The 57,671-nt window shown below is 65.5% G+C and carries 49 protein-coding genes and 1 tRNA gene (1 of these 50 running past the window's edge); 27 read left to right on the plus strand and 23 right to left on the minus strand.

The features are described 5' to 3' along the window. The coding region (locus tag EU800_RS10740) for a transposase (protein ID WP_207209886.1) at positions 1–219 on the plus strand (219 nt) is incomplete at its 5' end. A gap of 220 nt (positions 220–439) precedes the next feature. Here the strand turns inward: EU800_RS10740 and EU800_RS10745 are convergent. The 5 genes from EU800_RS10745 to EU800_RS10765 all read right to left on the minus strand — a co-directional run bounded on the left by EU800_RS10745 (position 440) and on the right by EU800_RS10765 (position 4,952). Further along, positions 440–523, minus strand: a tRNA-Leu gene (locus tag EU800_RS10745). Positions 524–757: 234 nt separating this feature from the next. Then, positions 758–2,110 (minus strand): TRAP transporter large permease, encoded by a 1,353-nt coding sequence (locus EU800_RS10750; RefSeq protein WP_129631731.1) that lies wholly within the window; start codon positions 2,108–2,110, stop codon positions 758–760. Continuing rightward, a complete protein-coding gene (locus EU800_RS10755; protein ID WP_165354628.1) occupies positions 2,107–2,688 on the minus strand; it encodes a TRAP transporter small permease in 582 nt (193 codons plus the stop codon). The genes EU800_RS10750 and EU800_RS10755 overlap by 4 nt, the downstream gene beginning before the upstream one ends. A 1-nt stretch (position 2,689) precedes the next feature. Further along, on the minus strand, positions 2,690–3,979 hold the full coding sequence (locus tag EU800_RS10760; RefSeq protein ID WP_129631737.1) for a flavin-dependent oxidoreductase: 1,290 nt from the start codon (positions 3,977–3,979) through the stop codon (positions 2,690–2,692). A gap of 136 nt (positions 3,980–4,115) precedes the next feature. Then, positions 4,116–4,952 carry a neutral zinc metallopeptidase gene (locus EU800_RS10765; protein ID WP_129631740.1) on the minus strand — a complete coding sequence of 279 codons (837 nt, stop codon included), beginning with the start codon at positions 4,950–4,952 and terminating at the stop codon, positions 4,116–4,118. A gap of 70 nt (positions 4,953–5,022) precedes the next feature. Here EU800_RS10765 and EU800_RS10770 point away from each other — a divergent pair, with 70 nt between their 5' ends. Both EU800_RS10770 and EU800_RS10775 read left to right on the plus strand, forming a co-directional pair. Next, a complete protein-coding gene (locus EU800_RS10770) occupies positions 5,023–5,601 on the plus strand; it encodes a YqaA family protein (RefSeq protein ID WP_129631743.1) in 579 nt (192 codons plus the stop codon). Continuing rightward, entirely contained in the window at positions 5,598–6,056 is a 459-nt protein-coding gene (locus tag EU800_RS10775) for a disulfide bond formation protein B (RefSeq protein ID WP_129631746.1), read from the plus strand. The genes EU800_RS10770 and EU800_RS10775 overlap by 4 nt, the downstream gene beginning before the upstream one ends. A 76-nt stretch (positions 6,057–6,132) precedes the next feature. On the opposite strand, the gene EU800_RS10780 is transcribed toward EU800_RS10775, so the two are convergent. After that, complete coding sequence (locus tag EU800_RS10780; RefSeq protein WP_129631749.1) at positions 6,133–8,442, minus strand: Tex family protein; 2,310 nt, start codon at positions 8,440–8,442, stop codon at positions 6,133–6,135. 122 nt (positions 8,443–8,564) lie between these two features. Continuing rightward, positions 8,565–9,035: a single-stranded DNA-binding protein gene (ssb, locus tag EU800_RS10785; RefSeq protein ID WP_129631752.1), complete on the minus strand. Its 471-nt coding sequence runs from the start codon at positions 9,033–9,035 to the stop codon at positions 8,565–8,567. A 196-nt stretch (positions 9,036–9,231) separates the two neighbouring features. Between ssb and EU800_RS10790 the strand changes: the two genes are divergently transcribed. Further along, a complete protein-coding gene (locus EU800_RS10790; RefSeq protein ID WP_129631754.1) occupies positions 9,232–9,843 on the plus strand; it encodes a lytic transglycosylase domain-containing protein in 612 nt (203 codons plus the stop codon). A gap of 127 nt (positions 9,844–9,970) precedes the next feature. Here the strand turns inward: EU800_RS10790 and guaB are convergent, their stop codons facing one another. Beyond that, complete coding sequence (gene guaB / locus EU800_RS10795) at positions 9,971–11,425, minus strand: IMP dehydrogenase (protein ID WP_129631757.1); 1,455 nt, start codon at positions 11,423–11,425, stop codon at positions 9,971–9,973. A gap of 218 nt (positions 11,426–11,643) precedes the next feature. Between guaB and EU800_RS10800 the strand changes: the two genes are divergently transcribed. Further along, a complete protein-coding gene (locus EU800_RS10800) occupies positions 11,644–12,426 on the plus strand; it encodes an SHOCT domain-containing protein (protein WP_129631760.1) in 783 nt (260 codons plus the stop codon). 206 nt (positions 12,427–12,632) lie between these two features. Then, positions 12,633–13,214 carry a PEP-CTERM sorting domain-containing protein gene (locus EU800_RS10805; protein ID WP_129631763.1) on the plus strand — a complete coding sequence of 194 codons (582 nt, stop codon included), beginning with the start codon at positions 12,633–12,635 and terminating at the stop codon, positions 13,212–13,214. A 58-nt stretch (positions 13,215–13,272) separates the two neighbouring features. On the opposite strand, the gene EU800_RS10810 is transcribed toward EU800_RS10805, so the two are convergent. Continuing rightward, positions 13,273–14,046: an HpcH/HpaI aldolase/citrate lyase family protein gene (locus EU800_RS10810; RefSeq protein WP_129631766.1), complete on the minus strand. Its 774-nt coding sequence runs from the start codon at positions 14,044–14,046 to the stop codon at positions 13,273–13,275. A gap of 386 nt (positions 14,047–14,432) precedes the next feature. Here EU800_RS10810 and EU800_RS10815 point away from each other — a divergent pair, with 386 nt between their 5' ends. Then, the gene (locus EU800_RS10815; protein ID WP_129631768.1) at positions 14,433–14,909 is read left to right on the plus strand and encodes an SRPBCC family protein; all 477 of its coding nucleotides are present in this window, start codon (positions 14,433–14,435) and stop codon (positions 14,907–14,909) included. Positions 14,910–15,044: 135 nt separating this feature from the next. Here the strand turns inward: EU800_RS10815 and EU800_RS10820 are convergent, their stop codons facing one another. The 5 genes from EU800_RS10820 to EU800_RS10845 form a co-directional block, all read right to left on the minus strand. Next, the gene (locus EU800_RS10820) at positions 15,045–16,145 is read right to left on the minus strand and encodes an ABC transporter ATP-binding protein (RefSeq protein ID WP_129631771.1); all 1,101 of its coding nucleotides are present in this window, start codon (positions 16,143–16,145) and stop codon (positions 15,045–15,047) included. Positions 16,146–16,159: 14 nt separating this feature from the next. Then, complete coding sequence (locus tag EU800_RS10825) at positions 16,160–17,800, minus strand: alpha-glucosidase family protein (protein ID WP_129631774.1); 1,641 nt, start codon at positions 17,798–17,800, stop codon at positions 16,160–16,162. A 9-nt stretch (positions 17,801–17,809) separates the two neighbouring features. Beyond that, positions 17,810–18,958, minus strand: coding sequence for a carbohydrate ABC transporter permease (locus tag EU800_RS10830; protein ID WP_129631777.1), 1,149 nt, complete (start codon positions 18,956–18,958; stop codon positions 17,810–17,812). 12 nt (positions 18,959–18,970) lie between these two features. Next, positions 18,971–20,167, minus strand: coding sequence for a carbohydrate ABC transporter permease (locus tag EU800_RS10835; RefSeq protein ID WP_242500495.1), 1,197 nt, complete (start codon positions 20,165–20,167; stop codon positions 18,971–18,973). 92 nt (positions 20,168–20,259) lie between these two features. Further along, complete coding sequence (locus tag EU800_RS10845) at positions 20,260–21,612, minus strand: ABC transporter substrate-binding protein (RefSeq protein ID WP_129631780.1); 1,353 nt, start codon at positions 21,610–21,612, stop codon at positions 20,260–20,262. Between the two features lie 258 nt (positions 21,613–21,870). Between EU800_RS10845 and EU800_RS10850 the strand changes: the two genes are divergently transcribed. The 12 genes from EU800_RS10850 to EU800_RS10905 all read left to right on the plus strand — a co-directional run bounded on the left by EU800_RS10850 (position 21,871) and on the right by EU800_RS10905 (position 33,369). Then, on the plus strand, positions 21,871–22,902 hold the full coding sequence (locus EU800_RS10850) for a LacI family DNA-binding transcriptional regulator (RefSeq protein WP_129631783.1): 1,032 nt from the start codon (positions 21,871–21,873) through the stop codon (positions 22,900–22,902). Positions 22,903–22,913: 11 nt separating this feature from the next. Then, entirely contained in the window at positions 22,914–24,233 is a 1,320-nt protein-coding gene (locus EU800_RS10855; protein ID WP_129631786.1) for a GH1 family beta-glucosidase, read from the plus strand. Between the two features lie 10 nt (positions 24,234–24,243). Then, the gene (locus EU800_RS10860; RefSeq protein ID WP_129631789.1) at positions 24,244–25,212 is read left to right on the plus strand and encodes a glucokinase; all 969 of its coding nucleotides are present in this window, start codon (positions 24,244–24,246) and stop codon (positions 25,210–25,212) included. Between the two features lie 114 nt (positions 25,213–25,326). Continuing rightward, entirely contained in the window at positions 25,327–25,608 is a 282-nt protein-coding gene (locus tag EU800_RS10865) for an STAS domain-containing protein (protein ID WP_207209887.1), read from the plus strand. 3 nt (positions 25,609–25,611) lie between these two features. Then, positions 25,612–25,992 (plus strand): response regulator, encoded by a 381-nt coding sequence (locus EU800_RS10870; protein ID WP_129631795.1) that lies wholly within the window; start codon positions 25,612–25,614, stop codon positions 25,990–25,992. Further along, the gene (locus tag EU800_RS10875) at positions 25,989–28,226 is read left to right on the plus strand and encodes a chemotaxis protein CheA (protein ID WP_129631798.1); all 2,238 of its coding nucleotides are present in this window, start codon (positions 25,989–25,991) and stop codon (positions 28,224–28,226) included. Before EU800_RS10870 ends, EU800_RS10875 begins: the two co-directional genes overlap by 4 nt. A 5-nt stretch (positions 28,227–28,231) precedes the next feature. After that, entirely contained in the window at positions 28,232–28,702 is a 471-nt protein-coding gene (locus tag EU800_RS10880) for a chemotaxis protein CheW (protein ID WP_129631801.1), read from the plus strand. Continuing rightward, positions 28,699–29,580, plus strand: a complete 882-nt coding sequence (locus tag EU800_RS10885) for a protein-glutamate O-methyltransferase CheR (protein WP_129631804.1) — start codon at positions 28,699–28,701, stop codon at positions 29,578–29,580. Before EU800_RS10880 ends, EU800_RS10885 begins: the two co-directional genes overlap by 4 nt. 18 nt (positions 29,581–29,598) lie before the next feature. Beyond that, positions 29,599–29,985 carry a response regulator gene (locus tag EU800_RS10890; protein WP_129631807.1) on the plus strand — a complete coding sequence of 129 codons (387 nt, stop codon included), beginning with the start codon at positions 29,599–29,601 and terminating at the stop codon, positions 29,983–29,985. After that, positions 29,985–30,368, plus strand: a complete 384-nt coding sequence (locus EU800_RS10895) for a hypothetical protein (RefSeq protein ID WP_129631810.1) — start codon at positions 29,985–29,987, stop codon at positions 30,366–30,368. The genes EU800_RS10890 and EU800_RS10895 overlap by 1 nt, the downstream gene beginning before the upstream one ends. A 762-nt stretch (positions 30,369–31,130) precedes the next feature. Further along, on the plus strand, positions 31,131–32,708 hold the full coding sequence (locus EU800_RS10900; protein ID WP_207209888.1) for a tetrathionate reductase family octaheme c-type cytochrome: 1,578 nt from the start codon (positions 31,131–31,133) through the stop codon (positions 32,706–32,708). A gap of 1 nt (position 32,709) precedes the next feature. Beyond that, a complete protein-coding gene (locus EU800_RS10905) occupies positions 32,710–33,369 on the plus strand; it encodes a cytochrome b/b6 domain-containing protein (protein WP_129631816.1) in 660 nt (219 codons plus the stop codon). A gap of 181 nt (positions 33,370–33,550) precedes the next feature. On the opposite strand, the gene EU800_RS10910 is transcribed toward EU800_RS10905, so the two are convergent. Together EU800_RS10910 and EU800_RS10915 are read right to left on the minus strand one after the other, a co-directional pair. Next, positions 33,551–36,310, minus strand: a complete 2,760-nt coding sequence (locus tag EU800_RS10910; RefSeq protein WP_129631819.1) for a sulfide/dihydroorotate dehydrogenase-like FAD/NAD-binding protein — start codon at positions 36,308–36,310, stop codon at positions 33,551–33,553. Beyond that, positions 36,307–41,295, minus strand: a complete 4,989-nt coding sequence (locus EU800_RS10915; protein WP_129631822.1) for a 2-oxoacid:acceptor oxidoreductase family protein — start codon at positions 41,293–41,295, stop codon at positions 36,307–36,309. Before EU800_RS10915 ends, EU800_RS10910 begins: the two co-directional genes overlap by 4 nt. A gap of 276 nt (positions 41,296–41,571) precedes the next feature. On the opposite strand from EU800_RS10915, the gene EU800_RS10920 reads away from it, so the two are divergent. Together EU800_RS10920 and chrA are read left to right on the plus strand one after the other, a co-directional pair. Continuing rightward, on the plus strand, positions 41,572–42,351 hold the full coding sequence (locus EU800_RS10920; RefSeq protein ID WP_129631825.1) for a DUF1365 domain-containing protein: 780 nt from the start codon (positions 41,572–41,574) through the stop codon (positions 42,349–42,351). A gap of 121 nt (positions 42,352–42,472) precedes the next feature. Next, the gene (chrA, locus tag EU800_RS10925; RefSeq protein ID WP_129631828.1) at positions 42,473–43,672 is read left to right on the plus strand and encodes a chromate efflux transporter; all 1,200 of its coding nucleotides are present in this window, start codon (positions 42,473–42,475) and stop codon (positions 43,670–43,672) included. Between the two features lie 75 nt (positions 43,673–43,747). Here chrA and EU800_RS10930 read toward each other — a convergent pair whose 3' ends face one another. The 5 genes from EU800_RS10930 to zwf all read right to left on the minus strand — a co-directional run bounded on the left by EU800_RS10930 (position 43,748) and on the right by zwf (position 49,682). Continuing rightward, positions 43,748–44,518: an SDR family NAD(P)-dependent oxidoreductase gene (locus tag EU800_RS10930; RefSeq protein WP_129631831.1), complete on the minus strand. Its 771-nt coding sequence runs from the start codon at positions 44,516–44,518 to the stop codon at positions 43,748–43,750. A gap of 3 nt (positions 44,519–44,521) precedes the next feature. Next, positions 44,522–45,553: a zinc-binding dehydrogenase gene (locus EU800_RS10935; RefSeq protein ID WP_129631834.1), complete on the minus strand. Its 1,032-nt coding sequence runs from the start codon at positions 45,551–45,553 to the stop codon at positions 44,522–44,524. 388 nt (positions 45,554–45,941) lie between these two features. Continuing rightward, the gene (gene pgi, locus EU800_RS10940; protein WP_129631837.1) at positions 45,942–47,549 is read right to left on the minus strand and encodes a glucose-6-phosphate isomerase; all 1,608 of its coding nucleotides are present in this window, start codon (positions 47,547–47,549) and stop codon (positions 45,942–45,944) included. Between the two features lie 10 nt (positions 47,550–47,559). Continuing rightward, positions 47,560–48,231 (minus strand): 6-phosphogluconolactonase, encoded by a 672-nt coding sequence (gene pgl, locus EU800_RS10945; RefSeq protein ID WP_129631840.1) that lies wholly within the window; start codon positions 48,229–48,231, stop codon positions 47,560–47,562. After that, on the minus strand, positions 48,228–49,682 hold the full coding sequence (zwf, locus tag EU800_RS10950) for a glucose-6-phosphate dehydrogenase (protein WP_129631843.1): 1,455 nt from the start codon (positions 49,680–49,682) through the stop codon (positions 48,228–48,230). The genes pgl and zwf overlap by 4 nt, the downstream gene beginning before the upstream one ends. Positions 49,683–49,863: 181 nt before the next feature. Here zwf and EU800_RS10955 point away from each other — a divergent pair, with 181 nt between their 5' ends. Both EU800_RS10955 and EU800_RS10960 read left to right on the plus strand, forming a co-directional pair. Then, positions 49,864–50,811, plus strand: coding sequence for a radical SAM protein (locus tag EU800_RS10955; RefSeq protein ID WP_129631846.1), 948 nt, complete (start codon positions 49,864–49,866; stop codon positions 50,809–50,811). A 109-nt stretch (positions 50,812–50,920) separates the two neighbouring features. Next, positions 50,921–51,394, plus strand: a complete 474-nt coding sequence (locus tag EU800_RS10960) for a lytic transglycosylase domain-containing protein (protein ID WP_129631849.1) — start codon at positions 50,921–50,923, stop codon at positions 51,392–51,394. Between the two features lie 104 nt (positions 51,395–51,498). Here EU800_RS10960 and EU800_RS26800 read toward each other — a convergent pair whose 3' ends face one another. Next, positions 51,499–51,660: a hypothetical protein gene (locus tag EU800_RS26800; protein WP_165354629.1), complete on the minus strand. Its 162-nt coding sequence runs from the start codon at positions 51,658–51,660 to the stop codon at positions 51,499–51,501. Positions 51,661–51,859: 199 nt separating this feature from the next. Between EU800_RS26800 and EU800_RS10965 the strand changes: the two genes are divergently transcribed. Continuing rightward, on the plus strand, positions 51,860–53,467 hold the full coding sequence (locus tag EU800_RS10965) for a peptide chain release factor 3 (protein WP_129631852.1): 1,608 nt from the start codon (positions 51,860–51,862) through the stop codon (positions 53,465–53,467). 296 nt (positions 53,468–53,763) lie between these two features. Here EU800_RS10965 and EU800_RS10970 read toward each other — a convergent pair whose 3' ends face one another. After that, on the minus strand, positions 53,764–54,240 hold the full coding sequence (locus tag EU800_RS10970; RefSeq protein WP_242500498.1) for a DUF6314 family protein: 477 nt from the start codon (positions 54,238–54,240) through the stop codon (positions 53,764–53,766). 126 nt (positions 54,241–54,366) lie between these two features. Here EU800_RS10970 and purB point away from each other — a divergent pair, with 126 nt between their 5' ends. The 3 genes from purB to EU800_RS10985 all read left to right on the plus strand — a co-directional run. Next, positions 54,367–55,674, plus strand: a complete 1,308-nt coding sequence (gene purB, locus EU800_RS10975; RefSeq protein ID WP_129631854.1) for an adenylosuccinate lyase — start codon at positions 54,367–54,369, stop codon at positions 55,672–55,674. 208 nt (positions 55,675–55,882) lie between these two features. Further along, positions 55,883–57,181, plus strand: coding sequence for a hypothetical protein (locus EU800_RS10980; protein WP_129631858.1), 1,299 nt, complete (start codon positions 55,883–55,885; stop codon positions 57,179–57,181). A 248-nt stretch (positions 57,182–57,429) separates the two neighbouring features. Further along, positions 57,430–57,671: the 5' portion of a hypothetical protein gene (locus EU800_RS10985; RefSeq protein WP_129631861.1), read on the plus strand. Its footprint extends 1,051 nt past the window's final position; 242 of the gene's 1,293 nt are visible here — the first part of the coding sequence; the start codon lies at positions 57,430–57,432; its stop codon lies beyond the right edge, outside the window.

A 57,671-nucleotide genomic window follows, 5' to 3' on the forward strand; every position in this document is an offset into this window, starting at 1 on the left:
TTGCTGAAAGCACAGGACAACTGGTTGCTGTTCCTGCCCCGATACAGTCCCGATCTGAACCCGATAGAAATGGCGTTCTCAAAGTTGAAAACGCTGATCCGCAAAGCCGCCGCTCGAACCTACGAACCGCTTTGGCAGGTCGTCGGACACGTCTGCAACCTCTTCACTGAAGAAGAATGCTACAACTTCTTCAAGGCCGCAGGCTATGAAACCGAATAGATTGGGATCGCTCTAGCTGAACGATACCCATGGCCGCCGTGGACCGTTGTGGCTCCGTTCATCGTCCGACGTGAACGAGACCGTCAGCAAGACCTACGCGGCGGAGTGGCGGATTGCGGAAATCGCGGTCCATCAAGCGCCCAAGGGTGGGCGATAGGGTGGATAGAGAAGAGAGAAAAGATATTACCTATTTGAAAACAATACAAACTTCTCGCTGCGCTGGTGCGGGTGGTCGGACTCGAACCGACACTCCTTGAGGAAAGGGTGTTTGAGACCCTCGCGTCTACCATTCCGCCACACCCGCACTGGACGCTCCCCGCTGGTAGCCTCGGGGACCGGAGCCCTGTCTAACCCGCCGCGCGATCGGGCTCAATCCCGCGCGTAGGTCCGGAAGCGGCTCGGTCGGCAAATAGCCAGAACAGGCTGGAAGGGACCATTGCCCTGCGCTTGCCGCGATTGCGCCACCTGGACCGTCAATTCGGGATCTAGCTCCGCCGCGAGCGACGCACAAGCTCTTGCGACCGGAAATCACCGGCAGCTACCCGATGAGGGCGACCAGCCAGAGCGAAATGGACGGGAAGGCGACCAGCAAACCGACGCGCAGGAGGTCGGACAGGACAAAGGGAGCGACGCCGACATAAGTGCGGCCGATGCGGATATCCGGCGCGACGCCGTTCAGGATGAAGAGATTCATCCCGACGGGTGGCGTGATCAGGCCGACCTCGACCACGATCAGGGCAAGAATGCCGAACCAGATCGCCACCGCCTCCGGCGACATGCCGAAATCCAGCACCTCGATCACCGGAAGGAAGATCGGCACGGTGAGCAGGATCATCGAGAGGCTCTCCATGACGCAACCGAAGACGAGATAGCACAGCAGCATCGCCACCAGCACGGTCATCGGCGCGAATCCCTGGGTCAGCACCCAGTCGGCGAGCGCGTCTGGCGCCCGGGTGAGCGCCAGGAAGCCCTTGAAGACCTCGGCCCCCAGCAGGATGAAGAAGATCATCCCGGTCGCCTTTGCGGTTTCGAGGAAGCTCTCGAGCAGGCCGGCGCGCGTCAGGCGGCCCATCGTGGCGCCGTAGAGCGTCGTCGTCACGGCGCCGAAGGCCGCCGCCTCGCCGGGGGTGAAGAGCGCCTGGTCGCCCGGCCGGGTCCAGTCCCAGTCACCGACGATGCCGCCCATGGTGAGCCCGAAGATCGCGAGAACCGGCCAGGTCGCCGCGAGTGTCGACCAGCGCTCCGACCAGGGACGGCGCGGCGCGACCGGCCCGGCACCCGGCGAGACGCGGACATAGATCGCCACCGTCACCATGTAGCCGAGTGCCGCCAGCAGGCCCGGAACGAGCGCGGCGACGAACATCGTGACGATGTTCTGCTCGGCGAGGATCGCATAGAGCACGAGGATCACCGAGGGCGGGATCAGGATGCCGAGCGTGCCGCCGGCGGCCAGCACGCCGGTCGACAGCGCGTCGGAATAGCCGCGCCGGCGCATCTCGGGCAACGCCACCTGCCCCATCGTCGAGGCCGTGGCGAGCGAGGAGCCGCAAATCGCGCCGAAACCCGCGCAGGCTCCCACCGCCGCCATGGCGATGCCGCCGCGCTTGTGGCCCAGCCAGTCGGAGGCGGCGCGGAACAGCGCCGAGGACATGCCGGTGCGCGTGGCCACCTGCCCCATCAGCAGGAAGAGCGGCACGATGGCGAGCCCCTGGTTGGAGAAGGTCTCGTAGGTGAGCGTCTTCAGCTGCGCCATCGGCCCGGTGGGCGCGCCCATGACATACCAGGTGCCGAAGAACCCGGTCAGCCCCATGGCGAGCGCGATCGGAACCCTGAGGAAGACGCCCGCGAGCATCAGCCCGAAGGCCGTGAGCGCCAGCGGAAGGCCGGTCATGCCGCGCCCTCCCGGCCGTCCCGCACCCAGCAGGCGGCGCGCCATGTCGTGTAGAGCCCGACCGCCAGCATCACCAGCGCGCCGACAAGCGCCACGCCATAGAGGATCCAGACCGGGATCTGCAACTCGTAGGTGGTCTCCGGGAAGAACGGCTTGTAGCCCATGCCGAGCCACTGCCGCACGGAATCAGAGCCATAGGGAAACTTCTCGCCGAAGCCGAACCAGAGCTGGCGCAGGATGACCGCCGAGGCCAGCGTCACGAGCAGGTCGCCCATCAGGCCGAAAACCGCCTGAACCCGCGGCGGGAACCGGTCGGTCAGGATGTCGACGGTGACATGCCCGCGCTTGAGCTGGCACCACGGCAGGAAGAAGAAGACCGCGATGGCGCAGCCATGGGCGACCAATTCGTAATCGCCGGGCACCGCGCCGAGACCGACACCGTCGAGCGCACGGCCGATCACCGAGACGAAGGTCACCGTCGCCACGGCGAGGAGGACGACTCCGCCCGACCAGGCGAGCAGACGCGCGGCCGTCTCGACCCGCCGCCCCAGCGGGCCGCGTTCGCCGGCCAGTGTCATGTCAGTCCCCGATCTTGCCTTGGAAGCGTTCACCATCGGCCGCGCCGATGATCGACGGCTGGGCGTTGATTTCCTCCACGGTGAGACCGGTGGCCTGCTTGTAGCGCTCGGAGAAGACCCGCCGTTCGGCCTCGGGCATCACCACGTCGATATCCTCGAAGCCGTCCGGCGCGCGGTCGGCCACGGCATCGAGCACCGCGTCGGGCCCCTGCCCGCGGTTCGCGAGGATGATGGCGTTGACCGGTTCGCGGCGCTCGGCATCGTAGTCCTGCAACGCCAGCGTCGTCTCGCCATGGTCGCGCAGGCTGCGCGCCATGACGCGGGCGTCGAGAATGCCCTGCGAGGCGCCGTTCGAACCGATCGGATACATCGGATGCGCGGAATCGCCGAGCAGCGCCACGCGGCCCTCGGTCCAGGAGGGCAACGGGTCTCGGTCGACCATCGGCCACTCCCAGACCGCCTCGGTGCCGCCGATCAGCGCCGGAATGTCGAGCCAGTCGAACTTCCAGTCCTCGAAGCTCGGCAGCACGTCGTCAATCTCGCCACGCCGGCTCCAGTCCTGGGTGTCATAGTCGCGGTCGGGTGTCACCGGAAGCTCCGCGATCCAGTGGACGAAGCTCTGCGTTTTCCCCCTGTCGCCAATGGGATATGCAACGAACTTCATTCCCTTCGTGCCGGAGATTGTCATCGTCCGACCGCCGAGGAATCGCGGCGCCCGCGCCACGCCGCGCCACATCATCGACTTGCGCCAGTTCGGCTTGCCGGCATCGGGGAAGAGCGTCTCGCGGGTCCGTGAGCGGGCCCCGTCGGAGGCGACGAGGACCGAGCCGCGCAGCCGGTCGATCTCGAAACCGTATTGCCGGTCGGTCAGCACGACTTCGAGCCCGCGCGGGCTCTCATACCATTCGGACACCTTGGCGCCGGCGAGGATCGCCTTCGGTCCGCAACGTTCCACCAGCGTCTCGTGCAGCGCCATTTGCAGCGCGCCGCGGTGGATGGAGATCTGCGGGAACCGGTACCCCGCCGAGATACCGCGCGGCTCGGACCAGACCTCCTGACCGCGATTGTTGAAATAGCTCGTCCGCTCGGTATGAACGCCGATCGTGTCGAGCTTGTCCTTGAGCCCGAGATCGTAAAGCTCGCGCACGGCATGCGGCTGAAGGTTGATACCGAATCCGAGTGGGCGCAGCTCTGCGATGGCCTCGATGATCCGGAACGGAACGCCCACCTGGTGCAGCGAGAGACCGAGGGTCAGGCCGGCGATGCCGGCGCCGGAGATCAGGACAGTCATGGCGTGCCTCCTTTCGGGCGCAGCGGGCCGGCACGACCCGGCGCTGCCCTCCTATGCGTCGCCCGGGGGCCGGATTGCAACCGTGGAGTGCCTGCCAGGCGGCATTGCACGGCGCGCAACGCTCGCTCAAGTCAGCTCAGATCTGCCCGGCGGTGAAGGTGTCGCAAGCATCGAGCAACCCCGCCTCGAAGCCTGTCGCGAACCATCTCTGGCGTTGCTCGATACTGCCGCGGGAAAAGGCATGCGGCGGCTGCACCCGGTCGGCGCAGCGTGCCAGCATATGCTCGCCGGCCTCCTTGGCGGCAACCAGGGCCGCGGCCATGTCGCTCGGCTCGACCGCGCCGGTCGGGGTTGCCGAGTGCCGCGCCCAGATGCCGGAGAAGCAGTCGGCCTGCAGTTCGACCCGGATCGAGAGCGCCTCGCGCTCGGTCCCGCTCAGCCTGTCCTGCGCCTTCCGGGTCTCGCCCAGGATACCAAGCTCGTTCTGCACGTGGTGGGACACCTCGTGCGCGATGACACAGGTGGCAGCGGAATCGGCTCCCTTTCCCGGGCTCGCGCGCACTTCCGCAAGAAAGGCGGTGTCGAGATAGACGTGCCGGCTCAACGGACAGTAGAACGGTCCGGTCAGGATCGTACCCATGGCGTCGGAGCAAGGCGAGGCGGTGCTCTCGGAGAACAGCACCAGGCCGGGCGGCTGATAGCTCTGACCGACCTGGCTCTCGAATATCCCGCCCCAGACCGCTTCCGTATCGGCGAGCACGACGGTTGCGAAAGCGCCTGCCGCCTTCTCCTCCTCTGCGGTCGGGGCCGCACCGGCGGCCGTGCCCTGCGCCTGCGGCCGCATGCCCGGGACGATGCCGAGCCCCCAGGCGACGAGGAGCGCGACGCCCCCCACCGCGACAGCCTTCCAAACCCTGCCCCTGCCCCGGTCGCCCCCTGCCTTCGCGCTACCCTGCCTCACTCGCCACGTCATACCACGTCTCCTGCTTGACCCTTCCGCCGCCCCGTGCTGTTTGCACCCGAACAGGACGGGGTGCCGACCATTGCCGAGACGACTCTACGACTGGACGCTGTCGCTTGCAGCCGGGAAATACGCACTTTGGGCTCTGGCGGCGGTCGCCTTCATCGAAAGTTCGTTCTTTCCGATCCCGCCCGACGTGCTGATGATCCCGATGATCATCGCCACGCCCAATCGCGCCTTCCTGATTGCCGGCGTGGCCATGGTCGCCTCGGTCCTGGGCGGCGCATTCGGCTACGCGATCGGCGCCTTCGCCTTCAACGAGATCGGCCTGCCGATCCTTGAAAGCCTCGGCAAGGCCGACCGGATGGCGGAGTTCAATGAACGCTTTAACGATTTCGGCTTCTGGGCGGTGCTGATTGCGGGGCTGACACCATTTCCCTACAAGGTCATCACCATCATGTCCGGCTGGACAGGCATGCCCTTTGTCACGTTCATGCTGACCTCCGTCATCGCCCGCGGCGGGCGGTTCTTCCTCGTTGCCGTTCTTCTCTGGAAGTTCGGAGCCCCGATCCGCGACTTCATCGAAAAGCGGCTGGGGCTCGTGCTGATCCTGTTCTGCGTCGGCCTCGTCGGCGGCTTCTACCTAGTGAAATTCCTATGACCCGAAAATCTCTTGTCCTTCTTGCACTGGCCGGATCGGCGCTGTCGCTGGCCGGCGCCTTCTTCTTCCAGCACGTGATGGGAATCCTGCCCTGCGAACTGTGCATCTTGCAGCGCTACCCGCATGCGGCGATGCTGGCGATCGGCTTGCTGGCCCTGATGGTTCCGACCCGCTGGCTGCCCCGTCTCGGCGCGGCGACGGCGCTCGTCAGCCTGACGCTGGCGGTCTATCATTCCGGGGTCGAGCGCAAGCTCTGGTCCGGCCCGGCCGATTGCACCGGCGGCCAGGATCTCTCCGGGCTCTCCGGCGCAGATCTGCTGAGCACCGATTTCACGATCGGCACGATCATGTGCGACCAGATTTCCTTCTCGATCCTAGGCCTCTCCTTCGCCAACATGAACGTGATCCTGTCGCTCGCGCTCCTCGGCATCTGGATCGCGGCCGCGCGCCGCTAGGCACGGCGCACCGACCACCCGAATCGACGTTCCGCGAGGGCCGGTTCGGGACCGAGGACACTGAGAGTTACGCGCGTCAGTCCCGTCGCATCGCGTCGCGCAGAGCGGCCCCGAGCGCGCCATCGCCCGCCGCCGGCGGCTCTCGACGCGGTGGCTTTCCGGGCTTCCGCGCCCCCTGACCCTGCCCGCCACGCGCCGGCTTCGACGGCTGCTCGCCCGGCTCGGACTGCTTGCGCATCGACAGGCTGATCCGCTTGCGCGGCACGTCCACCTCGAGCACCCGGACGCGCACGATGTCGCCTGCCTTCACCACCTCGTGCGGATCCTTCACGAACCGGTCCGCGAGTTGGGAGAGATGCACCAGCCCGTCCTGGTGAACGCCGATATCGACGAAGGCGCCGAAGGCGGCGACATTGGTGACGCTGCCCTCGAGCATCATCCCCGGCTTCAGGTCACCGATCTGCTCGATCCCTTCGGCGAAACGCGCGGTGCGGAATTCGGGCCGCGGGTCTCGGCCGGGCTTGGCGAGCTCGGCGAGGATGTCGCGCACGGTCGGCAGTCCAACGCTGCCGTCGACGAAATCTTCCGCGCGCAGCGATTTCAGCCGCGTTTCGTCACCCATGACCTGGCGCAGGTCGCGCCCGCAGGCGGCGACGATCCGGCGCGCGACGGCGTAGGATTCGGGATGGACAGCGGAGGCGTCGAGCGGCTCGGCACCGCCCCGGATACGCAGGAAGCCAGCACATTGCTCGAAGGCACGCGGCCCGAGGCGGGGAACTTTCAGCAGCGACTTGCGGGAGGAGAAAGCACCATGTGCATCCCGATGCGCGACGACCGCGTCGGCCAGGGCCGGGCCGAGGCCCGAGACGCGGGCGAGCAGCGGCGCGGAGGCCATGTTGAGATCGACCCCGACCGCGTTCACCGCATCCTCGACGACCCCGTCGAGCGCACGGACCAGCCGGTGCTGGTCGACATCATGCTGGTATTGCCCGACGCCGATCGCTTTCGGATCGATCTTCACCAGTTCGGCCAGCGGGTCCTGCAACCGGCGCGCGATCGAGACCGCGCCGCGCAGGCTCACGTCGAGATTGGGGAATTCCCGCGCCGCGAGTTCGGAGGCGGAATAGACCGAAGCGCCGGCCTCGGAGACCACCGCCGTGGCCGGCTTCGGCGCCGGCATTTCGGCCAGCAGGTCCGCAACCATCCGTTCGGTCTCACGGCTGGCCGTGCCGTTGCCGATGGCAATCAGCTCGGAGCCGTGCTTGCGGATCAGCCCGGCAAGCGTGGCCTGTGCGCCGCGCAGATCGTTCTTCGGCTGGAACGGATAGTTCGTGGCAGTGTCGAGGAGCTTGCCGGTCGCATCGACCACGGCGACCTTGACGCCGGTGCGGATCCCGGGGTCGAGCCCGATGACGCCCTTCGGCCCCGCCGGCGCCGCGAGAAGCAGGTCCTTCAGGTTTCTCGAGAAGACACGGATAGCCTCCTCCTGCGCCCGGGCGCGCATCTCGCCCGTCAGATCGAGCATCAGCCGGAGGCTCAGCTTCGTGCGCCAGGTCCAGCCCGCCACGCCGCGCAGCCAGCGGTCGCCCGGCCCGTCGCCGGTGGTCTCCAGCGTGGCACAGATCATGGCCTCGACCTTCGGCAGGTCGGTCTCCGGATCGGGCGCGATGTCGAGCCTCAGGATGCCCTCGTTCGCGCCGCGCAACATGGCCAATGCGCGGTGTCCCGGCACGTCGGCCCAACGCTCCCGATGGTCGAAATAGTCGGAAAACTTCGCGCCTCGCGCCTCTTCTCCCTCGTTGACGCGGGAGATGAGCAGCGCGTGCTGTTGCAGGAAGGCGCGCAGGCGGCCGAGCAGGTCGGCGGTCTCGGCCAACTCCTCGGCGAGGATGTCGCGGGCGCCGGCGAGCGCGGACTTGCTGTCGGGAACCTCCTCGCCGAGGAAGCCTTCGGCGAGCGCCTCCGGATCGGCACTGCGATCGGCGCGAATGGCCTCGAGAAGCGGCGCAAGGCCGTGCTCGCGGGCGATCGTCGCGCGGCTGCGCCGCTTTGGCCGGAACGGGAGGTAGAGATCCTCGAGAAGGGACTTCGTTTCCGCAGCGGCGATCTTCGCCTCCAGGGCGTCATCGAGCTTGCCCTGTTCGCGGATCGAGTTGCGGATCGCGTCCCGCCGCGCCTCCAGTTCGGTCAGGTAGTCCAGCCGTTCGGAGAGCTGGCGAAGCTGCCCGTCGTCGAGCCCTCCCGTTGCCTCCTTCCGATACCGCGCAACGAAGGGAACCGTGGCACCTTCCCGAAGCAGTGTCACCGCGGCGGACACCTGCCCGGGCGACGCGGCGATCTCTTCGGCAATGGTTCGGACAATCCGGGCAGGAACGGCTTGGGTCATCGGGCTCACATGTCAGGGAAGGATACACGCCGTCCCCGGGCCCCTGAAAGGCGCCCGGATACCGGCCTTATGCGACGCGGGAAACGGTGTCGCGGAGGTGTTTCCGGTCGGGTTGCGACGGATCAGAAGGGAATCTCGTCGTCGACATCGCCACCGGGGCCACCGGGGGCGCTGTCATAGCCGCCGCCGCCGCCGTAGCCGCCACGGTCGTCATAGCCGTCGCTGCCGCCGCCGCCACCGCCCCGGCTGTCGAGGAGGGTCAGTTCGCCGCGATAGGGACGCAACACCACCTCGGTCGTGTAGCGGTCCTGGCCGGACTGGTCCTGCCATTTGCGGGTCTCGAGCTGGCCCTCGATATAGACCTTCGACCCCTTGCGCAGATATTGCTCCGCGATCCGCGCCAGCGGCTCGGAAAAGATCGCGACCGAGTGCCATTCGGTCCGCTCCCGGCGCTCGCCGGTATTGCGGTCCTTCCAGTTCTCCGAGGTCGCGATGCGAAGGTTGCAGACCTTGCCACCGTTCTGGAACGTCCGCACCTCGGGGTCCCGGCCCAGGTTTCCCACCAGAATGACCTTGTTCACCGATCCCGCCATACGCCGCTCCTTGGTTCTGTCTTGTTGTTCCGTCCGGCGCATCCGGGCGCGCCGATTCCGGTCTGGAGTGGGACGCTACACCACCTCGTGGCGGTAAAAAACCGCGGAATGCGACGCAGTGCGCTCTGCGGGCTGGCGCGGCGGCGGAAATTCCCTATACTGCGCAGCAACGAAAAACGGATACCGGGACGAGTGCATGCGCTGTGGCATCGGGACGAGGCTGGCAGCGGCCCTTCTGGCCGCGGGTGTGGCGTTTGGCGGTGCCACTGACTCCTCCGCGGAAACCTCGATTTCCTCCAAGGCCAGGACGAAGCTTTTCTCCTCGCAGACGCGGGTGCTCGACAGCCGTGCGGCCAGCCAATACTCGAGTTCCACGCGGCTTCAGCCACCGTCGGCGACATCCGCTGTCCAGTTGGCCTCCGTTCCGGGCTACCGGGGCCGCTATAGCGGGCCCTATCTGCAAGTCGCCAAGGATGCAGCGCGGCGGCACGGCGTTCCGGAGGATCTCTACCTGAGGCTGGTGCAGCAGGAGAGCAACTGGCACACCGGCGCGAGATCCCACAAGGGCGCGATCGGGCTGGCGCAGCTCATGCCGGAGACCGCCGCGACGCTGGGGGTGGACCCGACCAATCCGAACCAGAACCTCGATGGCGGCGCCCGCTATCTCAAGATGATGTACAACCGCTACGGAAACTGGCGCCTGGCGCTTGCCGCCTACAATGCCGGACCGGCCGCGGTCGACAAATATGGCGGCGTCCCTCCCTATCGCGAGACAAAACAGTACGTCCGCAAGATCTGGGGAAGCTGAAGCCAGCTTAAGGCACCTTCCAACGACCAGGACCAAGCGCGAACCCATGCCATCGCCGGGCCGTGGTGGCCGCGCGGCGGCCTTTCGGCCTTTGCTCCGCGCCGTGGTGCCGGGTTCGAACGTCCGCTCACCCTAGCCGGTAGTTCGGGCTCTCGCGCGTGATCTGCACGTCGTGGACATGGCTCTCCTTGAGGCCCGCGCCGGTGATCCGCACGAATTCGCAGTTCGTCCGCATCTCCTCCACTGTCGCGTTGCCGGTATAGCCCATGGCAGCGCGCAGGCCGCCGACGAGCTGGTGGATTACCGTGCCTGCAGACCCCTTGTAGGGCACCTGGCCTTCAATTCCCTCGGGAACGAGCTTGTCGGAGGCGGCGTCCTTCTGGAAATACCGGTCGGCCGAGCCGCGGGCCATGGCGCCGAGCGACCCCATGCCGCGATAGGATTTGAAGCTGCGGCCCTGGTAGAGGATGACCTCGCCGGGGGATTCGTCGGTGCCCGCGAGCATGGAGCCGACCATGGCGCAGGAGGCGCCGGCGGCGATCGCCTTGGCGAAGTCGCCGGAAAACTTGATGCCGCCGTCCGCAATCACCGGCGTGCTGGTCTCTGCGGCCGCGGCAGCGCAATCGGAAATGGCGGTGAGCTGAGGCACGCCCACGCCCGCGACCATCCGCGTGGTGCAGATCGACCCCGGCCCGATGCCGACCTTGATCGCATCCGCCCCTGCCCCGATCAGCGCCTGCGTCGCCGCGGCCGTGGCGACGTTTCCGGCCACGACCTGAACCTCGTTGGAGAGCTTCTTGGCCCGCTCCACGGCCTTGGCCACGCCCTCGGAATGGCCGTGCGCCGTGTCGATGACGATCATGTCGACGCCGGCATCGACCAGCGCCTGAGAGCGTTCGAAGCCGGCATCGCCCACCGTCGAGGCGGCGGCGACACGCAGCCGGCCGAGCTGGTCCTTGCAGGCCTGCGGGTTGAGCACCGCCTGTTCGATGTCCTTCAGCGTCAGCAGGCCGGTGAGTTTGCCGCTGCTGTCGGTGACCAGCAGCTTTTCGATGCGGCGCTCCCGCATCATCGCGCGAGCCTCGCCGAGATCGGCCGGCTCGGTCAGCACTGCGAGATCCTTCGAGGTCATCATCGCCTTGACCGGCGTCGCGTCATTCTCCGCGAATCGCATGTCTCGGTTGGTGACGATGCCGACAACGAGCCCCTTCTCGTCCACGACCGGGAAACCGGTGACGTTGTAACGTTCCTGCAGCGCCTTGGCATCGGCCAGTGTCTGGTCGGCGGTCAGCGTGACGGGCGTGTAGACCACGCCGCTCTCGAAGCGCTTGACGCGCCGCACCTGACTCGACTGTTCCTCCACGGTGAGGTTGCGGTGGATCACTCCGAGGCCGCCCGCCTGGGCCATGGCAATCGCCATCGTCGCCTCGGTCACGGTGTCCATCGCCGAGCTCAGCAGCGGGATGTTCATCCGGATCGACCGGGTCACCTGGGTCGCGGTATTCGCCGTCGCCGGCAGCACCGAGCTGCGGGCGGGAACGAGCAGAACGTCATCGAAGGTCAGCGCCTCACGAATCTCCATCTCACTCTCCTTGAGGGGGTCGTTTGGCGCATCCCCTATACACGGATTTGTCTGGCAGGAAACCCCGGATTTGTGGGCGCCTCCCGCGGCAGTGGCAGATTTTGTGGCCGTCGCCGCGCCCGATCCGTCCAGCGAGGCTTTCGCGGAAATCGGTCGCCCCCGGCGACGAAACCTGCCATAGCCCCCCGCAAAGGACATCAAATCCAGAGGAAACTCCCATGAGTGATCTCACCGACGCCGGACGACAGCAGATTTCCGATATCGCAGCGCGCCATGGCCTGTCCCAGGGCGCCGTCGAACAGATGGCCCGCGCCGTCGCCGCCGGGGGTGGCACCATGGCGCAGTTCAACATTCCCGAACTCGGCGGCGGCGGTCAGTGGATGGCCGGCGGCATGACCATGGTCGGCGACATGTTCAACTACGGGCTGAAGGCGACGGTGGACTCGCTTTGCGCGGACCTCTCGAACGCAATGGCCGGAACGGCCTTCTTCCGGGCGCCGCAGACCATCGCCGGGGCCGCTTGGTGGCCGGCCGACCTCGGCCAGCCGAGCGCGGTCGGCGGGCAGAACCAGTTCCGTTACGCCTATTTCCCGGCCGCAGCCCGGGTCGCGGTAGACCCCGGCAACGGCGCGCCGGTGATCCTGCTCGACACGCTCGACCACCAGATCGGCGGATTCTCCCAGCAGCAGTCGGGTTATGGCGATCCTTTCGGCGGCATCAGCTTCTCCAGCCAGTATGGCCAGTTCGCCCTGTCGAGCCTGCCGCGCGCCGGTGTGCCGGAGGAGCCGCAGCCCGCGTCGCAACCCGTGCCGATGCCCGAACAGCCCTTTGCCGACGCGCCGCCCCCGAACCAGGCGCCATTCCAAGAGCCGCCGCGCACGCCCCAGGAGACCGGCGACATCCTCTCAACGATCGAGCGTCTGGCGGCCCTGCGCGATGCCGGCGCGCTGACTGAGGAAGAATTCGCCGCCAAGAAAGCCGAGCTTCTCAAGCGGCTCTAGAGCGGCGGCGGAAGACCATCGGCGGGCGTGGGAAAAATACTGATCGGGCAAGGCAGGTCTGGAAAACGACCGGCCGGAAGGAGGTCCGACCCAACCACCGTAATCCATCGAATTATGGCAAACTTGCCATAAACTCTTCTCAGTGCGGCCCCAGTTCACTGGTTTCTCGGCGTCTCATTGGATCCATTTTCAAGGGAACGCGCCAGATGTCCATTAGAAGTGCTTTTTTCGCTCTACCCATTGCCGCTGCGTCATTCGGCGCCGCCGATATGGCCAGTGCCGTGGCCTACGAAGCGCCCGTCGCGTCGAACGCCTATATCACCATGAACGGCCTCGACTGGGCCTGGGCCGCGCCTTGGGCCTATGATTCCGGCAGTGGCGGCTTCGACCTGACCTATCAGTCACAGTTTGGCTGGCGCCTGCCCACCGTTGAGGAACTGCTGAACGCGCCGGGCGGCCTGGACTTCCAGTTCGCCGGAGCGAACGTGCCCCTCGCCGGCACTGACCCGGTTTCCGGCTCCCGTTTCAGCTACTCCGATGCCAATCTGACCGGCGCGGCTGCCTGTGCGGCCGCCTACTTCTCGGATTCCGTCTGGTGCGACTGGGGTAATGCCCCCGACAACATTGCGGGCCCGGTGCCCTGGGCCGGCCAGCCCGGCTACTTGAGCTACTCCGACACGCTTGTCGTGCGAGACGCCTCGCCGATTCCTGTTCCGGGCGCCGTCGGCCTGCTGCTGACCGGCATCGCCTCGCTCTACGGCTTCAAGCGCCGCCGCAAGGCCGCCTGAATTCGGACTCTCTGGACCAGAAGACCGCGCCGCCCCAATTGAGGCGGCGCGTTTTGTATCAGGCGAGCGTTTCCCGGGCGGAAGCGGCGAGGCCGCGGATCGCCGGGGCGAAGGTGCTGGCATCGGCGCCCACGCCGAGGAACCGCACGCCGAGATCGACGAAGCGCGGATACATCGCCTCCTCGTAGAAGATGATCCCGGCCGGCTTTCCGGCAGCGCGGATCGTCTTCACCATTGCCTCGATGGTCTCAAGCACAGCCGGATCGTCGGGCGAGGCATAGCCCATATCGGCGGAAAGGTCGGCGGGCCCGACGAAGACGCAGTCGACGCCCGGCGTCTCGGCAATCGCTGTGAGGTTTTCCAGCGCCACATGGGTCTCGGCCTGGACGATGACACAGATCTGGTCATTGGCAGTGGCGTCGTAGTCGGTGACCTGACCCCAGTTCGTCGCCCGCGCCAGAATCGCGCCCTTGCCGCGGATGCCCTCGGGAGGATATTTGCAGGCCGCCACCACGGCTGCCGCCTGTTCGGGCGTATCGATCATCGGCACGACGACGGTCTGCGCGCCAATGTCCAGAACCCGCTTGAGGATCCAGGGCTCTCCCCAGGGCACACGCACCACCGGTGCGGCCGGATGCCCCTGCATCGCATTGAGCTGGGCGTGGACCATCTCGAGCGTGTTGGGGCCGTGTTCGGCGTCGATCAGGCACCAGTCGAAACCGGCAGAAGCGGCGATGGCGGCGATGGCGGGATGGCCGAAATTCAGCCAGCAGCCCATTTGCAGACGATCCTCTGCGAGGGCTTTCTTGATCGGGTTGAGCGGAGCGGGCATGGGAGGTTGACCGGCGTCTTTCTTCCGCGCGGCGGCGGAGCTTTCGGGAGTTTCAGTGGGTGAAGGTGGTCCTTCGATCCTCCTCTACGCCCGCGGCCCGGCAGATCACATGAGCCTCAGGGTCGCGGGGACGCGCGTCGGAGGACTCATCGTGGGACCGGTTTTGGGGGATGCAATTTCAACGGGTAAGCGAGAGAGCGCTCCAATCAAAAGGAGTCCGCCGGCGCTTCCGTGCGCGGCGTGAAGACGGGCAAGCCGGGCGTGGCGTCCCTCGACCCTGTCGGCAGGTTGACCGCTTGGGCAGGTATGCCGATTTGTCGAATTATGCTATAATTTACGTGGTCGGTTTCGTCGGGCAGTGATCTCCGAAACCGAAAGGACGCGCAATGTTTGCCAGATATTTGCTCGCGGTCGCTGGCGTCGCTATCGCCGTGCCGGCACTCGCTGTTCAGGTAACCCGGGAAGTCGAAGTTCACGCCGCTGCCGCCGAGGTGTGGAAATCCATTGGTTCGTTCTGTGCGATCGGCGATTGGTATCCCGGCATCGCCAGTTGCACCGAAACCGTGAAGGATGGTGCCACATACCGAAAGCTGGTCACATCCGACGGCGCTGAGTTCCTCGAAAAATACGTGGAAACCTACTCGGACATGGCCTACGGCTACGCGATCATCGAGAGCCCGCTTCCGGTCAAGAACTACGAGGCGACCCTGAAGGTCAAGGACCTGGGGGAAACGTCCCTGGTCGAATGGACAGGAACATTCGAAGCCGATGGCGCCCCGGAAAAGGATGTCGTGGAAACCGTCGGCGACATCTTCCAGGTCGGGCTCGACGCGCTGAAAGTTCAGTTCGCCACGACGCATTGACGTCATCCCTGCGGTGGCCGGCACCGTGTAGGTTCTCGCCGCTCAGGAACTGTCCTGAGCGAAAACCGACGTCCTCGGCGCCGTCACATGACAGCGCCGACAGGCAATCGGCTCAACCGGTCCGCGCTGCCCCGATCAGGTGCCGCGATAGAGCAGCGAGATCCCGTCGCGGAAGACATGTACCTTCTCAGGCGCTGCGGAGAGGTTCAGCGTCTCGCCCTTCAACCCGCGATGGATGCCGGGCAACTTGGCGATCACCGGCTCTGCCCCCGGGCTGTCGGGTTTGAAGAAGAGCAACGTCACTTCGCCCAGGTTTTCCTGCACGTCCACAGTGGCGGTGTAGGAATTCTCAGGGTCGTCCGTCAGCGCCAGATCCTCCGGCCGGATCCCGACATTGACCTTGGCGCCCAGGTCGCCCTCCTGGGAGGGATAGGCCGACTGCACGACACCGTGGCCGCCCTCGAGCGCGATGCTGGTGCGCTCGCCGGTGGCGACGATCTCACCCGCGAAGAGGTTCATCGCCGGCGAACCGATGAACTGCGCCACGAACTCGTTTTGCGGAGTCTCGTATAGCTCGAGCGGCGTGCCGACCTGGCTGATCCCCTTGTCGGCCAGCACCACGATCCGCGACGCCAGCGTCATCGCCTCGACCTGGTCGTGCGTGACGTAGATCATCGTCCGGTCGGGCATCGATTCCTTGAGCTGGGCGATCTCCAGCCGCGTGGCGACGCGCAGCGCCGCATCGAGGTTGGAGAGCGGCTCGTCGAAGAGGAAGACCTTCGGGTCCCGAACGATGCAGCGTCCGATGGCCACCCGCTGGCGCTGGCCGCCCGAGAGCGCCTTGGGCAGGCGGTCGAGATAGGGGGTAAGCTGGAGGATGTCGGCGGCCTTGCGCACGGCCGTGTCGATCTCGTCCTTGCTCAGCTTGGCGAGCTTCAGCGCGAAGGCCATGTTGTCAAAGACGGTCATGTGCGGATAGAGCGCGTAGCTCTGGAACACCATGGCGATGCCGCGCTGCGCCGGCGGCACATCGTTCACCACCAGACCGTCGATCTCGAGCGTGCCGCCGGTGATCTTCTCCAGCCCCGCGATCATCCTCAGGAGCGTGGACTTGCCACACCCCGAGGGACCAACGAAGACGATGAGCTCGCCCGCCTCGATATCGAGGTTGATGTCTTTCAGCACATCGACATCGCCGTAGCTCTTGTCGATGCTGGTCAGTTTAAGTCCGGCCATCCTCGTTCCCCCTCTCAGGCGTCTTGGGCGGTGGCGAAGACCGCCTGGTATGGCGGCAGGGTGACGCTGCCGCCGGTCGAAGTCACGTTGTAAGGCATATCCGGCAACAGCGCCCAGTCACCTTCGGGCAATGCGACCTGTCGTTCCGCCTCCGAAAGATTGAAGGCGCAGAAAATGCGGCTGCCGTCGTTCGCACGGATAAAGGAAAGGATTTTCTCCTCCGCCTCGACCGTCTCGTAGCTGCCTTTGACCAGGGCCGGATGCGCCTTTCGGAAGGCGATGGCCCGGCGGTAGAAATGCAGGATGCTATCGGGATCGCGCTCCTCGACGCTGACCGTGTGGGTCAGATGCTCCATCGCCAGCGGCAACCAGGGCTTGCCGTCTGTAAAACCGCCATTGGCGCTGCCGCGGCTCCAGGGCATCGGCGTGCGGCAACCGTCACGGCCGCGGAACTTGGGCCAGAACCGCTTGCCATAGGGGTCCTGCAGATCCTCGAAGGCAACATAGGCCTCGGCGAGACCGAGCTCCTCGCCCTGGTAGAGGCAGACCGATCCGCGGAGTGCCAGGATCAGCATCGCGTAGAGCCGGTACTGCGCGTCCGACAGGTTCCAGCGCGACATGTGGCGCATCACGTCGTGATTGGAATAGGCCCAGCAGGCCCAACCGTCCGGAGAGACCGCATCGAACCCGGCAATCGTGGAATTCACATAAACTCCGGACGGGAACACGTTGGAAAGGAAGGCGAAGTCGTAGCACATATGCAGCTTGTCGCCACCCGAGGTGTATTCGGCCTGCACCTCTGTCCCGCGCTGGCTTTCCCCCACCTCGCCAACCGATGAGATCGCCGGAAACTCGTCCATCACGCTGCGCAATTTACGCAGAAAATCAAGGTTTTCCGGCTGGGTCTTGTCGTAGAGGTGATCCTGGTAGTTGTAGGGATTGACGGCCGGCGCCGTCTTGTCGTTGATCTCTTCAGGCCGCAGTGCAGGATTGTCGCGCAACTGCTTGTCGTGGACATAGAAATTCACCGTGTCCAAGCGGAAACCATCGACGCCGCGGGCCAGCCAGAACCGCGCTACGTCCAGCAACTCTTTCTGTACGGCAGGTTCGTGGAAGTTCAGGTCCGGTTGATCGATCAGGAAGTTGTGCAGGTAATACTGCATCCGCTCGCCGTCCCATTCCCAGGCCGACCCGCCAAAGATCGAGAGCCAGTTGTTTGGCGGCGTGCCGTCGGGTTTCGGGTTCGCCCAGACATACCAGTTCGCCTTGGGGTTGTCGCGGCTCTGCCGGCTCTCGGCGAACCAGGGATGCTGCGACGAGGTGTGCGACAGCACCAGGTCGATCATCACCTTCAGGCCCAGCTGATGCGCGCGGGTGATCAGCGCGTCGAAATCGCCGAGCGTCCCGAACATCGGGTCGACATCCCGGTAATCCGACACGTCATAGCCGAAATCGAGCATCGGCGAGCGAAAGAAGGGCGAGAGCCAGATCGCATCCACCCCCAGCGAGGCGACATAGGGCAGCCGGTGGATGATGCCGGACAGGTCGCCGATCCCGTCGCCGTTGCTGTCCTGGTAGGAGCGCGGGTAGATCTGGTAGATCACGGCGCCGCGCCACCAATCTGCGTCAGCGGATTTCGTCACGTTTTCAGGCATTTGCAAAACCTACTTCACGGAACCGGCCAGCAGGCCGCGCACCAGGTAGCGTTGCAGGGCAAAGAACACCACGATCGGCACCGCCATGGAGATGAAGGCCGCCGTCGCGAGGATCTCCCAGTCGCCGCCGCGGGTGCCCAGCATCTCGACGATCTGGCGCGTCATCACAGTGGTCCTGCCCGAGGAGTCGATCAGGAAGACCATCGCCACCAGAAGGTCGTTCCAGGTCCAGAGGAACTGGAAGATGGCGAAGGAGGCGAGCGCCGGGAAGGAGAGCGGCAGGATGATCTTGACGAAGATCTGGAAATCCGTGGCGCCGTCGACCTTTGCGTTCTCGATGATGTCGCGCGGCAGACCGACCATGTAATTGCGCAGGAGATAGATCGCCAGCGGCAATCCGAAGCCGGTATGGGCGAGCCAGACGCCGAGATATCCCTTGCCGATGCCGATCGCGTTGTGGAACTTCAGGAGCGGGATCAGCGCCAGTTGCAGCGGCACGACGAGCAGGCCGACGACGCAGGCGATGAGCAGCGCCCGTCCGGGGAACTCCATCCAGGCCAGCGCATAGGCGGCAAAGGCGGCGATCAGGATCGGAATGATCGTGGCCGGAATGGTGACCGTGAGCGTCGAGAAGAAGGCCTTGGTCATGCCCTCAGAGTTCTGCGGATCGAACAGCATGAACTCGTAGTTGCCCAGGGTGAATTCCGGCGGCGTCGTCGCGGTGACGAAGATCCGCTGGCCACGCGAGCCGGACATTTCTTCGGCGCTTTCGACGCGATAGGACCCGTCCGCCTCGAGCGTGACACTGCTGCCATCCCGGAGTTCTGCGGTCTCGCCCGGCTGGTAGGCCGAGATCTCGCGCGAGGAGACGCCCCAATGGGCGATCACGCCGACCGAGAAGTCCTCGAAGACGTTGCCCTCGATCATGTAGACCCCGTCGCGGAGCACCTGCGCGGAGGGCTCGGCGGCGCGGACCACCAGGTTCTGCTCGGTCGGGAACAGCGCTTTCCACCAGCCGGTGGCGGAAATCTGGTCCGCCGTCCGGAAGGAGGAGACGAAGAGGCCGATCGTCGGGAACAGCCAGAGCAGCACGAGGAAGATGACGGAGAGGTGAACGGCCCAGGTGAGACCGGACTTTGTGCCTGCGATATTGTCCATGGTCCGGCCCCCTTACCGCATTTCCTTGCGCGCATTGCGCACGTTCCAGACAAGAATCGGCGTGACGAGCAACATGATGACCATTGCCGCAGCCGAGCCGGTTCCCCAGTCATTGGCGCGGAACATCTTGTCATACATGTAGTTCGCGAGCACCTGCGTGCCCCATTGGCCGTTGGTCATGGTGAAAACGATGTCGAACACCTTGAGCACGACGAGCGTGATCGTTGTCCAGACCACGACGATGGTGGACATGATCTGCGGCACCTTGATCTTGAAGAAAATCTGGAAGGGCCCTGCCCCGTCGACGATGGCGGCCTCGACCGTCTCCTCCGGGATGCCGCGCAGCGCGGCCGAGAGGATGACCATGGCGAAACCTGTCTGGATCCAGATCAGCACCACCATGAGGAAGAAGTTGTTCCAGACCGGCAGGGTCAGCCATTGCTGCGGCTCGCCGCCCATGCCGACCCATAGGGCGTTGAGCACGCCGATCTGCTCCACCTCTGCGGGGCGCGACTCGTAGACCAGCTTCCAGATCACCGAGGCGCCGACCATCGAGATCGCCATCGGCATGAAGACCAGCATCTTGGCGATGTTGCCCCAGGAGAGCCGGTCGGTGAGCTGCGCGACGATCAGGCCGAAGGCGGTGGACATGGCCGGCACGACGACGAGCCAGAGCATGTTGTTGCGCATCGCCTCCCAGAATTTCTGTTCGCCGAACATGAAGGTGTAGTTGCCGATGCCGACGCCGCCGTTGCGATGGATCAGCGACAGACGCAGCGTCTCGAAGACCGGGTAGGTGAGATACAGGCCGAGCGCCAGGATCGCCGGCAGCAGGAAGAGCCAGGGACGGATCATGTTGGCATGGCTGATATTGTGGCCGGCCGTCGTCTCGCCCGTCGCGAAGACGAAACCTGTGAGGCGCCATAGGCCGAAGATCAGCGCCAGCACCACCAGGAGCCAGAACAGGCCCCATCCGGACGCGATGCCGGAGAGCCCGGTCCCTGAGAGATAAAGCGCAAGGATCAGCAGCGTTGGCAGCGCGAAAAGGAAGATCAAACCGAGCCGCCGCCGCGCTGCCGTCTCGGCGGCCGTGAAGGCCCGAGCCGGAAGCAGGAAACGGTCGAGAAGGAAGTTCGAGAAGTAGAAATACCCGACGCAACCGCCAACACCGATGACGATCGTGATGAGCCCCTGTAAGGCCGGATGCATGTCGATCTCCCCCCAGATATCCTGACTGACTCAGGTTTGCACGGAGGGCGGCCCGGCGTAAAGCGCGCCGCCCTCCAAGTCGTTACAGATGCTTACTTCAGCGCGTCCCAGGAGGACTGGATCTCGTCGGCCACGGCCTTCGCGTCCTTGCCACCGGTATACTCGACCATCCCGGTCCAGAAGGTGCCGGCACCGACCGCGGCCGGCATGAGGTCAGAGCCATCGAAGCGGAAGGTGGTCGCGTCCAGCAGGATCTCGCCCTGCTTGCGCAGGATACCATCCTTGTAGGCATCGAGATTCACGCCCTTGTGCGGGGCGAGGAAGCCGGACTGGTTCATGAAGACTTCGCTGGCGATCGGCAGGGTCAGGAACTTCATCAGTTCAATCGCGGCCGGCGTTGGGTCGGTGATCGCGAGCACCGTGCCGCCGCCCAGAACCGGACTGCCCAGATCCTTCTCGGCAAAGGCCGGGAAGTAGAAGAACTCGGCATCCTCGCCCGGCACCACACCTTCCGGGAAGAAGGCGGTGGCGAAGGAGGCCTGGCGGTGCATGTAGCATTGCGGCGGCGAGGTGAAGAGTCCCTTCGGGCTGTCGCGGAAGTCGGTCGAAGCGACCGCGCCGGCGCCACCGGAGACGAAGTCGTCATTTCGGGCGAACCAGCCGTATTCCTCGATGGCCTCGATCACGCGCGGATCGTTGAACGGGATTTCGTTGGTCACCCACTGGTCATAGACTTCCGGGGGCTGGGTGCGGAGCATCATGTCCTCGACCCAGTCGGTGGCGGGCCAGCCGGTCGCCGCACCCGAACCCAGGCCGATGCACCATGGCGTCTCGCCATCGGCGGCGATCTGCTCGGTCAGCGCCTTCAGCTCTTCCATCGTCGTCGGGACCTCGTAGCCCGCATCGTCGAAGTTGTCGGGGCTGTACCAGACGAGGCTCTTCAGGTTCACGTTGTAGAAGAAGCCGTAGAACTGGGGATCGCCGTTCTCGTCGGGATAGGTGCCCAGATCCACCCAGGACTGGCCGGCGGAGTAATTGTCCTGGACCCACTGGCGCATCTCGTCGCCGAGCGGCGTCATCTGACCCTTCGCGGCCAGCACCGCGGCGAGGCCGGGCTGCGGGAACACGGCGATGTTGGGCGCCGAGCCCGCCTCGGCGTCGATCACGATCTGCTGCTCGAAGCTGTCGGAGCCGGTATAGACCGCCTCGGCACCCGTGGCCTCGGCGAAATAGGCCAGCACGTCGCGGAAGAATCCGTCTTCGGGGTTGAGCCAGGGGCCGGAGACGGTGACCGTCTGGCCGCTCAGGTCGGGCGCGTTCGCTGCCCATTCATTGTAGCTGTCCCAGCTGAAGGGGCCTTCGCCGGGCGTGAACTTGAGCTCGGCGCTGGCCGAGCCGGCAATCAGCGCGAAAGCGGCAACGCTGGCCCAGAGTGAACGTGTCATGAAAAACCTCCCGATTGAGTCGCGGGGATCCTGGCCCGACGACAGTTTGCCTTGCGTGTGGACGAATCATCCTCAAAGCGCTTTGGACACTCGATGCGTAGACCTTCGCCCCCGACCTGTCAACGGATTCAGACTACGCCGTTTTTTTGGGAACCGGTGCGGAACTTCTGCACTTTGCGCACAAATTTTCCGCCCAAAGCCCTTTGACTGTTTCGAATTGTAGTCGTAACGTCGCTCAGACCAAGCGGACTCACGCCCATGAACCTCAAGGACCTGGCAGCCAGCCTCGGGCTGAGCCAGACAACAGTCAGCCGCGCCCTGAACGGCTACCCCGAAGTCTCCGAAGCGACCCGCAAACGCGTGGCCGAAGCGGCGCTTCGGCACGGCTACAGGCCCGACAGCCGGGCGCGCTCGCTCGCGACCGGCAAGGCGATGGCGGTGGGCTTGGTGCTGCCGATGACCGCCAGGCAGGAAATCGTGAACCCGATCTTCGCCGATTTCGTCGCCGGCGCGGCGGAGACCCTGGCCTCGCGCGGCTACGATATCGTCATGTCGCTCGCCGGCGAGGAGGAGCAGACCCAGATCTACCGGTCGATGCTGTCCAAGGGTCGGGTCGACGGAATGATCATGCAGGCACCGCTGACCGGCGACCGGCGAATCGGCCTGCTGAAGCAACTCGGCATGCCGTTCGTCGTGCATGGCCGCGTGTCCGACCACGACGACGAATACTGCTGGATGGACATCGACAACCGGCACGCCTTCCACACCGCCACAGATCACTTGCTCGATCTCGGCCACCGCCGGATCGCGCTGCTGAACGGGATCGAGGCAATGGACTTCGCCCACCGCCGGCGCGACGGATTCCTCGAGGCGCTTGCCGAGCGCGGGCTCACCGCCGACACCGCGCTGATGGCGAGCGAGGCGATGACCGAGCATTACGGCCATCGCGAGGCGGCGCGGATGCTGCGCCTGCCCGACCCGCCCACCGCGTTCCTCACCTCCTCGCTGCTCGTCGCCATGGGCGCGCAGCGGGCGATCGCGTCGCGGGGGCTGCGGATGGGGCTCGACGTGTCGGTGGTTACCCATGATGACGGGTTGAGCTACCTGCCCAATGGCGAGCCGGACGCACCGATCTTCACCGCCACCCGCTCGCCGGTGCACGATGCCGGTCATATCTGTGCCGAGATGCTGTTGCGCCTGATCGACGCGCCGCAGACCGCCCCGTTCCATACCAAGCTCGAGGCGTGCCTCGTTCTCGGCCCCTCCTCCGGCCCGGCGCCCAATCTCTGAAGGATCCCGCGATGTTCAAGCGCAGCGATTTCCCCGACGGTTTCCAGTTCGGCGCCTCGACGGCGGCCTACCAGATCGAGGGACACTCCTTCGGCGGCGCCGGCCCGACGCATTGGGACGATTTCGCCGCGACACCGGGGAACGTCGTCCGGGCCGAGAACGGCGCAATTGCCTGCGATCACTATCATCGCTGGGAGGCGGATCTGGACCTGATCCGGGATGCCGGATTCGACGCCTACCGCTTCTCCGCCTCCTGGGCGCGCGTATTGCCGGAAGGGCGCGGGACAGTGAACGAGGAAGGGCTCGACTTCTACGAGCGGCTTGTCGACGGCATGCTGGAGCGCGGCATCAAGCCGATGATTACACTCTATCACTGGGAACTTCCCTCGGCGCTGGCCGATCTCGGCGGCTGGCGCAACCGGGACATCGCCGGCTGGTTCGCAGACTATGCCGAGATCCTGATGGGACGTCTCGGAGACCGGATCTGGAAGACCGCGACAATCAACGAGCTCTGGTGCGTGAGCTTCCTGAGCCATTTCCTCGGCCAGCACGCGCCGGGGGTGCGCGACATTCGCGCGACGGCCCGCGCCATGCACCATGTGCTTCTGGCGCATGGCACCGCGACGCAGGCGCTGCGCGCCGCGGGAGTGGGCGAGATCGGCGCGGTCTGCAATTTCACCTATGCCGAGCCGGCGTCCGACCGGCCGGAGGATGTCGACGCCGCCGCGACCTTTGACGACTATTACAACAACTTCTTCATCTCCGGCCTGTTCCGGAAGGAATATCCGGCCCGCATCGTCGAGGCGCTCGGGCGCTATTTCCCGGATGGCTGGCAGGACGACATGGAGCTGATCGGCGCGCCGGTCGACTGGCTGGGCGTCAACTATTACACGCGCGAGATCATCGCAGCCGAGCCCGGGCCGTGGCCGGCGCTCAAGAGCGTCGAAGGCCCTCTGCCGAAGACCCAGATGGGCTGGGAGATCTATCCCGAGGGCCTGCTGCATTTCCTGCGCCGCTGCGACGCGGAGTTCTCGCACGGCCTGCCGCTTAATGTCACCGAGAACGGTATGGCCAATGCCGACGTCGTGGTCGCCGGCGCGGTCGACGACCGCGCCCGCGTCGACTATCTCGCGCGCCATTTCGACGCCGCCCGACAAGCGATCGCCGAAGGCGTCCCGCTGGAGGGTTACTTCGTCTGGTCGCTCCTGGACAATTACGAATGGTCCTTCGGCTACGAAAAGCGCTTCGGCCTCGTCCACGTCGATTTCGAGACACTGGAGCGCACGCCGAAAGCCTCCTACCATGCCCTGAAAGCCGCCCTGGCCAGTTGAGGAGCCGCCCATGACCGCCCCGTCCCTTCTCGCCGATATCGGCGGAACCAACACCCGCGTGGCGCTGGCGCGCGCCGGCAAGGTGATCCACGGCTCGGTGCGCCACTATCCCAATTCCGAATTCGCCGCGCTCGAACCGGTGCTGCGCCGCTATCTCGAAGAGACCGGCACAGGCACGCCCGAGGCCGCCTGCCTCGCGATGGCCGGACCGGTGCGCGACGGTGTCGGCACGCTGACCAATCTCGACTGGACGCTGGATGCTTCCACTCTGGCGCATGCCACAGGCGCCGGCACGGTGACGTTGCTGAACGACCTTCAGGCTCAGGGACACGCCCTCGGCCACCTGGCCGCCGAGGCCCTCTTCCCGGTCATCGCCGGCCCGCCGCCGCGGATCCAGGCCACCCAGCTTGTCATCGGTATCGGCACCGGTTTCAACGCGGCGCCGGTCTTCGACACCGCCGCAGGGCGCTTCGTGCCCCCCTCCGAGAGCGGACATGTCGCGCTGCCGACACGTGACGACCGCGACATGCGTCTGGCGCGGTTTCTCGAGCAGGCGCATGGCTTTGCGGCCGTCGAGGATGCGCTCTCGGGGCGCGGACTGGTGGCGCTCCACGACTTCGTCTGCCGCGAGGCCGGGACGCCGGAGGCGGCGACGCTGAAGGGCAAGCAGATCATGGCCGCGGTCGCCGAAGGCGATGCGCTCTGTCGCGAGGCAGCCCGCCTCTTTGCCCGGTTGCTGGGCGCCGTGGCGGGCGATCTCGCGCTCACTCAGCTTCCCTTCGGCGGGATCTTTCTGATCGGCGGCGTGGCGCGGGCGATGGCGCCCTATCTGGCCGAAATGGGATTCGTGGAGTCGCTGCGCGACAAGGGGCGGTTTTCCGGTTTCATGGAGCAGTTCGCGGTCACCGTGGTCTCCGACGACGATGCCGCGCTGACCGGAATGGCCCTGCACCTGAAGGCAATGCTCGAATTGCGCTGAAACTCCCGCCACAAGCAACGTCATGTTAACCGGCACCCCTTAGGGCTTTGCACAGACGCAAAGTTTCCGGGGGAGATCCGTGCTGTACCCGTTCCAGACTCCATGGTGCCGGACATGAGCACCGATCTGGCCTTGCCCACCCGCCTCGACCTGCCGGCCGCGACACCGCTGGCGGAAGCGATTCTCGCCCTGAGAGGGCAGGATCTCCGCCTCATCGGGGAGGAGGTCAGCCATCTGGGCACGCCGGGGCTTCAGGTCCTCCTGTCGGCCGTCCGGACCTGGTCGCGAGACGGCAAGCGGCTCTCCCTTGCCGCCCCCTCCGGCGCGATGACCGAGCAACTCGCGCTGTTCGGGCTCGGTCCGGACGCGATTGCCACGCCGTCCGGGGAGGGTTGATCGGTGAGCCTGAACATTCTGGCGGTCGATGACAGCCGCACGATCCGGGACATGTTGAGCCTTGCGCTGTCTCGGGCCGGCTTCGTGACCAGCCTTGCCGAAGACGGCGAGCACGGGCTCGAGGTGTTGGGCAATATCTGCCCGGACGTCATCATCACCGACATCAACATGCCGCGGCTCGATGGATTCGGCTTCATCGAGGCCGTTCGCCGCCAGAAGGCGTATCGCGCAACCCCGATCCTTGTGCTCACGACGGAAAGCGCGCCGGAACTGAAGGCACGCGCCCGGGCCGCGGGCGCCACCGGCTGGATCGTCAAGCCCTTCGATCCGGCCAAACTGATCCGCGCATTGCACATGGTCGCCGGTCCGGGAGTCTCCGCATGACCACACCTGATCCGATGGCCGAAATCCGCGCCTCCTTCTTCATCGAATGCGACGAGCTTCTCGAAGCGCTCCAGGACGGGCTCGTTCAGATCGATTCCGGGGCCACCGACGACGAAACCGTCAATGTCTGCTTCCGCGCGGTGCATTCGATCAAGGGCGGCGCAGGTGCCTTCGGCCTCGACGAACTCGTCCGTTTCGCGCACCGCTACGAGACAGTTCTCGACGAGGTTCGCAGCCACAGACTGGAGCCCACCCGCGATGCGGTCCTTCTCTTCATGCGCGCCGCCGACATCCTCTCCGATATCGTGCGGAACTGCCGAGACGGAACCACTACCGATCCGGACGCGGTCGAACCGACCCTCCGGGAGCTCGAAGCCCTGACCGCCGGTGTCGACGAAGAGGAGGAGATCACGGATTTCCAGCCGACGGGCCTGTCTCTGGATCTCGGGCTGACGGACGTGACCGCCGGGCCCGCGGCCGATCCGGTCTTCGAGATTACCTTCCGGCCGGAAAGGGAGTTGTTCCAGTCCGGCAACGAACCCCTGTTCCTCTTGTCCGCCCTCAGCGCACTCGGCTCTCTCGAGACCACCTGTGACACGAGCGCCCTGCCGCCACTGGAGGAACTCGACGCCGAGAGTGCAGGCCTCGCCTGGACGCTCCGTTTGACGACCAACCGCAGCCGCAGCGACATCGAGGAAGTGTTCGAATTCGTCGACGGCCTGTGCGTGCTGGAGATTGTCGAAGCCGCTCCGGCCTCCGAGAGCACCTTGCCCCCGCTCCCCGGCCTGGCCGATCTCTCCGGTGCCACCGAATCGGCGGACACGGAGGCGGTCGAGGGGGACTCCACCGACACGGTAGCGTCACGCTTGACGCTGACCATGCCCGACGCGCAGGACGGTCCGGACCGGTCCGACGGTGTCGCGGCCGCCTCCGGCCCGCGCGTCCCGGTGCTCTCCGCCGACCCGAGCGAGCCGAAGGACGGGTCCACCGCAACCGCGCCCCGCCCCTCCGCCCAAGGAACGGTCACGCGCGCGACCGTGCGGGTCGATCTCGAACGGATCGAGCGGTTGGTCAACCTCGTGGGCGAGCTGGTGATCAACCAGGCGATGCTCTCCCAGAGTGTTGCCGAGGCCGGGCTTCCGGCGAATTCCCCGGTTGCCCAGGGCCTCGAAGAGTTCATGCAGCTGACGCGGGACATCCAGGACAGTGTCATGATGATTCGCGCCCAGCCGGTGAAGTCGCTTTTCCAGAGAATGGCCAGGATCGTACGCGAATCCTCCGCATCGATTGGGAAACGCGTGCGCCTGGTAACCGACGGCGAAGCGACCGAAGTGGACAAGACCGTCATCGAGCGTCTTGCCGACCCCCTGACCCACATGATCCGCAATGCGGTCGACCACGGCCTGGAGGACGCCGAAACGCGCGAAGCCGCCGGCAAGCCGCCCGAGGGCTGCGTCCAGCTGTCGGCCGCACATCGATCCGGACGGGTCATCATCGAAGTAAGTGACGACGGTGGCGGGATCGACCGGAAGAAGGTGCGCGCCATTGCGGAAGAAAAAGGCCTCGTCCCGCCGGGCCAGCCGCTCTCGGACAGCGACATCGACGCCCTGCTCTTCCTTCCGGGTTTCTCGACCGCCAGGAAAGTGTCCAACCTGTCGGGTCGTGGCGTCGGCATGGATGTCGTGCGCAAGGCAATTCAGGATCTCGGCGGGCGCGTCAGCATCACCTCGACGCCCGGCAAGGGCACGAGCTTTTCGATCTCCCTGCCGCTCACCCTAGCGATCCTAGACGGCATGGTCGTCGAGGCCGCGGAGGAGACGCTGGTCGTGCCGCTCGGATCGATCGTCGAAACGCTCATGGTTCGAAACGAAGACATGCAGGCAGTGGGCCCGGACACGCAGGTCCTGCGCATTCGAGACAGTTTCGTTCCCTTAATGGATCTCGGTGTCGAACTCGGTTTCCGCGAGCCGCTGGAGACCTATAGCGGCAGCGTCGTGCTTCTGATCACGCTCGAGGACGGCACCCGATCCGCCATGATCGTCGACGCGATCCACGAGCAGCGGCAAGTGGTCATCAAGGGGTTGCAGGACAGCTATGGCCATATCCCCGGCATCGCAGCGGCGACGATCCTCGGCGACGGCCAGGTCGCGCTGATCCTCGATCCCCTCGACCTGATGACAAACGCAACGGGACGCACCCGTGCCGGCGAGCCTCGCCTGACCCTAGCAGGATGAACAAGATGACCGAACTGACTGCCGTGCAAGGCGAATCCAGCGATTGCGAGTTGCTGTCCTTCCGCGTGGGAGAACAGGAATACTCGGTTGACATCATGTCGGTCCGCGAAATCCGCGGATGGACCCGGCCGACTCCGCTCCCGCATTCCGCCGACTACGTGCGGGGAGTTATAAACCTGCGAGGAACCGTCCTGCCGATCGTCGACCTGTCCCGACGGCTCGGCATTCCGGTTGGGGAGGCAAGCGAACGCAACGTCATCATCGTCGCACATATCCGCCATCAGGCCGTCGGGTTGCTGGTCGACGCGGTGTCCGACATTCTCGCCATCCCGGAATCGGACATGCAGCCCCCGCCGGAAATGGCGGCCGACAGCGAACGTGGTTTCGTGCAATCCCTCACGATCGTAGACGGCCGGATGCTTCGTATACTGGACCTCGAAGCGGTCCTGCCCGACCAGGCCGAGACCGCCGCATGAACGCTCCCACAGCACTGAACCTGCCGCAACCGCAGACGCTGGATCCTCAAGCCCTAAGAGACTTCGAGACACTCGCGCGGATCGCCAGGGAAGAGGCGGGGCTCGTCATCCCGCCCGAAAAGGCCGCCATGGTCTTCTCTCGGGTCAGCAAACGGCTGCGCGCCCTCGGAATCAGCGATCGCAGCGTCTACTGCAAGATGCTCGAGAGCCGGGACGAAACCGCGGAGCGACGACAACTGGTCAGCGCGCTTACCACGAATGTCACCAGTTTCTTTCGGGAACCCCATCATTTCGACACGCTGAAGGAGGCAATTCTTCCTGAGCTCACTGGTCGGGCACGCGCGGGCGAACGGGTCCGGATCTGGTCCGCCGGCTGCTCCACCGGACCGGAGCCATATTCCATTGCAATGGCTGTATTCGAGAAATGCCCGGAGGCTCTCGATCTCGATATCAAGATCCTTGCGACCGACATCGATCCGGCCGCACTGGCGACAGCGCGAAGCGGCAGCTACAGCAGCAGCCAAGTCTCCGCCATATCGGAGGATCGGCGAAGGCTCTTCTTCCGGAAGCCCGATGCGTCGACACATGGCAGCGAATGCGCCCAGGTGTCTGACAGGCTGACCGGTCTCATTTCATTTCGGGAACTGAACCTGCTGGCGTCCTGGCCAATGAAGTTCAAGTTCGACGTCATTTTTTGCCGGAATGTCGTAATCTATTTCGACCGGGAAACCCAAAACGCGCTGTGGCCGCGTTTTGCGCAGGCCTGCCGCCCGGGAGGCTATCTGTTCGTCGGGCATTCCGAACGTCTCGACGACGACAGCCTGCCCCATTTTCGTTCCGTTGGCACCACGACCTACCAACGTACGAACACCAACTGACCTGAAAGGACTGAAAACGTGGCACTTCGGGATCTTCTGCACGTGTTCGTCGTCGACGACATGTCCACCAGTCGCGGCTTGATCCTGCAGGCACTGGATGCTTTCGGGATCAGCCACGTTCGGCACGCCACCGATGCGCGATCTGCCCTCGCAGCGCTTTCGGCCAAGCCGGCGCATCTGGTGATTTCCGATTACAACATGCCCGAGATGGACGGCCTGCACCTTCTCAGGGCGCTTCGACAGGACCCAAAGCTCAAGGCGATCGGCTTCATTCTGATTACCGGCAAGGCGGAACGATCCATCATCGAGACCGGTCAGAAACTGGGGATGAACAACTTCATCAAGAAGCCCTTCACACCCCCCGATCTTCAGAAATGCATCGAGGCCGTTGTGGGGCGACTGTAATGGAACGGAGTCTGGACGGCGACTCGGTCTCGATGAACGCGCGGGCGAAGGACATCCTGAGACACACGGCGGATGAGCTTCGGGACCTCAGCAGGGAACTTCGCGCGTTCGAGTGCGACCCGTCCTTCATCCTCGAGCAGGCGCATGTTTCCCCTCAGCAGATCACGCGCCTCCAGTTCTTGGACGAAACCACACAGATCCTTGAGGACCTTTCGCGCGCGGTGAGCGTCGTCGAGAATCTCCAGCCCGCCTCGCTCGCCTGCGGACTGTCCGAGCTTCGCGGATGTATCGTGCTCGGCGACCTGCGCGGTCGTCTATGTGGCCAGGCCACCGAAGAGACCGGCCATCCGGGCAAGGAATCAGGGAACGTGAGCTTTTTCTAGGTGCCCCCTCCCCTGTTCGATCCGTTCATCGGACAGGTCGGGAGCCCCCATGCTGGCGCCTCTGTCGCAGCCATGTCCCGGGCGTGCCTCGCCAATCGGCATGGCCAGGGTGTTCCACTGCACAACCGACCGGAGATCTGTGGCGACTTTACCGGCGTCTCCCGCCCGCCCCCGACCCCGCTCTGGCCTGTCCACAAGAGCTATTCCCGATCGGCGGCGGTCTCGCCCCCTCGGAGAGAGCCGCGTTCCACGTCAGGTCGCCGCATGGCGTCCGTCCCGGTCCCAACCTGGACCGACGACCCCGACTCGGGCCGGAAAACCCTGACATCCCAGAAGCACAAAAAAATGCGCATCCTAACCATGTCTTCCGTTGCGCGTCGCGCCCCATCGCAGTCGCGGAACATGGTAGAAAAACAGGCAACTCGCCCCGAATCCGCACATCCATCTGCGACTGCGGCATTTCGGCGTATCTTTTTTAATTATTTATTGAATTTACACATTCTAGCCATTCTCATTTTTGAATGTTAGAAAATGAACCCTTTGCGGGAACGAATAGATGCCTTGATTTTATATCTTTCGGCGACGTTCAATTCACACATTCGTAGATTGTCATGGATCAAGGACAACCCTTTTCCCCCCTTCCCATATCAACCCGCGCGCGAGCCCCGGGCATCCTGGAGACGGAGGGACGTGTATATGATTTCCGGAAAAGGACTGGCCATCCTGGGCCTCACCCTTGCATTGTCAGGGTCAGGCGCCGCCTTGGCTCAAGAGACCGAGGCGCCGCCGGCGAAAGCCAGCGGCGCAACGGTCGATCACTCGAAACTTGAGGCGTTACAGAAAGACTTCGCCTCCGGTCCGGAAGTGACCGCCGCCTGCCTGAGCTGCCACACGGAGGCAGCGGATCAGGTCAAGCAGTCGATACACTGGACCTGGGACTACACGCACCCGGGGACAGGTCAGGACCTGGGCAAGGACAACGTCATCAACTCCTATTGCGTCGCCGTGGCCGGCAACGAGGCGCGCTGCACCTCCTGCCACATCGGGTATGGCTGGACGGACATGAACGAACCGCCGCCGCAGGACGCGAACGCGGTGGATTGCCTCGTCTGCCACGACACCTCGGACACCTATGCCAAGATTCCGGCAGGCGCCGGCAAGCCGTTCGGCAAGGAGATCAAGGAAGGCGCCATGACCAACATGGGTAAGCCGGCGCAGCCGGTGGACCTCATGAAGGTCGCCCAGAGCGTCGGCCTGCCCGACCGCGACAATTGCGGCAACTGCCACTTCTACGGTGGCGGCGGCGACAACGTGAAGCACGGCGACCTGTCGTCGGCCCTGCACCACCCGACCGAAGCAATCGACGTCCACATGGCGGAAGAAGGGCTCAACTTCGAATGCCAGACCTGCCACGTGAGCGAACAGCACATCTGGCACGGATCGCGCTACAACGTGACCGCGAAGGACACGGAAGGGTCCGGCCTTCCCGGCCAGCGCCGCGACGTGGCCACCTGCGAAAGCTGCCACGGAACGGAGCCGCATGACGCCTTCTCGCTCATCGGCTTCAAGCTGAACAGCCACCGCGACAAGATTGCCTGCCAGACCTGCCACATCCCCGAATATGCCAAGGGCGGCGCTCCGACGAAGCTGATGTGGGACTGGTCGACCGCTGGCAAGATGGGCGACGACGGGAAACCCACGAAAGCAAAGGGCTACGAGACCCGCGACGGCAAGAAATTCGTCACCTACGACTCGATGAAAGGCGATTTCGAGTGGGGCGAATACCTGAAACCGGACTATTTCTGGTTCGACGGCCAGGTCGAATACGCCAATGCCGATCACGAGATCGACCCCTCGGGCGTGGTCGAGGTCAACATGATCTCCGGCCGCCAGGACGACGACAAGAGCCGGATCTGGCCGTTCAAGGTCATGCGCGGCAAGCAGCCCTATGACACCGAGCGCAACCGGCTGCTCTACCCGCATCTCTTCGGTCCCGGGTCCGACACTGCCTACTGGGGCAAATGGGACTGGAACAAGTCGCTGGAGGCCGGGGCGGAAGCCTCCGGAACCGAATATTCCGGCAGCTTCGACTTCGTCTCGACCGAGATGTACTGGCCCGTCACCCACATGGTCGCGCCGGCGGAAGACCACGTCGCCTGCGAGGAGTGCCACAAGGAAGGCGGGCGGCTGGCCAATATCGCCGGCATCCACATTCCCGGCGCCAACCCGATGGGTCCGGGCGGAAAACTCGGCGCTCTGATCCTGATCCTCACCGCCCTCGGTGTGGTCATCCACGCGATTGCGCGCTTCTTCGGCCGCAAGAACATGAAGGAGCAATGACATGGCCGAACGCACGATCATGATCTACCCGCCGTTCGAGCGGTTCTGGCACTGGGGACAGGTGATCCTGGTGCTGGTGATGACCTTCACCGGCTTCCGGCTCTATGGCATCCACGAGTGGATCCCCTACAGCCAGGCGGTGGTGGTCCACACCTACTCGGCGCTGCTCCTGATGCTGCTCTGGATCTTCGCGATCTTCTGGCACTTTACCACCGGCACCTGGAAGCACTACGTGCCGACCACCAACGGCCTCTGGCAGGTCATGCGCTTCTATTCCCTTGGGATCTTCAAGGGCGAGAAGCACCCCTACCGGAAGGCCTACTGGCGCAAGCACAATCCGCTGCAGGCGATGGCCTACCTGTCTCTGAAGCTGCTGATCTTCCCGACGATCTGGATCACCGGCATCGCCTACCTGACCTACCGCCTCTGGGAGCCGGCGCCGAACTCGGGCTTCTGGATCGAGATCGTGGGAAATCTCCATGTGCTCGCGGCCTTCGGCATCCTCTCCTTCATCGTCATGCATCTCTACCTTATGACCACCGGCCATTCCGTCTGGAAGCACATCCGGCCGATGTTCAGCGGCTATGACGACATCGTCCTGACGGAGACCGAGGAGGCCTATCTGCGCGAGGACGAGCCGAGACGGATCCGCGACGCCTGATCGCGACGGCAAGCTGACAGAAGAAGGCGACCCCTGCGGTCGCCTTTTTCATGTCCGGTCGTCCTGTCGATCGCGGCCCGGAAGCCGTCGCGGCGCGCCGCGATTTCTCACGGAATGTTTCATAGCATAAGAAAGCGCGCGTCCCGGAGGACGCGCGCTGTAATTGCAGTCACCAGATGTGTCAAACCAGACCGTGGCTTTCGAGGCTGCGGGCCTCCTGGGCCTTGAACTGGTGGAAACGCGGCATGAACTTGTCCCATTCGACGGTGTGGGCGTCGAATTCCGGACCGTCGATGCAGGCATGCATGCGGACCGGCTTGCCGTCCCTGACCACCGGCACCATGCAGGCACCGCACATGCCGGTGGCGTCGACCATGATCGAGTTGAGCGAGACCACCGTCTTGACGCCATAGGGCTGCGTCAGGTCGCTCACCGCGCGCATCATCATCGGCGGGCCGACCGAGATCACCTCCGCGAGCTTGCGCCCCTTGGAGACATTGCCGGCCTTCAGCATTTCTTCCAGCGGCCCGGTGACGAAGCCGTGCACGCCGAAGGTGCCGTCATTGGTGCAGTAGATGATGTCGAGCTTGTCGCCATATTGCGCCTTGAGCCGGCCCATCCGGTCATCGTCGCCGGTCCAGAACAGGTGCCCGGCCGAGCGGAAGCCGATGATCATCGTGGCGTGGTTGCCCTTGGCCAGATGCGCCTTGGCGATCGGCAGGATCGCCGGAAGGCCGACGCCACCCGCGGTGAAGACGACCGTCTCGTCCTCGCCATAGGCATGCACGTCGCTCGGGCGGCCGAGCGGCCCTGCGATGCCGGCAAAGGCATCGCCCTCATGCATCAGGTTGATCATCTTGCTCGACGTGCCGAGGCCCTGGATCACGATGTCGATCGTGCCCTTCTCGGCATCCCAGTCGGCCAGCGTCAGCGGGATCAGCTCGCCGTTCTCGGAGGCGAGGACGCGGACGAACTGCCCGGCCTTCGCCGCCCTGGCCACGACCGGCGCGTAGACCGACATCTCGACGATGCCCTCGGCGACGTCCCGATGCATGACGATCGCCTGTTTTGCCTGACCGAGATCGGTATAGGCCTTTGCCCGCTTGACCCGGTCGCGCACTTCCTCGGCGCTGAAGGGAATGCTGCCGACGATCTGCCGCGCCGCGGCCTGGCCGTCGCCCGCGGCGAGGATCGCCGTGGAGCCGCCGCGCGCCGCGTCGCCGCCGGTATAGACATCCTTGACCGAGGTCTCCTGACCGTCTTCGACCTCGATCGTTCCCCATTTGGAGAGCTTCAGGTTCGGCTGCGCCTCGGGGATGATCGGGTTGGACTTGTTGCCGAGCGCCATGATGACGAGATCGGCCGGCATCTCGATCACCTCGCCGGTGGGTTGCGGCCGGCGCCGGCCGGAGGCGTCCGGCTCGCCCAACTCGTTCACGTCGACAATGGCGTGGGTGACGAAATGCGTGTGGCTGTCGCCGACGAACTCCTTCGGACCGCGGAGCTCCGAGAGGATGATCCCTTCTTCCAGCGCGTGGTGCAGCTCCTCGACCCGGCAGGGCATCTCGGCCTGTGTGCGCCGGTAGACGATCTGCACCTTGGCGCCGAGCCGCTTGGCGGTGCGCGCGGCGTCCATCGCCGTGTTGCCGCCGCCGATGACGAGGACATTTCTGCCTTCGATATCGGGCAGCGGCGTCTCGAAGTCCGGGCTGCGGCCGCGCATCAGGTTGACGCGGGTGAGGAATTCGTTGGCAGACATGACGCCGTTCAGGTGCTCGCCCGGCACGTTCATGAAGGTGGGCAGGCCGGCGCCCGAGCCGACGAAGATCTTCCAGAAGCCGGCCGCCTTGAGGTCCTCCAGCGTCGCCGACTTGCCGACGACGAAGTTTCGGACGAACTTACCGCCCAGAAGGTCGATCTTCTGTACAACGTCGTCGATCAGCGTGTTGGGCAGGCGGAACTCCGGGATGCCGTAGCGCAGCACGCCGCCAAGCTCATGGAACGCCTCGAAGACGGTGACCGGGTAGCCCTCGCTCGAAAGCAGGTAGGCGTTGATCAGCCCCGAGGGGCCGGAGCCCACCACCGCGATCGGCGGCTTCTCGGCGCGCTCCCAGGGGGAGACGATGCCGCGGAACCGCTCCAGCAGGTCGCCATCCGCGAGCTTCTCGTGCTCGGGCAGGTACCATTCGAGCTGGCCGATCTCGATCGGCCGGTTGGTGTGCTTGCAGACGCCCTGGCACTGGTGTTCCTGCGGGCAGACGCGGCCGGTGACATTGGGCAACGGGTTGGCGCTCTCGATCAGCTCAAGCGCCTGCCTGATCTTGCCCTTGCCGAGGAGGTCGATCATCTCGGGGATGTGGATCTTGACCGGGCAGCCGCCGATCTTCTTGGCCTCGGCCTCGCGGACCTTCTGCTTCAGCACGCCGAGCTCGCAGGGCCGGTCCTCGCATTGCTTGTCCCGCATCGCCTCGAGCCAGACGAAAAGGTCCACCTCGCGCAGGGAGTAGCCGAGCGCGCGGTAGCCGAGATACCCGGTGTTCACCAACTCGAAATCGTGGCTGCGCTCCTCCGGCGGGCGCACATAGGGCGGAATGTAGCTGTCCGCCGGCCAGCCCTCTGACAGCCCCTTGAACATCGGGTAGCGTCCCGAGAGATGGGCGTCGAGCGCGCGCACGAACTTGCGCTTGAACTTCAGCGGCAGGTCCCAGAGGAAACGCTGCAGCACGGTGGACATCTCGTCCTCCTTGAGCAGCAGGTTCCAGAGCACGCCGATGAATGTCTCGCCGAGCTCGGGCTGCTGGAATTCCCAGGCCATGGCCTGGGTTCCATCGGCGACGAAGACGGACCTGAGCGAGCGGGGATCCGCCGCCAGGTGCCGTTTCAGGACCTCGATCTGTTGCTGGAACAGCTCGTCCTGGGTGTCGGCCACGACCACGTTCATTTGATGATCTCCGAGTCGCAATTCGCGGCCACCTTGGCGACGCGCGTCTTGAGCGCGTCGGTGATCTCGACCTTCTCGAGCGCACCCGGGACCATGTGGGCCACCTGTTTCACCTCGCCATCCACGACGATCTTGGTCAGCTCGAAGAGCTCGGGGATCTCCTGGTAGCAGGTCTTGCAATCCGAACAGCGGGGCACGTCCTCCTCGCGGAGATAGGGAATGCCCGGGCCGCCCGCTTCCGGTGCCGCGGTGGGCGCCGGGGCCGGTGCCGCGCCGGCGACCGGGGCAAGCGCGCCGGTCAGGCCGACCGCAGCAGGCGCTGAAGACGCCGCCGCGAGCTGGCTCATGCCGGAGGCGATAGAATCCATCGCCGCCTCGCGGGCCTCGACCGCCTCCTCGTAGCGCTGCTGGAGCGCTTCGACTTCGGCGTGATGGGCTGCGTCGAGCTTCTCGACCTCCTGGCCGGCGAGGTGCTGCAGCGTCCGCCAGGACCGCCGGCGCTCCTCGACGAGGTGGACGACGGTGTTGCCGACCTCGAGCTTGATGAGGCGCTTCGCGGCATCCGTGGCGAGGATATACGGCACCTTGTTGGCACGCTCCGCCTTGGGAAGGTTGATGAAGTCCTCGATCGGCACGCCGTTGGCATTGGCGGCCAGCGGACGGAACTGCTTCTTGAAGCGGGTCTCGTCGAAGGCGAAATGCGCCGGGGTCAGCGTCACGTCCTTCAGCTTGAGCGCGCCATCCTCGACATATTCGAGGGTGAAGGTCGTCCAGTCCTTGTCGACCGCCGGGTTGCCCTCGAGCGAGAAGCGTTCCTCGATCGTCTCGCCCGCCTTCGGGTCATGCACGAAGAGCGGTGCCACGCGGGCCTCGACGGCGAGCTTGGCACGGGCGGAGGCCGCCGCGTCGGCGATGCCGTGTTCGGCCTGGCAGGGCGTGTAGACATCGAGCAGCGCCGGCGAGGAGCTGTGCTGCAGATATCCCATCAGGCTCTTGAGGAAGTGGCCGGGCATCGCGGTGGCGCTCTGCACGACGAAGACCTCCGGGTGGAAGGCGGCGATCATGCCGAGCTCCTTGCGGTCCTCCTGCTTGCCGGTCGAGGCCGGGCCGAAGCGGCTGAGGTCGCTGTCCTGCCCCGAGAGCGAGGCGGTGGACGCCTGCCCGCCGGTGTTGGAATAGACACCCGAGTTGAGCACCATCACCTTGACCGGCGTGTTCGAGGCAAGAAGCCGCGACAGCGCCCCAAAGCCGATGTCATAGGCCGCGCCGTCGCCGGAGATGTTGATCACCGTCGGCAGCATCGCCCGCTCCGCCTCCGAATAGTCTTGCCATTCGAACTTGCGGAAGAAGGCGTCGTCGGTGGCCGAGTCATAGGCATCGGCCAGTTCGAGCCTCGCGGTGCGCAGCGCCTTGAAGTCGACATTGGTCGCCGCCGTGATCCCCTCGAAGATCCCCTTGGAGAGCGCCGGGCCATCCTGGAACAGGCTGTTGACCCAGGGGTCCTGGTAGGGATTGTAGGGGAAGGTCGAAGCATAGACCGAAGAGCAGCCGGTGGCGTTCGCCACCACCATCGCCGCCGGGCCGTTTCCGGTCGGGCCGCCCTCCATCAGGAAGAGCCGCTTTTCGAGAACCTTGATGGCGTCCGCGATCCGCGCCCTGCGGGCCTCGTTGTCGGCAACCTGCGGCAGCTTGGCCTCCAGATCGGCGATCAGCCCCTCCAGCTCGCGCACATGTTTCTTGAGCTTGCGATCATGGATCGCGTGCGCCGCCGAGACGACCTGCCGGATCGCCGTCACCTCGCCGCAGCCACGGCAGGCACCGTGTCCGCCGGTGGTGGCGTAATAGGTGTCCCGGTCGAGCATCATCCGCTTGATGTCGCCGCCCGGATCGAAGGCGTGTTCGAGGAAGCGGGTGGGCGTGTTGGGGGTCTTCGACAGGAATTCGAACTCCGTCTGGAGCTTTTCAAGCAGCGGTTCGTCCTGCTTGGCCTCGGTCAGCGCGCCGGGGCCGCAAACCTCGATGCATTCGAGGCAGCCGGAGCATTTCCACGGGTCGACGACGACCGCGAAGAGGCCGCCCGAGCCGCCCCGCTCGGCCTCCATCGCGTCGAAGAACGGCCGCGTGCGGGCCACCGGCAGCAGCGCCGCGCCCTCGGCCAGAAGCTTGAGGTTGCGGCGCACGACAGCGCTCTCGGCCTCGATCGCCTCGACCGCCTCGGCGACCAGAACGCCGAAGGGCTTCGACTCCTTGCTGGCGAGATAGGCCGCGCGCACGGAGGCGCCGATCTCGTGGATATGCTCGCGCACCAGGTCGCGCTGGCCGGCGGGCATGTCGATTTCCTTCATCGCCGCCTTCAGAAGCTCGTCGATGTCGAAGACCGTGGCCGGGATCGCGGCGTCCGGGCAGACCATCGTGCATTCGAGGCAGCCGGTGCAGAGCGACGTGTCGAGCACCGGAACATGGCGCCGGAACAGGCCCTTGTCGCGGCTTGCCGCGGTGCCCGAGGGCATGAACATGCCGACGCCTGGCATCACCGGCGCCTCGCCGATCGTGCCCTCGCGGAACGGCCGGGCGACCGTCTCCTCGTAATATTCCTGGTCGAACAGGCCGGTGGGCGAGGCATCCTGCGCGATCCGGCACATCGAACCGGAAATCGCGGGCGAGAAATGCGGCTCGAGATCGGCCGCCTCGGTCACCTCGGCAAACTCGGGCGCGGTGTAGTCGACCGCGATCGTTGCCGCGGCGCCGTCGCGGATCACCGCCATGTTGCCGTCGACCACCGCCTGGCCCTTGGCGCCAAATTTCTTGGCGATCTGGCTGCGGATCTTCTCCATCACCGCCTCTTCGGGCGCGCCCTCGGTGATGCGTTCGACATTGCCGCAGACCGCGCCGATGAAGGCGATGCCCATCATCCGCGTCTCGAGCTCGGGGCGCGGCGCGTGCTTCTTGGCGATAACGAAGCCGTCGAGCACGAAGAAGCGGATCTTGTGGTCGGTGATGTAGCGCCGCATCGACGACGGCATCTCTTTCCAGACCTCCAGCGGCGACAGCGAGGATTGCAGGATGAAGGTGCCGCCGTCGACCAGCCCGCGGAGCGGGTTGGAATGCACGAAGACCTTGTGGTCGGGCGAGACCACGACCTCGACATCCTCGAGATCCGCGTTGGTGATCTTCACCTCCTCGGGGCTCAGGGTGATGTAGTAATTCGTCGGCGCCCCGGATTTCTCCGAGCCGTATTTCGGCGCCGCCTTGGAATGCAGCCCGAGCGCGTTGGCAAGGATGTCGGTGAGCAGCTTGCCGGTGGCGATGGTGCCGTAGCCGCCGACCGAGTGGAAGCGGATCCGGAGCCCGCCATCGGGCAGGAGCCGCGGATTCGGCTTGGTCTCCAGCGCCATCAGTTCGGTCTCGGGATAGGCCGCGCGCAGCCGCTCCTGGAGCTCGGCGAGTTGCGGGCTCGGGGTCTTCGAGAAGAACTGGGAGCCCAGATAGACGAAGGGCGCATTGCCCTCGTCCATGTTGTCATAGGCCGCGATCAGGTGGCGCGGTTGCAGGTCATGCGCGCCGAGCCCGAAGATCGCGGTGGTGAGCCGCGGCAGGGTCGACAGCGGCTGGATGCCCTCGTAGCGGATCCCGGCGGCATTCTCGACCGCCTTCAGCAGCGCCTGGTTGACGAGGCCGGTGAGCGCGGTCACGTCGGAGCGTTCGAGGATCGTCACCGCCCGCTTGCCGGCGAGCGCAGCGACGACGTCGGCCTCCGGGAAGGGCTGGAGCATCTTGATCGACACGACGCCGACCTTGCGGCCCTGGCGGCGCAGATAGGCCGCGATCGCCTCGGCGTCGTCGGTGACAGAGCCGAGCCCGACGAGCACGGTTTCGGCATCGTCGCATTCATAGCATTTCACCGGCGAATAGCTGCGGCCGGTCAAGTCGGAGTATTCCGCCATCGCCTCGCGCACGAAGCGCGGCACATCGCGGACGAAATGGGTGCGGTGGTCGACCGCGCCGGCCTGATAGTCCGGCTGGTTCTGCACGCCGCCCGTCAGGCCGGGGTTGTTCACGTCGACCTGCGCCGGGACGCGCTGCCGGGTGCCCTTCTCGTGCGAATTGACCCACTGGCGGCGCCACTGGGCATGAAGTTCTTCCGGCAGATGCGCGAGCGTCTCGGTCACGAGGTCGCCGTCATTGTCGATCTCCACCGCCTCAGCATTGGCGTCGAGATAGTCGACGAGCGCGACGTAGTCGTCCTGGGCGAGATCCGAGCTGTGGCGGCCGAGATAGCGCTTAAGGTGGAAGACCCGGCCCTTGGAACCGAACAGCATCTCCTGGGCGACGGTGGGGCATTTGATCCGCCCTTCGGGATCGCCGACGAAGCTGCGGAGCAGGTCGTCCTCCGGCATCAGCACTTCGCTCATCATGTGCGAGGTGACGAAACCGTCCATCGCGTTGGCGACCGGGATCATCGACATCGAGGAGACCTTGTAGGAGATCGCCGCGAGATCCGCCGCCTCCTGCGGGTTCGAGCCGAAAAGGATGGTGTAGCCCGAGGGTAGCAGCGCATAGACGTCGTCATGACCGGCCATCACGTTGAGCGAGTGGCGCGACACCGACCGCGCGGCCACCTGCATCACGAAACCGCCGACCTTCTTGCCGACGGTTACGTAATGGCTCTCGATGCCGTAGAGGATCCCCTGCGAGGAGGAAGCGTTGGACACATACTGTCCACCGGTCAGCGCCGCGCCGAGCGCGCCCGACTGTGCCGAATGCTCGCCCTCGGGCTCGAAGAAGAACGGGTGGCGGCCCCAGATGTTGACACCCCCGCCGGCGCGGAACGCTTCGTAGATCTCGGCGATCTCCGTCGAAGGCGTGATCGGATAGCCGATCACGCCGCCGCAGACCTGCCCCATCACCTGGGCGATCGCGCCGTTGCCATGGATGACGGTGGGTACGCCAGGAAACTCCGGCGTCTTCTGAAGAGTATCTTTCATCGTGCTCACCACATTTCGATTGATCCGAGTCTAGGCGTCCATGGTCGGACGAAACATGCCGCCTATGGACACATCGCCTGACCGGCCCAGTTGTCCTCCCCCGGTGCGCGGATGGGTCACCGTAGCATATTATTTCGCCCGGGCAGCGGGTTTTGCGGCCTGCGAAAAATTGTGATCGCTAACCGGTTGCCTCTGTGACCGACTGCTTGCATATCGGGCAGGTCCACCGGGCGATCGGCATGTGATCCGAAGGGTTTCTGGAAACGTATTCCCGTCATGCAATGTGAACATATCAGCGCAGAAACCTTCCATGGACGCCGCGGCGGCCCGAAAAACAGCTTCCGATACGGTGTGGATTACGTTCTGGAGGATTTCTCGGACACACCGCGTCCGGGCCTCTATTCGCGGGACCGGTTCAACCTCTGGCATCTCGACAGCCGCAACCATGGCGGTCCGCGCAGCGACGGGCGCGGCGTTGAGTGGTTTCGCGAAGAACTTGCCGCGCGCGGATTTCCGCTCGCGGGGGCGCAACTGGTGCTCCTGGCACAGCCGGCCTTCCTGTGGTGGCGCTTCAGCCCGGTGAGCTTCTGGATCGCGCTGCGCGACGGGCAGCCCTGCGCCTTCGTGGCCGAGGTCAACTCGACCTTCGGCCAGCGGCATTGCTATTTCTGCGCCCGGCCCGGCTTCGAACCGATCTCGGCCGGCGACCGGCTGGTGGCGGACAAGCTGATGCATGTCTCGCCCTTCCAGACGATCGCGGGGCAATACCATTTCAACCTCGACATGACCAAAACGGACATCCGCATCCGCATCCTCTACCGCAATGGCGGCGAAGGCGTCGTGGCGACGCTCGCCGGCCGTCGTCGCGCGGCCAGCAACGCGAGCCTGCTTGCCGCTGCCCTGCGCCGCCCCTTCGGCAGCGCGCGAGTGCTCGGGCTGATCTACTGGCAGGCGTTGAAGCTCCGGATCAAGCGCGCGCCTTTCCTCGGCCGCCAGCCGGCGCCCGCAGCGCCACTATCGGACGGGCGGGAGGCGACGCCGGACGCCTCCGCCTGAGCGCGGCCGCCGGTCGAACGAGCTTCCATAGAGCACCGGGCGGATGACACCTTCCCTCCTCCTGCCATATCCCTGAAACATTCTGTCGCTACGCTCCGCCGAAACGCGATATTCCGGGCCCATGACAGATCCCCAACCGTCCCGCCGCAACGGCTCGCCGTCCGAAGTCTTCGCCGCCTTCCTCATGCTCGGCCTCACGTCCTTTGGCGGGCCGATCGCGCATCTGGGCTATTTCCGCACCGAGTTCGTCACCCGTCGCGGCTGGCTCGACGAGCGCGGCTTTGCCGATCTCGTCGCCCTCTGCCAGTTCCTGCCCGGTCCCGCGTCGAGCCAGGTGGGCTTTGCGATCGGGCTGATGCGCGCCGGCCCCCTGGGCGCCGCGGCGGCCTTCGCCGCCTTCACCCTGCCCTCTGCGCTCCTGATGATCGCTTTCGCGCTCTCGTCCGCCGCGCTCGACGGTTCCGTCGGCCACGGCGTGGTCTCCGGCCTCAAGATCGTCGCCGTTGCCATCGTCGCGCAGGCGGTGCTCGGCATGGCCCGGGCGCTCTGCCCCGACCGCGAACGCGCCGCCATCGCCGTCCTTGCCGTGGCCATGCTCGCCGCCCTGCCCGGCGCGCTCGGCATGATCGGCGCCATCCTCGCCGGGGCGCTTGCCGGGTTCGCGCTCGGCCGCGGCGAGACCGCCGGACGCGAGAACGGTCTCCCGCCGCCCCTCTCGCGGCGCGGCGCGCTGGCCTGCCTTGCAGGCTTCGCCGCGCTCCTGCTCGCCCTGCCCGTCCTCGCCGGGCTCACGCAGGGCCTCGCCCTCTTCGACGCCTTCTATCGTGCCGCCGCGCTGGTCTTCGGCGGAGGCCATGTCGTGCTGCCGCTGCTCGAGTCGGAAGTGGTCCGCCCGGGCTGGATCAGCGCGGAGGATTTCCTCGTCGGCTATGGCGCAGCGCAGGCGATGCCGGGACCGCTCTTCTCCTTCGCCGCCTACCTTGGAGCGCTCGGGCCGGCCCCGAACGGCCTCGCCGGAGCCGCGATCGCGCTCGCCGCGATCTTTCTCCCGGGCTTCCTGTTGCTGCTTGCCGTGCTGCCCTTCTGGGACGCGCTGCGCCGCCGTCGCGATGCCCAATCGGCATTGCAGGGGGCCAATGCCGCCGTGGTCGGCATCCTCGGCGCCGCGCTCTACGACCCGGTCTTTACTGCCGGTATCGGCGACATGGCCGATTTCGCCCTCGCGCTCGCCTGTTTCGTGCTGCTTGTCGCCTGGAAGGCCCCGCCCTGGGTCGCAGTCCTCGTTGCAGCGCTCGGAGGCATCGTCCTGTCCCTGGCGTGATACGGGAGCCTGCAAACAAAGAAACAGGGCCGCCGAGTGGCGGCCCTGACTCTGCACTGTCCCGTTTTTTTTGCCTCAGCGGCCCATCCAGCCGCCATCGACCAGAAGCGTGGCGCCATGGACGTAGTTTGACGCATCCGACGCCAGGAACACGGCCGGGCCGGCGAAGTCCTCGGGCTTGCCCCAGCGACCCGCCGGGATGCGTCCGAGGATTGCGACCGAGCGTTCGGGGTCGTCCTGCAACGCCTGGGTGTTGTCGGTGGCGATATAACCCGGCGCGATGGCGTTGACGTTCACGCCCTTGGACGCCCATTCATTGGCGAAGGCCATTGTGAGCTGGCCGATCCCGCCCTTCGAGGCGGCATAGCCCGGCACGGTGATGCCGCCCTGGAAGGTGAGCAGTGAGGCGGTGAAGATGATCTTGCCCGAGCCGCGTTCGATCATCGAGCGGCCGATCTCGCGGGTCAGCACGAATTGCGCGCTGAGGTTCACCTCGATCACCTTGTCCCACCACTCGTCCGGGTGCTCGGCCGCGGGCTTGCGCATGATCGTGCCGGCGTTGTTGATCAGGATGTCGATCTGCGGGTTCTCTTCCAGCACCTTTGCGGCGAAGGCGGTCACCGCGGCGCGGTCGGCGAAATCGCAGGAATAGCCCTTGAACTTCCGGCCCAGGGCTTCGACCTCCCTGCCCACGGCGGAGCCTTCGGCTTCCAGCGAGGCCGAGACGCCGATGATGTCCGCGCCGGCTTTCGCAAGGCCGAGCGCCATCCCCTTGCCGATGCCACGCTTTGCGCCAGTTACCAGCGCGGTCTTGCCCGTCAGGTCGAACATGCTCAGGTCAGACATGGGTCACTCTCCCCCGTTGATTTTCAGAAGCGATTTCATCGCGTTCGGATTGGACGTGAGCTCCGCGAAGGCCTCGCCGATCTTCTCCAGCGGACGGATGTCGGTGATCATCGCGTCGGCGTCGATCTCGCCGGCGGCAATCGAGGCGATCGCCTTGTCGTAATCCTCCGGCTCGTAGACGCGCACGCCGATCAGCTGAAGCTCGCGCCAGAAGAAACGGAACATGTCCACCGTCGGCTTGGTCGCATGGATGGCGACCATGACGATCCGCGCCCGTGTCGCGCCCACCGCGGTCATCAGGTCGACGCCCGCCTGCGCGCCCGAGACCTCGAAGATCACGTCCGCGCCCTTGTCGCCGGTCTTCTTCAGGATCTCCGCCACAGCATCGACCGTTTTGGGATTGATCGTGTCGAAGCCGAGCTTCGCGGCGAGCGCCAGCCGGTTCTCGTTGATCTCGGAGATCGTCACCTTGCCGCCCGCGGCCTTGGCAACCATCGCCACCAACATCCCGATCGGTCCGCCACCGATCACGAGAACATCCTCGCCCTCGGTCACGCCCGCCATGCGCACGTCGTGGCAGGCCACCGCCAGCGGCTCGATCAGCGCGGCATCGCGCAGGGTGACGTTCTCCGGCAGCCGGTGCAGCGTGTGCGCCGGCACGTTCCAGAGCTGCTGCATTGCCCCCTGGCTGTCGAGTCCGATGAACTTGAGGTTGTGGCAAATATGGCTGTGCCCGCGGTTGCAGGCCGGACAGTCGCCGCAATGGTCGAGCGGGCGCACGACGATCCTGTCCCCCGGCGCCCAGCCCTCGACGCCCTCGCCCACGGCCTTGACCGTTCCCGACATCTCATGGCCGAGAATCCGGTCGAAGCCGACGCGGGCGTCCATATGGCCCAGATACGCATGCAGGTCGGTGCCGCAGATGCCGCAATAGGCGACCTCGATCTGCACCTGGCCGGCACCCGGCGCCTCGGACTCGATCTGCTTCACCTCGAAGCTCTTGTCGCCCCGATAGAATGCTGCCGTGATTGACATGCGCTTGCTTTCCCTGTCTGGCCGCCCTCCACGGCGGCGTTGCGTCCTCCGCCCGGAGATGTGCTGTGGGTGTCACCTCCCGACGGTGCCCTGCGGGCACCTGTCCGCGCGCTGATAAAGCGCCGGGGCGGAACATGCAGGAGGGCCGATCCGCTCAGCCCGATCCTGTTCCGCTCCTGGCACGACCACGGCCGCGGACTCGCGGCTTCCATACTCTTTTCGCGCGGAAAAGTCCCCGGCCCCATTTCGTCGCAGGCGCATAGCGATAGTCGCCGCAAGATGGCTGGCTGCCTCTCGAAAAATCGTCAGGCAGCCGCGAGACTTCGCTGGAACCGCCTACGCGGCAGCCGGAGCCACGACGGGTCCGGCGGCGTACCCCTGCCCCGGCTCAGACGCCGTGGCGGCGCAGTGTCTCGACCAGCAGGCGTGTCGAGCCGTCCTTGCCCTCGGGCTCGGCCTCGCCGGAGACCACCGGCTCCAGCGCCTTGGCGAGCTCCTTGCCAAGTTCCACGCCCCATTGGTCGAAGCTGTTGATCCCGAGGATCACCCCCTCGACGAAGACACGGTGCTCGTAGAGCGCCACGATCTGGCCCAGCACCTCCGGCGTCAGCAGCGGATAGACCAGCGTGGTCGACGGCCGGTTGCCGGGGAACACGCGGTGGCGCGCTTGCCGCTCCAGCTCCGCCCCTTCGAGCCCCTTCGCCGCCATGATCGCGGTCGCCTCCTCGAGCGAGCGCCCGCGCAGCAGCGCTTCCGACTGCGCCAGGCAGTTGGCGACCAGCAAGCGGTGCATATGCACCAGATCCGGCTCGTGGCCCTGCGCGGCGACCATGAATTCGCAAGGAACAACGCCGGTGCCCTGGTGGATGAGCTGGTAAAAAGCGTGCTGGCCGTTGGTGCCCGGCTCGCCCCAGACCACCGGACCCGAGACCACCTCGAGATCGGCACCGTCCATCGAGACCCGCTTGCCGTTGCTCTCCATCTCGAGCTGCTGGAGATAGGCCGGCAGGCGAATGAGCCGTTGCTCGTAGGGAAGCACCGCGCGGGTCGGGTAGCCGCAGACCTGGTGATGCCAGATGCCGACGAGCGCCAGCAGGACCGGCAGGTTCTCGGCGAATGCGGCAGACTGGAAATGCCTGTCCATCGCCTGCGCCCCGCGCAGGAAAGCACGGAACGCCGGGCCGCCGATCGCGATCATCAGGCCGAGGCCGATCGGCCCCCACATTGAGTAGCGCCCGCCGACCCAGTCGGCGAAGCCGAAGACTCGCGCGGGGTCGATGCCGTAGGCGGCGGTCTTGTCGGCGGCCGAGGAAAGCGCGGCGAATTGCGCCGCCGGGTCGGCAACCGTCCCGCCCATCCAGGATTTCGCGGCCGCCGCGTTGGTCATTGTCTCGATCGTCGTGAAGGTCTTGGAGGCGACGATCACCAGCGTCGTCGCGGGATCGAGCGGGCGCAGCACGTCGGCGACATGCGCGCCGTCCACGTTGGAGACGAAATGCACCCGCGGCCCGTCGCAATAGGGCGCAAGCGCCTGAACCGCCATGACCGGCCCGAGATCCGAGCCGCCGATGCCGATATTGACCACGTCGGTGATCTTGCCGCCCTGCCCGGTGAAGCTGCCCGACCGCACGGCCTCGGCGAAAGCCTCCATCCGGTCGAGCGTGGCCAGCACCTCGGGCATGACGTCCTCGCCGTCGACCACGACCGGCCCACCGTCGAGATTGCGCAGCGCGGTGTGAAGGACGGCCCGCCCCTCTGTCTCGTTGATCTTTTCGCCGCTGAACATCGCGTCGCGGCGACCGGCGACATCGGCGCTCTCCGCCAGCCCGATCAGCAGTCCGAGCGCGGTCCCATCGATCGTGGTCTTGGAAAAGTCGAAGAGCATGTCGCCGAAGCGCGCCGAGAAAGACGCGGCGCGGTCCGGATCGGCGTCGAAGAGCGAGAGGATCGAACGGCTCTCGGTGCTGGCGCGATAGGCCCTGAGGTCATTCCACATGGCGGTGTCCCTATTCTGCCCAATGTACGGTTGCGTCGTTCCATACGAGCTTCACCGGTGCCTCGCGAGGCGACAGATTGCGCGCCCGCTCGAGCGTCTCGCGCTTCTCCGGTCCGGTGATCAGGATATGCGTGTGAAGCGCCCCCTGCAGAACCGGCGCGGTCAACGTGACCCGCGTTTTCGGCGCCGATGGCGAGCGCATTGCCACCAGCGGCGGCGCGTCGGAGGCCAGCGCCGCATCGAGATTGTCGCCGTCGGCGAAGATCGACGCAATATGGTAGTCGTTGCCCATCCCCAGGAGCAGCACGGTGATCGGCAGCACGAGGCGCACATCGGCATTCATCGCCTCGAGCGCTTCCTCGGGTGTCTCCGTCTCCGCGCGGATGCGCTGGTAATAGGCCTTCTCGGCCCGATTCACCAGCAGCCGCTCCTTGAGCAGCCTCGTGTTCGAGTGCGGCTGATCCTCGGCCACCCAACGTTCGTCGGTGGGCAGGATGTTCACCCGGCTCCAGTCGATATGCGAGGCCGAGAGCGAATCGAAGGCCGGCCCCGGCGTGGTGCCGCCGGGCACGCAGAAGGTGGCACGCGGCTGTGTCAGGAGCGTGTTCTCCAGCTCGCTCGAAAGACGATCGGCGAGGCCGATCATCATGAGCTCGCGATCCGGGTATTCGATGAATTTCATGATCGTATTTCCCTCCACCTCCTGCCGTCGCGGTGCAACAGCATCAGCGCGTCGTCCGGACCGGACGAGCCCTGATCATATGGAGAGGGAATATGCCCCCTCGCCTCCCATCCGGCAATGACGGGATCGGTCCAGGCCCAGGCCGCCTCGACCTCGTCGCCGCGCATGAACAGCGTCTGGTTGCCGCGGACCACGTCCATGATCAGCCGCTCATAGGCATCGGGGATCTCGGAGGCGCGCTCGCCCAGCGCCTCGGCAAAAGACATGTCGAGCGGGACGTCGATGAGCCGCATGCCGCCCGGCCCCGGCTCCTTGATGGTGACGCCGAGCTGCATGCCCTCGTTGGGTTGCAGGCGAATCGACAGCACGTTGGAATGCCGCCCCCGCGGCACGTCGAAGATCGAATGCGGCGCGTCCTTGAACACGATGGCGATCTCGGAGGTCCGCGCCTTGAGCCGCTTGCCGGTCCGCAGGTAGAACGGCGTCCCCGCCCATCGCCAGTTCGAGACCTCAAGCCGCATGGCGATGAAGCTCTCGGTGCGCGAGCGCGGATCGCCCACATCATCCAGGTAGGACGGACCACCGGGCCCTTCGCCATATTGCCCGCGCACGATATCGTCGGGCTCCACCGGATCGAGCGCGCGGATCACCTTGAGCTTCTCGTCGCGCACCGCGTCGGGGCTGTATCGGGACGGCGGCTCCATCGCGATCAGGCACAGGAGCTGCAGGATATGGTTCTGCACCATGTCCCGCATCGCGCCGATGCGATCATAATACTCGCCGCGTCCGCTTACGCCCACCGTCTCGGCGACGGTGATCTGGATATGGTCGATATACTGGCTGTTCCAGAGCGGTTCGAAGAGCATGTTGCCGAAGCGAACCGCCATCAGGTTCTGCACCGTCTCCTTGCCGAGATAGTGGTCGATCCGGTAGATCTGCGTCTCGTCGAAATGCAGCGCCAGGCTGGCGTTGAGCGCCCGGGCGGTCTCGAGGTCCTGGCCGAAGGGCTTCTCCACCACGATCCGCGCCTCGTCGTCCGCCACGCCATGCTGCTTCAGGCGCTCGGCAATCGGCTCAAACAGCGACGGCGCGACGGAGAAGTAGAAGACGTTGACCACGTCCTCACGCATCTTGCTCCTGAGCTTGGCCCAGCCCTTGTCGCCCTTGGCGTCGATCTGGACATAGGAGATCATCTCGAGGAACTGCTCCAGAACCTTCTGGTCCAGCGCGTCCGCGGGCATGAACTCCTCCAGCGCCTTGCGGACACTCTCGCGGAACTCCGAATCCCCTCCGCCGCTGCGCGCCGCTCCGATCAGCCTGGCTTCGGGCGGCATCTGGCCATCCGCGAGCCGCCGGTAAAGACCGGGTAGGATCTTGCGCCGGGCGAGGTCGCCCGTGCCGCCGAAGATCACCAGATCGAACGGGTCCACCGGAATGATGCGTGCTACCATCTCACTGCTCCTGCAATGTGCGCCGCTTGTCGGGCGGAGCCTTATCCTCCAAGCCCGTTAGCGCAAACACCCGCCCCGTCCAAGCCTTCACATCCCTGTCATGGGCGGGCTGTGCCCTTCCGGTTTCTGTTAGCAGGAATTAGCACTTGGGGAAACGAAAGACCTTGGGGGAGATTTCCGCGTGCGGGACTTCGAGCCAGCCAATGCCCGGAAATTCCTCGACCCCGCGCGGACGGCGAATGGTCAGGTGCGGGCGCGGGTAGCGTTGCGCGACCCGCAGACGCTCTGGTTCAATACCGGGACGCTCTGCAACATCACCTGCCGCAACTGCTATATCGAGAGCTCGCCGACCAACGACGCGCTGGTCTACCTCTCCACCGACGATGTGGTGGCCTATCTCGACCAGCTCGAAACCCGTGGGTGGAATGTCCGCGAGATCGGCTTTACCGGCGGCGAGCCCTTCGTGAACCCCGAGATCATCGCCATGCTTCGGTCAAGCCTCGGGCGCGGCTACGACGTGCTGGTGCTGACCAACGCGATGCAACCGATGATGCGGCCGCGGGTAATGGCGGGACTCAGCGCGCTCAGGGCGGAATTTGGCAGGCAGATGACGCTCAGGGTCTCGCTCGATCACTGGAGTGCGCAGCACCACGATTCCGAACGCGGTGCCGGCAGCTTCGCCAGGACCCTTGCGGGCATGGATTGGCTGCGCGACCGCGGCATCCGCATGGCCGTGGCCGGACGGTCCTTCTGGGACGAGCCCGAGGCGGAGGCGCGGGCAGGCTACGCGGCGCTCTTTGCCGCACGCGGCTACGCGATCGACGCGCAGGATCCCGGCGAGACGGTGATCTTCCCGGAGATGGATCTCGGCGCGGAGGTGCCCGAGATTACCGAATCCTGCTGGGGCATCCTCGGCAAGTCGCCGTCCTCGGTCATGTGCGCCTCCTCGCGGATGGTGGTGAAGCGGCGTGGCGCGTCGCGACCGGTTGTGCTCGCCTGCACGCTCCTGCCCCACGCACCCGGTTTCGAGCTGGGCGAGACTCTGGCGGAGGCAGAAGGCGACGTGTCGCTCAACCATCCGCATTGCGCAAAATTCTGCGTGCTGGGCGGCGCGAGTTGCTCGGCCTGATCCGGGCCGTGGCATCAACACGCTGCCCGCGCCCCGCGAACGCGCGACCCTCCGCTCATCGCCCGAGCCGCGTCTTGACTTGTTCGCGGCGGCCCGTAAACGCTGCCGCATGTTGACCCGGTTCCTCATGCTCTGTGCGATCGCGATGCTCGCCGCCTGCGGCGCGCCCAGATCCGACATCTCTGACCGGGCCGCCCGCGCCGCCTTTGACGCTCCGCTCTATCCCAACGAGACGCCTGAGCTGCGGCTTCTCATCAACCGCTACGCGCTCACATACGACGTCCCGCCCGCCCTGGTGCACCGCGTCGTTATCCGAGAGAGCCGGCACCGGCCGGGGGCGCGCAACGGCCCCTATTACGGGCTGATGCAGATCCTGCCGCAGACCGCCCGCACGATGGGCCACGACGGCCCGCCCGGCGAGCTGCTCGATGCCGAGACCAACCTGAAATACGCGGTGAAATACCTCCGCGGCGCCTGGCTTCTCTCTGACGGAAGCTACGACCGGGCCGTTTCATGGTATGCCCGCGGATATTACTACGAAGCCAAGCGGCGCGGCATGCTGGAAGAAACCGGCTTGCGCTAGGCGAAAACGACGATGGGCAGCCGGTCGGGGCTGCCCATCATGATTTTCGCTGTCTCGTGTTCGTCTCAGGCGCGTTTCCCGCACCGAATGATCCGGGCATTCCCTCAGGCGCCGTAGACGGCCTGGCGGGCGATGCCGCGGACGTTGTCCCGGTCGATTTGCAGGTCACGTGCGACACCGGCCGGAAGCGAACGCAGTTCACGGACCGTCCGGCGGAACGCGGCGCGTTTCTCGGCGGAGCGGCGAAGGGTAGCGAGCATTTTCATTCTCTGGTCTCCTGTTTGTTCTCTGTCGGATCATCGTCCGACGCCCCCCAGATAGGACCGCTGTTAGCGCTAAACCAGAGCAGGGATGGTCTATCCGCCATGCAGTTTCTGCAGCCCGGCGGCCGCCCGCCTCCCGAAAAGCGCAGGCACGCATCCGCCGCGATTGCGCCCGTGATCCGCCGTCGCTATATGCGCCTGCATGCTGGACACCGCCCCCAATCGCCCCGCCCTGCCCGCCGAGATCGCCCGCCGGCGGACCTTTGCGATCATCTCGCACCCGGATGCGGGCAAAACCACGCTGACGGAAAAGTTCCTGCTCTACGGCGGCGCGATCCAGATGGCCGGACAGGTGCGCGCCAAGGGTGAGGCGCGGCGCACGCGGTCGGATTTCATGCAGATGGAGAAGGACCGGGGCATCTCGGTCTCCGCATCGGCGATGTCCTTCGATTTCAGGGAGTTCCGCTTCAACCTCGTCGACACGCCGGGCCACAGCGATTTCTCCGAAGACACCTACCGGACGCTCACCGCCGTGGACGCCGCGATCATGGTGATCGACGGAGCGAAAGGCGTGGAGAGCCAGACGCAGAAGCTCTTCGAGGTCTGCCGGCTCCGGGACCTGCCGATCCTGACCTTCTGCAACAAGATGGACCGCGAGAGCCGCGACACGTTCGAGATCATCGACGAGATCCAGGAGATGCTCGCCATCGACGTGACGCCTGCCTCCTGGCCGATCGGCAAGGGGCAGGATTTCATCGGCTGCTACGACATCCTGCGCGACCGGCTGGAACTGATGGACCGCGCCGACCGCAACAAGGTCGCCGAAAGCGTCGCCATCGAGGGGCTGGACGACCCGAAACTCGCCGAACTGGTGTCGGCCGGGCTGCTGGAGACCTTCCTCGAGGAGTTGGAAATGGCGAAGGAGCTGCTGCCCGCGCTCCACCCGCAATCGGTGCTCGAGGGCCATATGACGCCGATCTGGTTCGGCTCGGCAATCAACTCTTTCGGCGTGAAGGAATTGATGGATGGCATCGGTCGATACGGCCCGGAGCCGCAACCGCAGCGCGCCGAGCCGCGGCAAATTTCTCCTGAGGAAACAAAGGTCTCCGGCTTTGTCTTCAAGGTTCAGGCGAACATGGACCCGAAGCACCGGGACCGCGTCGCCTTCCTGCGCATGGCCTCGGGCCACTTCAAGCGCGGCATGAAGCTCACCCATGTGCGCACGAAGAAGCCGATGGCGGTTTCCAACCCGGTTCTGTTTCTCGCCTCCGACCGCGAACTGGCCGAGGAGGCCTGGGCCGGCGACATTATCGGTATTCCCAACCATGGCCAGTTGCGGATCGGCGATACGCTGACCGAGGGCGAGGCGCTCAAGGTGACGGGCATCCCGAGCTTTGCGCCGGAGCTCCTGCAGACATGCCGCGCCGGCGATCCGCTCAAGGCCAAGCATCTCGACAAGGCGCTGATGCAATTCGCCGAGGAAGGCGCCGCCAAGATCTTCAAGCCATCAGTCGGCTCTGGCTTCATCGTCGGCGTGGTCGGCGCGCTGCAATTCGAGGTTCTGGCGAGCCGGATCGAGCTCGAATACGGGCTGCCGGTGCGGTTCGAACCGTCGCAATTCACCTCCGCGCGCTGGATCACGGGGCCGAAGGACAAGGTCGACACCTTTGCGGCGGCCAACAAGGGCCACATGGCGCATGACAATGACGGTGACCTCGTCTACCTGACGCGCCTGCAATGGGACGTCGACCGGGTGGTGCGGGATTATCCGGAGATCACGCTCTCGGCGACCAAGGAAATGATGGTGTGACGGGTGGTTTGGTAAATCCCTATTGACCTCCGACCGGTCCTTGGCCTGATGCAGAGCCCGCCCGAGGTAGGGCGCGGAGCCGCGCCATCGCCGGGACGCGGCGCGGCGATCCGACGGCGGGACGGGGCAGTTTATGGTGAGGACTCCGAATAAGGTCGAAACGATGCGCTGGCCTCAAGGTATCGCCGGGCCTCGGGGACGGCCCGGCGATGGCGCGGCGGCCATTCGGCCTTGCTCCGCGCCAGGGCGCCTGGTGCGAACCTTTTCTTCAGGACAGTGGCAACCATTTCCCGATCTCACGATCGTAGCGCCGACCGGTAGCGGCTCACCATCACGTAGTCCTTGCGCGGCCCCCGGACCCGCCAGCGCGACGACCATTCGGGCCAACTGGAAAAATCGTAGCGGACCTCGTAGTCATCCGGATCGCAGAAATGCGCCGCCTCGGCCGACGCTGCGCCCGGGTCGAAGCTGTGAAAGAACCGGCCATCGTCGAAATGCACGACGATCCGCCCGCCCTCCTCGCGCCAGAGATAGCGCCGCACCGCCGTCAGCGCCCGCCCGTCCGGCAGGGACAGGACACCGCGCTCCTCGTAGCTGAGCCCGTCCGCACGCGGCGCAAAGGCGACCTCGCCCGAAAGCCGCATGATTTCGCCAGCAGCGAGATCCTTGATCTCCCGCTCAAGCCTCCAGCGGCCCTGAAAATCGCCAAGCCGCCGCGCGCCTTGCGGCACCCCGCGCTGCATCCGGTCCGAAGGGTCTCGCGGCAGGCTCATCGGTCGATGACTAGAGAGGATCGGCGGGCGCGGCAAGCGATCGCCGGTCGAGCCCGCTTGCCCACCCGGCCTGCGGCGGCTAAGACACCCGCGCTTCCCCACCGAACAGTCCAAGGCACGCCCCGCATGATCCCTCGCTATTCCCGCCCCGACATGGTCGCCATCTGGTCACCCGAGACCAAGTTCCGCATCTGGTTCGAGATCGAAGCCCATGCCTGCGACGCGCAGGCCGAGCTGGGCGTGATCCCGAAATCCAATGCGGAGGCGGTCTGGAAGGCGAAGGACACCGAGTTCGACGTCGCCCGGATCGACGAGATCGAGGCCGTCACCAAGCATGACGTCATCGCCTTCCTGACCCACCTGGCCGAGATCGTCGGGGCCGAGGAAGCGCGCTTCGTGCATCAGGGGATGACTTCGTCGGACGTGCTCGACACCTGTTTCAACGTCCAGCTTACCCGCGCCGCCGACATCCTCATCGCGGATGTCGAGGCGCTTCTGGCGGCGCTGAAGCGGCGGGCCTACGAGCACAAGGACACTGTGCGCATCGGCCGCTCGCACGGCATCCATGCCGAGCCGACGACGATGGGCCTGACCTTCGCGCGGTTCTACGCCGAGATGGACCGCAACCTCTCCCGCCTGCGCGACGCCCGCGCCGAGATCGCCACCGGCGCGATATCGGGCGCGGTCGGCACATTCGCCAATATCGACCCGTCGGTCGAGGAACATGTCTGCGCAAAGTTGGGCCTCGTGCCCGAGCCGATCTCCACCCAGGTGATCCCGCGCGACCGGCACGCGGCGTTTTTCGCCACGCTCGGCGTGGTGGCGAGTTCGATCGAAAACATCGCCATCGAGATCCGCCACATGCAGCGAACCGAGGTGCTGGAGGCCGAGGAGTTCTTCTCCAAGGGCCAGAAGGGCAGCTCGGCGATGCCGCACAAGCGCAACCCCGTGCTGAGCGAGAATCTCACCGGGCTGGCGCGGCTGGTGCGGATGGCGGTGGTGCCGGCGATGGAGAACGTGGCGCTCTGGCACGAGCGGGACATCTCGCATTCCTCCGTCGAGCGAAATATCGGCCCGGACGCCACCATCACGCTCGACTTCGCTCTGGCGCGGCTGACCGGGCTGGTCGACAAGCTGGTGGTCTATCCCGACAACATGCTCGCCAACATGAACAAGTTCCGCGGGCTGGTGATGAGCCAAAGGGTTTTGCTGGCACTGACACAGGCCGGGGTGAGCCGGGAGGATTCCTATCGGCTGGTCCAGCGCAACGCGATGAAGGTCTGGGAAGAGGGCAAGGATTTCAAGACCGAGCTGCTGGCCGATCCGGACGTGACCGCGGCACTTGCCCCGGCTGAAATCGAGGAGAAGTTCGACCTCGGTTACCACACCAAACATGTCGACACGATCTTCGAGCGGGTGTTCGGGACGGAATAGACCCGCCTAACGCCACCGCTCTTCCGCGTGTCCGGCCCGTCGGCTGGGCCGGCGGTCCGCGTCATTGTCTCCAATTCGCGGACCGTCCCGGAAGAGCCGACCCATTTCGCTCAAAAATCCACCCTTTGGCCACGCTTTCGCCCTCAAGTGTCTGTCGAATGATCGCGGACATTCCTTTCCCGACCGAAAGGAGCTCGAGGAGGGCGCGATGCTGCAGAACCTGTTTTCCCGTTTCCGTGGACCTGAACCGGCCGCTCCCACCCTGCCCGTGGCACCGCGCGACACCTGCCGGATTCCCCGCATCCTCGTCCGCCGCCGGGCGCTCCTGACCCTCGACAGCGATCCAAAGACGCTGGTCTCCGATATCGTCGAATTCGTGCACCACCTCACCGAAACGGCGCGATGCCGCCGCAGCGACGTGCCGGAAGAGGCGCTGCAACTCTTTCACGCCGATCTCTACCGCCAGCAGGTGCTCGGCTGCGGCCATGTCGGATTCGTCGGCAACGCGCAGCATACCCTGCCGGTGATCCTCGCCGATGCCGCCGCCGCGCTGCGCGCTTGCGGCGCGGAGGCGCATCATCGGCTCTTCGGGAAGATGGAGACCTGGATCGCGCGCAATCCGTCGATCGCCTCCACCCTGATCGGCGACGAGACCGACGCCGCCCCAGACCTCGCCGCCCTCGACGCGCCGTTCGAGACGCTCGAGGCGTGGACGCCGCTGTCCGCAAAGCTCGCGAAATGGATCTCCGGGACCGGCCTGCTCGAAGCTGTCGAGGATGCCGACTGGCCGAAGGCGCTGCACCGGATCGCGCCGCCGCAGGAGCGCGCCCGAGACGAGATCGCCGCCGAGTCGATCGCCGCGCTCGACCATCTTCTGTCCAACCCGGCCCATGTCGGCTTCGGCATGGCCGCCGCCTCGATGGCCCCACCCGAACCGCTGATCCGTATCGGCACGTTGCGGCACCTCACCTCCGGCCCGGACACGGTCTCTCCCGCGCGCTGGATGCGCACCGTTACCGCTGAGCGGTTCGGCGTGCTCCTGGCCGAGGGGTTCGCGCTCTATGAAGCCATTCCGGAGTCCGCGCCGGCGGAGGATGCGCCCTCGCTCGCCGATCTCCGCCTGCTGCGTCACGACCGGATCGACGAGATCCTGTTTCACCGTCCGCATTGTCTCGGCCAGCGGCTCACCGTGGTGCCTGCCGCGCAGGTCAAGCTCGCGGTGGACGTGTGTCGGCACTTGCAGGCCGCCACCGCGATCCACCTCCTGCTCGACCGGCTCAACGACCCCACCCGGGTCACCTGTGTCTCGGTGCACAGCATTGGCAAGGGCCGGACGGGCGGGCTCGAGGCGATCGTCATGATCGTCGCGGACGACGCCACGCGCGCCTTCTCCGCCATTGTGACCTCGGACGGCGCGACGTTGGTGAGCGAGCCGACGCACCAGCGGCTGGCCGTCGTCGACCGCTCCGAGATCGAGGCCCATCGCGATCTCGCGCGTCCTGCCTGATCCGGCCCGGACCTTGCCGACGGTGTATTCTGCCTGACCGCGCCAAAGCGGCGCGGCTGGCCTTACGTCGTATACCGGCACGGCACAACCCCCAAATGTGGCAGCCGTCATCGGCGTCGCCACAATCTGAGCCAAAAATACCGGGATTTTCTCGCATTCCGCCATCGTTCCGCCAAGGCTGGAGAGCAAAAGGTTAACAGCGATTTTGCTGAACACACATTTTTTCAGACCAGACGACGAGGACAATTATGCTCAAAGGAATGCTCTCCCGCTTCCACCGGCACGAAAGTGCCCCGGAGATTCCGCAGGAAGTCAGTTTCCATCAATCGCAGATCGTTTTGCGCCGTTCGGTTGTCGACGCCGCGAAGTCCAACCCGGAGGGGCTCGTCAGCGCGGTTTCGGACTTCGTGAACTGCCTCGTCGAGGACGGGCATTTCCGGCAGGACGAACTGCCGTTCGAAGCGATCCTTGCCCGGCAATGCTATGATTA

Origin of the sequence: Tropicimonas sp. IMCC6043, from assembly GCF_004146235.1 — a bacterium.
In the GTDB taxonomy this organism is placed as follows: Bacteria; Pseudomonadota; Alphaproteobacteria; order Rhodobacterales; family Rhodobacteraceae; genus Tropicimonas.

Excerpts from the sequence above, each read along its gene's own strand:
- EU800_RS10750 (WP_129631731.1), bottom strand. The coding sequence starts at position 2,110 with ATGACCGGCCTTCCGCTGGCGCTCACGGCCTTCGGGCTGATGCTCGCG.
- EU800_RS10755 (WP_165354628.1), bottom strand. The coding sequence starts at position 2,688 with ATGACACTGGCCGGCGAACGCGGCCCGCTGGGGCGGCGGGTCGAGACG.
- EU800_RS10760 (WP_129631737.1), bottom strand. The coding sequence starts at position 3,979 with ATGACTGTCCTGATCTCCGGCGCCGGCATCGCCGGCCTGACCCTCGGT.
- EU800_RS10765 (WP_129631740.1), bottom strand. The coding sequence starts at position 4,952 with ATGACGTGGCGAGTGAGGCAGGGTAGCGCGAAGGCAGGGGGCGACCGG.
- EU800_RS10775 (WP_129631746.1), top strand. The coding sequence starts at position 5,598 with ATGACCCGAAAATCTCTTGTCCTTCTTGCACTGGCCGGATCGGCGCTG.
- EU800_RS10780 (WP_129631749.1), bottom strand. The coding sequence starts at position 8,442 with ATGACCCAAGCCGTTCCTGCCCGGATTGTCCGAACCATTGCCGAAGAG.
- ssb (WP_129631752.1), bottom strand. The coding sequence starts at position 9,035 with ATGGCGGGATCGGTGAACAAGGTCATTCTGGTGGGAAACCTGGGCCGG.
- EU800_RS10790 (WP_129631754.1), top strand. The coding sequence starts at position 9,232 with ATGCGCTGTGGCATCGGGACGAGGCTGGCAGCGGCCCTTCTGGCCGCG.
- guaB (WP_129631757.1), bottom strand. The coding sequence starts at position 11,425 with ATGGAGATTCGTGAGGCGCTGACCTTCGATGACGTTCTGCTCGTTCCC.
- EU800_RS10800 (WP_129631760.1), top strand. The coding sequence starts at position 11,644 with ATGAGTGATCTCACCGACGCCGGACGACAGCAGATTTCCGATATCGCA.
- EU800_RS10805 (WP_129631763.1), top strand. The coding sequence starts at position 12,633 with ATGTCCATTAGAAGTGCTTTTTTCGCTCTACCCATTGCCGCTGCGTCA.
- EU800_RS10810 (WP_129631766.1), bottom strand. The coding sequence starts at position 14,046 with ATGCCCGCTCCGCTCAACCCGATCAAGAAAGCCCTCGCAGAGGATCGT.
- EU800_RS10815 (WP_129631768.1), top strand. The coding sequence starts at position 14,433 with ATGTTTGCCAGATATTTGCTCGCGGTCGCTGGCGTCGCTATCGCCGTG.
- EU800_RS10820 (WP_129631771.1), bottom strand. The coding sequence starts at position 16,145 with ATGGCCGGACTTAAACTGACCAGCATCGACAAGAGCTACGGCGATGTC.
- EU800_RS10825 (WP_129631774.1), bottom strand. The coding sequence starts at position 17,800 with ATGCCTGAAAACGTGACGAAATCCGCTGACGCAGATTGGTGGCGCGGC.
- EU800_RS10830 (WP_129631777.1), bottom strand. The coding sequence starts at position 18,958 with ATGGACAATATCGCAGGCACAAAGTCCGGTCTCACCTGGGCCGTTCAC.
- EU800_RS10835 (WP_242500495.1), bottom strand. The coding sequence starts at position 20,167 with ATGCATCCGGCCTTACAGGGGCTCATCACGATCGTCATCGGTGTTGGC.
- EU800_RS10845 (WP_129631780.1), bottom strand. The coding sequence starts at position 21,612 with ATGACACGTTCACTCTGGGCCAGCGTTGCCGCTTTCGCGCTGATTGCC.
- EU800_RS10850 (WP_129631783.1), top strand. The coding sequence starts at position 21,871 with ATGAACCTCAAGGACCTGGCAGCCAGCCTCGGGCTGAGCCAGACAACA.
- EU800_RS10855 (WP_129631786.1), top strand. The coding sequence starts at position 22,914 with ATGTTCAAGCGCAGCGATTTCCCCGACGGTTTCCAGTTCGGCGCCTCG.
- EU800_RS10860 (WP_129631789.1), top strand. The coding sequence starts at position 24,244 with ATGACCGCCCCGTCCCTTCTCGCCGATATCGGCGGAACCAACACCCGC.
- EU800_RS10865 (WP_207209887.1), top strand. The coding sequence starts at position 25,327 with ATGAGCACCGATCTGGCCTTGCCCACCCGCCTCGACCTGCCGGCCGCG.
- EU800_RS10875 (WP_129631798.1), top strand. The coding sequence starts at position 25,989 with ATGACCACACCTGATCCGATGGCCGAAATCCGCGCCTCCTTCTTCATC.
- EU800_RS10880 (WP_129631801.1), top strand. The coding sequence starts at position 28,232 with ATGACCGAACTGACTGCCGTGCAAGGCGAATCCAGCGATTGCGAGTTG.
- EU800_RS10885 (WP_129631804.1), top strand. The coding sequence starts at position 28,699 with ATGAACGCTCCCACAGCACTGAACCTGCCGCAACCGCAGACGCTGGAT.
- EU800_RS10895 (WP_129631810.1), top strand. The coding sequence starts at position 29,985 with ATGGAACGGAGTCTGGACGGCGACTCGGTCTCGATGAACGCGCGGGCG.
- EU800_RS10905 (WP_129631816.1), top strand. The coding sequence starts at position 32,710 with ATGGCCGAACGCACGATCATGATCTACCCGCCGTTCGAGCGGTTCTGG.
- EU800_RS10910 (WP_129631819.1), bottom strand. The coding sequence starts at position 36,310 with ATGAACGTGGTCGTGGCCGACACCCAGGACGAGCTGTTCCAGCAACAG.
- EU800_RS10915 (WP_129631822.1), bottom strand. The coding sequence starts at position 41,295 with ATGAAAGATACTCTTCAGAAGACGCCGGAGTTTCCTGGCGTACCCACC.
- EU800_RS10920 (WP_129631825.1), top strand. The coding sequence starts at position 41,572 with ATGCAATGTGAACATATCAGCGCAGAAACCTTCCATGGACGCCGCGGC.
- chrA (WP_129631828.1), top strand. The coding sequence starts at position 42,473 with ATGACAGATCCCCAACCGTCCCGCCGCAACGGCTCGCCGTCCGAAGTC.
- EU800_RS10930 (WP_129631831.1), bottom strand. The coding sequence starts at position 44,518 with ATGTCTGACCTGAGCATGTTCGACCTGACGGGCAAGACCGCGCTGGTA.
- EU800_RS10935 (WP_129631834.1), bottom strand. The coding sequence starts at position 45,553 with ATGTCAATCACGGCAGCATTCTATCGGGGCGACAAGAGCTTCGAGGTG.
- pgi (WP_129631837.1), bottom strand. The coding sequence starts at position 47,549 with ATGTGGAATGACCTCAGGGCCTATCGCGCCAGCACCGAGAGCCGTTCG.
- pgl (WP_129631840.1), bottom strand. The coding sequence starts at position 48,231 with ATGAAATTCATCGAATACCCGGATCGCGAGCTCATGATGATCGGCCTC.
- zwf (WP_129631843.1), bottom strand. The coding sequence starts at position 49,682 with ATGGTAGCACGCATCATTCCGGTGGACCCGTTCGATCTGGTGATCTTC.
- EU800_RS10960 (WP_129631849.1), top strand. The coding sequence starts at position 50,921 with ATGTTGACCCGGTTCCTCATGCTCTGTGCGATCGCGATGCTCGCCGCC.
- EU800_RS26800 (WP_165354629.1), bottom strand. The coding sequence starts at position 51,660 with ATGAAAATGCTCGCTACCCTTCGCCGCTCCGCCGAGAAACGCGCCGCG.
- EU800_RS10965 (WP_129631852.1), top strand. The coding sequence starts at position 51,860 with ATGCTGGACACCGCCCCCAATCGCCCCGCCCTGCCCGCCGAGATCGCC.
- EU800_RS10970 (WP_242500498.1), bottom strand. The coding sequence starts at position 54,240 with ATGAGCCTGCCGCGAGACCCTTCGGACCGGATGCAGCGCGGGGTGCCG.
- purB (WP_129631854.1), top strand. The coding sequence starts at position 54,367 with ATGATCCCTCGCTATTCCCGCCCCGACATGGTCGCCATCTGGTCACCC.
- EU800_RS10980 (WP_129631858.1), top strand. The coding sequence starts at position 55,883 with ATGCTGCAGAACCTGTTTTCCCGTTTCCGTGGACCTGAACCGGCCGCT.